Below are 56,063 nucleotides of genomic sequence, written 5' to 3' on the forward strand. Positions count from 1 at the left end.
CGGCCCGGCTGGCGGGGCGGAGCGGCCGGTGAGCACGACGACGGCGGCCGGGCAGGCACGACGGTCGCGCGCCGGGCGTGCCGCGGCGCTGCTGCCCTGGCGGGCGGGGCGGGCGAGGCCGGAGGAGGAGACGGAGGTGCTCATCGACGTGCTGCGCCGCTGGGCCGCCCTCGTCGCGGCCGGTCTGACCGAGGAGCAGGCCTGGCGGGAGACCGCGGGCACCCTGCCCGCCTGCGGGTCGGGCCCGGGCGAGGCGGGTGTCGCATGCTGCGCCCATCACCACGCCCGACGCCGGGCCGAGGCGCTGGCCTGGGATGCGCCGGCGGCGCATGCGCCGACCGGGGAGGCGGCGCGCCGCGGTGGGACCCCGCCCTGGCGGACCCCCGCACAGGACCCGGGCTGGGCGTTGGTCGATGCGGCGCTCGCGGCCGGGGCCCGGGCGGGTGCCGCTCCCGCAGCCGTGGCCCGGCGGCTGGCCCACGGCCTCGAGGCGGACGTGGACGCGGCCCGGGCCCGCCGCTCGGCCGCGGCGGGGCCGGGCGCGACGTCCCGACTGCTGCAGTGGCTGCCCCTGGGCGGCCTCGGCCTCGCGTGGCTGCTCGGCACCTCCCCGTGGGACCTGGTCCGCTCGCCCTTCGGTGCCGTGGTCGCCGCGGTGGGGCTGCTGTTCTGGCTGGCCGGGCGGTCCTGGACGCGCCTGCTGCTGCGTGCGGCCGCGCGCGAGCCGGCGGCGGTGGGCTCCGCCGTCGTGCTGGACGTGCTGGCGGCGCTGCTCAGCGCAGGCCGATCCCTGCCCGCCGCGCTGGACGACCTCGCTCGGACCCTGCCGGGCGCCCGCGGCCTGCGGGCCACGGCGGCGCTGCTGCTCTGGGGCCGGGACTGGGACGAGGCGTGGGTGGGCCTCGACACGGACCCGGTGTGGGCCGAGACCGCCGCCCGACTGCGTCCGCTGCACCAGTCCGGGATGGCCGGCGCCCGCACGCTGGCCGAGACCGCCGCCGCCGTCCGTCAGCAGACCCGGCGGACCGATGAACGGGCGGCCGAGGAGCTCGCCGTGCGCCTGGTGATGCCGCTGGGGCTGTGCCTGCTGCCCGCCTTCGTGTGCTGGGGCGTGGTGCCCGTCGTCATGGCCCTGCTCGGGGCGGGACCGGGCTGAGGCGGCGGCGACACCGGGGCGTCCGGTCCTGCACAGGGCCCCGTTCGCCCCGCCCCATCCCCGGATCCGCACCGCCCCCGGCGCGCGGGGCCTGCACCGGGCCAGCCTGGGACCAGCGGCCCGGCCGGGCCGTCACCACCGCCCCGCACCGCGGGGCCCACTCCAGGAGGACCACCATGACCCACCGCTCCCACACCGCCCAGCCCGCCGCCACCCGCCCGAGCGATCGCGACCGCCTCGCCCGCGTCGTCGAAGCCGCGGGCGAGGAGACCGGCGCGATCACGGCCGAGTACGGCATCCTCACGCTCGCCGCCGTGGGCTTCGCGGGCGTGCTGGCCGTCGTGCTCACCAGCCCGGACGTGCAGTCGCTGCTCGTGGACCTCGTCTCCGGGGCGCTCCAGCGTGACTGAGCACCCGACCTCCGCCCCGCCGTCCGCGCGCCGCACGGGCGCCCGGACGGCGGGGTGGCCCCGGGCGCTCCGGGGCGGCGAGACCGGGGCCGTCACGGCCGAGTACGCGGTGCTGCTTCCCGTGATCGCGTTCGTGCTCGTGTCCGTCCTGCTGGCCGGCGCCGCCGCGGTGCAGCAGGTGCGGGGTCAGGACGCCGCGGCGTCGGCCGCCCGCATCCTCGCCCGGGGCGACGACGAGGCGGCGGCCCGGGACGCGGTGGCGCGCATGGCCGGCGACGACGCCTCGCTCTCGCACACCGTCGAGGGCGGGTGGGTGACCGTCGAGGTCGTCCAGCCCGGCCCCGGGCCGCTCGCCTGGGCCGAGGTGCTCACCCTCACCGCGCACGCCGCCGCCCCCGACCAGCGGCCCGGAACGCCCGCCGCCTCACCGGAGGACCGGTCATGACCCGCGGGAGGGCGCCCGCGCGGGGCGAACGCGGCTCGGGCACCGTGTCCGTCCTGGGCACGGCCGCCCTGGGGGCGGGTCTGCTGCTGGCGGTCGCGGCGCTGGGGCAGGCCTCGGTCACCGGCTCCCGGGCGGCCGGGGCCGCCGACCTGGCGGCGCTCGCCGCCTCCGACGCCCGGCGCGGGCTCTCCGACCACGAGCCGTGCGTGCTTGCCGGGCGGACCGCCGAACGCAACGGGGCCGTCGTCGTGGCGTGCGAGGTGCGCGAGGACGGGACCGTGCGCGTCGCGGTCGAGCTCGCCCGCGCCCCGCTGCCGGCGGCCACGGCCGACGCCGTCGCGGGTCCGCCGCGGTCTCAGGCCCCGGGCGCCGCGTCCGCGGACCCGCCGGAGGCGCCGTCGCCCGAGCCGTCGGCCGAGGCGTCCGCCGGGACGAGGTGATCGGCGTGGTCCATCAGGAACCGCAGGACGGTCAGCGCGCCGGCCTTGTCCAGGGGGCTGTTGCGGTTGCCGCACTTGGGGGACTGCACGCAGGACGGGCAGCCCTCCGCGCACTCGCAGGCCGCGATGGCCCCCGCCGTCGCCTCGACCCAGCGTCGCGCCTGCTCGAAGCCGCGTTCGGCGAAGCCCGCCCCGCCGGGCCGGCCGTCGTAGACGAACACGGCGGGGGAGCCCGTGTCCGGGTGCAGGACCATCGAGACGCCGCCGATGTCCCAGCGGTCGTTCGAGGCGACGAGCGGCATCATGCCGATCATCGCGTGTTCCGCCGCGTGGAGGGCGCCGGGCAGGCGATCCGTGGTCAGACCCGCGGCGATGAGCTCGTCCGAGGCCGCCTGGAACCACACCGCCGAGGTGAACAGGTCCCGCGCCGGCAGGTCGAGGGGCTCCTCGCCGAGCACCTCCCCGGAGGCCAGGGCCTTGCGCTGGAAGGACACCACCTGGGTGCGGACCTGCACCTCCCCGAGGCACCAGCGCAGGGTGCTCTCGCGCGCGTCCAGGCGACGGTGCACCGCGACGATCTCGATCTCCGTGACGTCCCGGGCCTGCGTGGTGAAGTCCGGCCAGGCGCGCGTGACCACCACCGCGTGCGCGTCCTCGTCCAGCTCCGCCACGAGGTACGTGCGGTCCTGGTGCACGTACACCGCGCCGGGATGCGCCTGGTAGTGGGTCTGGGGCGAGTCCATCGTGCCCAGCAGGGCACCGGACTCGGCGTCGATGATGTCCATGGGCCCGCCGCCGTCGTCCCGCAGGGAGACCATGCCGGCGGCGTGCTCGGGGTGCGTCCAGAACCAGCCGGCCGGCCGACGGCGCAGCAGCCCCTGCTCGACCAGCACGTCCAGCAGGGCGCGCACCCGCCCCGGCTCCCCGAACCAGCCGAACGCCTCGGGCGTGATCGGCAGTTCCGCGGCGGCCGCGCACAGCTGCGGGCCGAGCAGGTGCGGGTTCTCCGGGTCCACCACGGTGTCCTCCACGCCCAGGTCGAACACGGCCTCCGGGTGGTCCACCACGAACGTGTCCAGGGGGTCGTCCGAGGCCACGAAGAACGCGAGCGCATCCTGGCCGCCGCGCCCGGCGCGGCCGATCTGCTGGAAGAACGACGCGCGGGTGCCCGGCCAGCCGGCCACCACCACCGCGTCCAGCCCCGCGACGTCGATGCCCATCTCCAGCGCCGGCGTCGAGGCCATGCCCAGCAGCCGACCCGAGCGCAGGTCCGCCTCCAGCTCCCGCCGCTCCTCGGGCAGGTAGCCCGAGCGGTAGGCCGCGATCCGGGTGCCGAGCCCCGGCTCGACCTCCTCGAGCTGCCGCTTGGCCGCGCTGGCGATGGCCTCGGCCCCGCGCCGCGAGCGGATGAACGCCAGCGTGCGCACCTGCTGCAGGGCCAGGTCCGTGACCAGGTCGGCGGCGGCGGCCATCGCCGAGCGGCGGACGGGCGCGCCGTTCTCGCCCCGACGGTCCGTCAGCTCCGGCTCCCAGAACGCCACCGTGACCGCCCCGTGCGGGGACGCGTCCTCGGTGACGGCCGTGGCCGGCGCCCCGATCAGTCGGGCGAAGTGCCCGGCCGGATCCGCCGACGTCGCGGACGCTCCGATGAACACGGTCTCCGGACGGTCCCCGCGGTAGTGGGCGGCGATGCGCCGCAGCCGGCGCAGCAGGATGCCCACCTGCGAGCCGAAGACGCCCCGGTACGTGTGCGACTCGTCCACCACCACGAACGCCAGGTTCCGGAAGAACGCGGCCCACCGCTCGTGGTGCGGCAGGATCCCCACGTGGAGCATGTCCGGGTTGGTCATGAGAACGGTGGCGTGCTCGCGGGCCCAGATCCGGTCCTGCGGTGCGGTGTCGCCGTCGTAGGGGGCCGCGCGCAGCCCCGGGGCGCCGTCCCGCTCGAGGGCGCGCCAAGAGGTCAGCTGGTCCGCCGCGAGGGCCTTGGTGGGGGCGAGGTAGAGCGCGGTAGCCCGGGGGTCGGCGGCCAGCCGGGTGCCGACCGCCAGCTGGTAGCCCAGCGACTTGCCCGACGCCGTGCCCGTGGCGAGCACGGTGTGTGTCCCCGCGCCGGCCAGGGCCGCGGCGCGCACCTGGTGCAGCCACGGCCGCTCGACGCCGCGCGCCGCGAACGCCCTGACCAGGCCTTCCGGCGCGTCCGCGGGCCAGTCCGTGTGCCGGGCCTGCCGGGCGGGCAGCTCGGTGACGTGGCGGATCTGCTCGGGCAGGCCGGTCCGGCCCAGCGCCGCACGGAGTCCGGCCCCCGCCGGCGTGTCCGGGCGCAGGTCGCCGGGTGCCGTGACGGACAGGCCGGCCACGACGTCGGCCACCACCTCACCGACGGGCTGCGGCTCCGGTCCGGAGCAGTCCGGGGCGGCGTCGTCCACGCCCGGCGCGGCGTCCGCCGTGCCGGGCGGCCCCCAGCCGCCCGCGGGATCCGCCCAGGGATCGTGCTCCGGGAGGTGGCCGGTCACGCCCCCATGGTGCCGGTGTGCTCGGCGGTGGGGTTGTCCTCGGCCAGGCCGCGACCCCAGATGGACACGGGGCCGAGGTCGGTCCAGGCCAGGTGGCGGTACAGCTTCTGCCCGTCCGGGGAGGCGACGAGCAGGCCGCGGCTGATCTCACCCTCGCTCATGACCTCGGAGGTCAGGTAGCGCATCACAAGGGAGCCGAGGCCGCGGCGACGGTGGTTCGGGGACGTCCAGATCCGGTCGTAGACGGCGGTGCCGTCCTCCTCGGTGACCCAGCCGAGGGCGGCGAGCTCCTCCTCGCCCTCCGGCGCGGTCGAGGCGCCGACGGCCAGGATGCGCACGCGACGGCTGCCCTCCATCGGCTGGTCCACGCGGGCCTCATAGCCCTCGGGCAGCAGCGGGGGCTCCACGTCCTGCAGCTCGGGGTCCATGTCCATGGTCATGAAGCGCTCCGGCTCGGCCTGGGCCTTCAGACCCATGGCCTTCGGGTCCTCGCCGGCGTCGCCGAACACGGTGAGCAGAATCTGCTCCTGGTCCCGCACCGCCTCGCGCAGGTCCTCGAGCTCCGCGCGGGAGGGGTTCACCACCACGTACTCCCACGTGGCCGGCACGTCCACCGTGGCGCGACCGGAGCCGCCGGGGATCATGCGGGCGGGGCGAGGGGTGCGCAGGGCCGCGCGTCGCCTCGCCTCCTGGCTGATGCGGTAGCCGCGCGATCGCGACCAGGCCGCGAACCAGGTGTCGACCAGTGCCGGATCCAGATGCTCAGTCATGTCTGAAGGGTAAGGCGTGAGGCCGGTGCGGGCCAGGTCCCGCCCGTCCCGCACGGCCGTCACGTCCGGGGTCGCGCACTAGCCTGGACCTCGATGAGCACCGCCCCCCTCTCCCGCATCGCGCTGTACTACCGGTTCACCCCGCTCGCCGACCCCGAGGCGGTGCGGCTGTGGCAGTGCACGCTCGCCGCGTCCCTCGGCCTGACCGGCCGGATCATCGTGTCGCCGCAGGGGATCAACGGGACCGTCGGCGGACCGGTCGACGCGGTCAAGCGCTACGTGCGCGGCACGCGGGAGCATCCGGCGTTCCGGGACCTCGAGGTGAAGTGGTCGGACGGCTCGGCGGCGGACTTCCCCCGCCTCTCCGTCAAGGTCAAGCCCGAGCTCGTCGCGTTCGGGGCCCCCGAGCGCGTCACCGTGGACGCGGACGGCGTCGTCGGCACGGGGGAGCGGCTCACCCCCGCCCAGGTGGACGCGCTCGTCGCCGAGCGCGCCGGCACCGCGAACCCCGTGCGCTTCCTCGACGGCCGCAACACGGTGGAGGCGGCCATCGGCCGCTTCGACGGGGCCGTGGTCCCGGACGCGCACACCACCCGCGACCTGCTCGCCGCCGTCGACTCCGGGGCCCTGGACCACCTCAAGGACGCGCCGCTGATCACCTACTGCACGGGCGGCGTGCGCTGCGAGGTCCTCTCCGCCCTGCTCAAGGACCGCGGCTTCGCCGAGGTCTACCAGCTCGACGGCGGCATCGTCCGCTACGGCGAGGCCCGCGGCGACGCCGGACTGTGGCGGGGCGAGCTGGCCGTGTTCGACCGACGCCTGTCCACCCGCTTCACCGCCGACGCCGAGACCATCGGCCGGTGCGTCACGTGCCAGGCCCCGACCTCGGCGCTGCGCAACTGCGCCGACCCGGCCTGCACCACGCTCGAGGTCCGCTGCGCGGCCTGCGCCGTCGACGACCCCGAGCACCGCTGCCCCGTCTGCGCCCACCGCCCCCACCCCGCTGAGAGGACCGAGGCATGAGTCCCGTCCCGACACCTCCGTCGCCCCCCGCCCCGCGGCTGACCCCGGCCACGGCCGTGGCCCTCGCCGCGGACCTGGCGGCCCTGCCGTTCACCACCGCCGCCGTCGAGGGGCTGCTCGGACCCGTGGCCACGCTCGCCCTGGACCGCGAGCACGCCGAGGCCGCCCGCCGCGTCGTCGCCGGCCACCTGGCGAGCCCCGGCCGGCACGACGACGCAGCCGGCTCCGACGACCGGCACGGCACGCGGGGCCTCGCCGCCGCCGTCGGGGCCTGGCTGCTCGGCGACCCCGTCCCCGCCGTCGACCTCGACGCAGCGCTGCCCAGCCTCGGCCTGGCCGGGGCCGTGGCGGCCGGGCTCGTCGTCGAGGGACCGGACGGGCGCGTGCGCGGCGCGGTGGACCTCTCGCCGTATGAGGCGGACGAGCCGGGCCGGATGTGGATCGCCTCGGACCTGACGGCCCTGCAGCGGCGTGGCCCGCTGCCTCCCGAGCACGTGCTCGGCGTCGGTCGGGCCTCCCTCACGCTCGCCGGCGCCACGCAGCGCCGTCCCGTGGCCCGCGCCCTCGACGTGGGGGTGGGCTGCGGGATCCAGACCCTGCACCTGCTCGCCCACGCCGACCACGTCACCGCCACGGACCTGTCCGAGCGCGCCCTCGCCTTCACCCGGTTCAACCTGCTGCTCAACGCGGACGTGCTCGGCCTCGACCGGGAGCGGCTCGAGGACCGGGTCCGGCTGGCGGCCGGCGATCTGCTGGCGCCGGTGGCGGGGGAGCGGTTCGACCTCGTGGTCTCGAACCCGCCGTTCGTGATCACCCCGCGCACGGATCCGGACGCGCCCGTGCTGACCTACCGCGACGGCGGCCGCGAGGGCGACCGGATCGTCGCGGAGCTGATCGCGGCCCTGCCGGACGTGCTCGCCGAGGGGGGCACCGCGCAGCTGCTCGCCAACTGGGAGATCCCGGCGGGAGACACCGCCGACGCCGACACCGCACCGTGGGACGCGCGCCCGCGCTCGTGGGTGGCGCCGGGGATGCAGGCCTGGTTCATCCAGCGCGACCGGCAGGACCCCGCGGGCTACGCGGAGACGTGGCTGCAGGACTCCTCGCTCGAGCTCGACCCGCCCGCCTACGAGGCCGCCTACCGCGGGTACCTGGACGACTTCGCCGCGCGCGGGGTCGCGGGCGTGGGCTTCGGCCACGTGTGGCTGCGTCGGCCCGCCGCGGACGGCTCCCAGGGCCGGGGGTGGGTGGTCGCCGAGGAGCTGACCCAGCCGGTCGACGAGGCCCTCGGCGGGGCGTGGGCCGCCGCCGTCGCCCGCCGGGACCGGCTCGCGGCGGGCCCCGGGGCGGGGGACGCCGTGGGAGACCCGGCCCTGGCCGCGCTGCGGGGCCTGCACCTGCGCGTGGCCGCGGACGTCACGGAGGAGCGGCACCAGCGCTTCGGGGCGGAGCACCCCGAGGTGATCCTGGCCCGCCAGGGCTCCGGGTTCCGGCGTGTGGCGCGCCTGGACACCGCGACGGCGGGCGTCCTCTCGGCCAGCGACGGCGAGCTGTCCGTGGGGCAGCTGGTGGGCGCGGTCGCCGCGCTGCTGGAGCTGGACGAAGCGGGCCGGGCCGGCCTGCTGGCCGCGCTGCGGGAGCTGCACGAGGACGGGTTCCTCGTGGAGGGCTGAGCGGACGGCCCGGCCCACATCTCAGATCAAGCCGAGCCGCGCAGCGTGGCGCAGATGACGCACGAACATCTCGTCGTCGGGATCCCCGCGGCGCATCACCGGCACGGCCTCGCCGAAGTCCGGGTCCGGCTCGGGGAAGCCCACGAGTCCCTCGAGGTGCTCGTCCACCATCTGCCCGAGCACGCCCTCCACCGTGAAGCCGGTCACCGCCCCGTCCTCGACCTCGAGGATCGCGGTGACGCGCTGACCCAGTGCGTGCTGGGTGAGGACCAGCCCGTAGGGGTGGTCCTCCTGGGGGACCTGACTCTCCAGCCCTGTCCAGTAGGCGACGTCGGCACGCTCGGCGCCCTCGTCCCACTCGGCTGCCGCGTCCGCGTCCTCCCGCTCCGACTCGAGGTGCAGGAGATACGCATCGAGGGAGCCGAAGGCGTGCCGGGCGAAGTGCAGCAGGGTGACGGTGTCCGTGACCGTCCACAGGACCTTCTCCGTGTGGTTGCGCAGCTCCTCGTCGTGCTGCAGATGGCCGCCCGAGAGGATCTCGCGTGCCAGAGGTCTCGCGCGGTAGCACTTCTCCAGCAGGGAGCCCACGTCCGTCGCCGTGGGGTTCGGCCGGGCCGCGGACTCCCAGCGGCGGACGAGGTCCGCCGTCGACCCCGGGGCGGTCAACACGTCCCCTGCCCGGCCACGCCGTCGAACGCGTGGATGCCTTCGGGCTTGCGGTTGTCGCCGTGGTGGTGGCAGTACGTGCCCGAGCCCGACGTGTCCTTCTCCGGACCCACGGGCCTGAGGCCGGAGCCTCCGGGCCGCCACCGCCGGGCAGCAACCCGGGACCGACGGGGATGCATGGCCTGAGCATAGGCTGAGTGTCCGGAGGCGGGCAGGAGGACCCGAGCCCGTGTCCGGCGGACGGGGCCCGCCCAGGGGCCTGTCAGGCTCCGGGCGTTATCGTGGTCAGCGCGCCCTACGATGTGGGGACGTCCGCCCCCGGCGGACACGGGTCGGCTCGCGTCGGCCCCGGACCCGCAGCCATCCCGTCCCAGGAGGACCCGTTGTCCACTACCCCCGCTTCCGTGACCGCTTCCGTGCCCGAGGGCAAGAAGCTGGTCATCGTGGAGTCCCCGGCCAAGAGCAAGTCCATCGCGAAGTACCTCAACGCGGTGGGCTCCGGCTGGGTGGTGGACTCCTCCGTGGGGCACATCCGCGACCTGCCCAAGCCCTCGGACCTGCCGGCGGACATGAAGAAGGGCCCGTTCGGCAAGTTCGCCGTGGACACGGAGCACGGCTTCACCCCGTACTACGTGGTGCACCCGGACAAGAAGAAGAAGGTCACGGAGCTCAAGCGCGAGCTCAAGGACGCCGAGGCCCTCTACCTCGCCACGGATGCGGACCGCGAGGGCGAGGCCATCGCCTGGCACCTGCTGGACACCCTCAAGCCCACGGTGCCGGTGTACCGGATGACCTTCGGCGAGATCACCAAGGAGGGCGTGCGCCGAGGCCTGGAGAACATCCGTGAGCTGGACACGGCCCTCGTGGACGCCCAGGAGACGCGCCGCATCCTCGACCGGCTCTTCGGCTACGAGCTCTCCCCGGTGCTGTGGCGCAAGGTCTCCCGCGGCCTCTCCGCGGGCCGTGTGCAGTCCGTGGCCACCCGCCTCGTCGTCGAGCGCGAGCGCGAGCGCATGGCCTTCGTCTCCGCGCAGTACTGGGGCGTGGAGGGCACGTTCACCGTCGCCGAGGGCGCCCAGGCCGCCGAGGCCGTGGGCAGCTCCTTCACCGCACGTCTGAGCACCGTGGACGGCGAGCGTGTGGCCACGGGCCGCGACTTCGACGACGCCGGGCGGCTCAAGGCCTCCGCCGGCAAGAAGGTGACCCACCTGGACGAGGCCGGCGCCCGCTCGCTGGCCGAGGGTCTGCGCGGGGCGGACTTCACGGTCGACTCGGTGGAGGACAAGCCGTACACCCGCCGCCCGGCCGCCCCCTTCACCACCTCCACGCTGCAGCAGGAGGCCGCCCGCAAGCTCCGCATGAGCTCCCGCGTCTCCATGCAGGTGGCCCAGCGCCTGTACGAGAACGGCTACATCACGTACATGCGCACGGACTCGGTGAACCTCTCGCAGGAGGCCGTGCAGGCCGCCCGGCGCCAGGCCACCGAGCTCTCCGGGGCGGACGCCGTGCCGGCCCAGCCGCGCGTCTACGCCAAGCGCAACGAGACCGCGCAGGAGGCCCACGAGGCCATCCGGCCCGCGGGGGACTCCTTCCGGACCCCGGCCCAGGTCGAGGCCGAGCTGCGCCCGGACGAGTTCCGCCTGTACGAGCTGATCTGGAAGCGCACCGTGGCCTCGCAGATGGCCGACGCCAAGGGCTACACCGCCACGCTGCGGCTCTCGGCCGCCGCGCAGGACGGCCGCCTCGCGCAGTTCAGCGCCTCGGGCACCGTCATCACGTTCAAGGGCTTCCTCGACGCGTACGAGGAGGGTCGGGACGCCGAGGTCGATGGCGAGAACGCGGAGGCCAAGGACCGCCGACTGCCGCAGGTGGCCCAGGGCGAGCGCCTCACCGGTGACCCGATCGAGGCCACCGGGCACGAGACCTCCCCGCCGGCCCGCTACACCGAGGCGTCGATCGTCGCCGAGCTGGAGCGCCGCGAGATCGGGCGTCCCTCCACGTACGCCCCGACGATCTCCACGATCATGGACCGCGGCTACGTGTCCAAGCGCGGCACCGCGCTCGTCCCGTCGTGGACCGCGTTCGCGGTGATCGGCCTGCTCGAGGACTACTTCGCGAAGTACGTGGACTACGACTTCACGGCCCGCATGGAGGACGACCTCGACCGGATCGCCGCGGGCGAACTCGGCCGCGAGGCCTGGCTGCAGACCTTCTACTTCGGGGCCCCCGCCGCGGAGACGGAGAAGGGCGTCGAGGGCCTCAAGCACGTGGTGGACAACCTCGGCGAGATCGACGCGCGGGCCGTGAACTCGCTGCCGATCACCGAGGACATCACCCTGCGGGTGGGCCAGTACGGTCCGTACCTGGAGCGGTCGCTGCCGGCCGACGCGGAGGCGGGCGCCACCCCGCCGCGCGCCAACGTCCCCGAGGACCTGGCCCCGGACGAGCTCACCCCGGCCAAGGCCGAGGAGCTGTTCGCCACCGCCCAGCCCTCCGAGCGCGAGCTCGGCACGGACCCGGAGACGGGCCGGACCATCGTCGCCAAGGACGGGCGCTACGGGCCCTACGTCACCGAGGTCATCCCCGAGATGACCGAGGAGGAGCTGCAGGCCTGGCTCGACGCCCAGCCCACCGAGTACTACAAGAACGGCAAGCCCAAGCCGAAGAAGAAGCCGGCCAAGGAGAAGCCCCGCACCGGCTCCCTCTTCACGAGCATGTCCGTGGACACCGTGACCCTCGAGCAGGCGCTGCAGCTGATGTCCCTGCCGCGCGTCGTGGGCGCGGACGCCGAGGGCGAGGTCATCACCGCCCAGAACGGCCGCTTCGGGCCCTACCTGAAGAAGGGCTCGGACTCGCGCTCGCTCGAGTCCGAGGACCAGATCTTCAGCATCACGCAGGAGCAGGCCCTCGAGATCTACGCCCAGCCGAAGCAGCGTGGCCGCGGGGCCGCCAAGCCGCCGCTGGCCGAGTTCGGCGAGGACCCGGTCTCCGGCAAGAAGGTCACTGTGAAGGAGGGCCGCTTCGGCCCGTACATCACGGACGGCGTCACCAACATCACCGTCCCGCGCGGCCGCCAGCCCGAGGAGCTCACGGCGGAGGAGGCCTACCAGCTGCTCGCGGACAAGCGCGCCAAGGGCCCGGCCACCCGCGGCGGTGCCAAGAAGCCGGCGGCGCGCAAGGCCCCGGCCAAGAAGACCACCGCGCGGAAGAAGGCCTGAGCGCCATGCGCCTCGGCGTCCTGGACATCGGCTCCAACACCGTTCACCTGCTGCTCGTGGACGCCCACCCGGGGGCCCGCCCCGTCGCCTACGCGGAGCACAAGCGCTCCCTCCCGCTGATCCGCTACCAGGACGCCGACGGGGCGATCACGGAGGAGGGTCAGCGGGAGCTCGTGGACTTCGTCCGGGAGGCCGCCGCGTTCGCGGAGGAGCACCGGGCGGAGGACATGATCTCGTTCTGCACCTCGGCGATCCGCGAGTCCGCGAACGGCGCCGCCGTGCTGGCCCGCGTGCAGGCCGAGACCGGTGTGCACCTCTCCGAGCTCACGGGGGACCAGGAGTCGGCCATGACGTACTTCGCCGTGCGCCGCTGGCAGGGCTGGGACGCCGGCTCCATCCTGAACTTCGACATCGGCGGCGGCTCCTTCGAGATCGCCTACGGCCAGGACGAGCTGCCCTCGCACGCCCTGTCCCTGCCGCTGGGCGCCGGCCGCCTCACCCGCGACTGGGTGCCCGAGGACCCGCCCAGCCCCAAGGCGGTGAAGAAGCTCCGCAAGCACGTGGAGAAGCGACTCGAGGAGGCGTACACGGTCTTCCCGCGCATCGAGTCGCCCGTGGTGGTCACCGCCACCTCGAAGACGTTCCGCTCCCTCGCCCGGATCACCGGGGCGGCGCCGTCGGCGGCGGGGCCCTTCGTGAAGCGGCACCTGCGCGCGGACGACCTGCACCTGTGGGTGAACCGCCTCGCGGCGATGACCATCGCGGAGCGGGCGGAGCTGCCCGGCGTCTCGGACGTGCGCGCGCACCAGGTATTCGCGGGGGCGATCGTCGCGCTGACGGCCATGCGCACGTTCGGCATCGCCCAGCTCGAGATCTGCCCGTGGGCGCTGCGCGAGGGCCTGATCCTCAACCGCCTCGACGCGCTCATGCTCGAGGGCCACCTCACCCGGGACGGCCTGCCCGGCGTCGGCCACGTGAACCTCAACCCGGACACCCTCCTGCCGGGACTGAGCCTGGGGGTGCGCTGAGCATGGTGGACGCCACCGCGCACCTGGCCCCCGCGGCGCGCTTCGGCGCGGACATCCCCGTGACCCTGTCCTCCTCGTCCGTGTTCCCCCTGGGCACCCAGGACGTGTTCGCCACCGCCGAGGACCTCGGCTACGACGGCGTGGAGGTCATGGTCACGCACAACGCGTGGAGCCAGGACGCGCGGCGGCTGATGCGGCTGTCCGAGCGGCACGGGATGCCCATCGACTCCATCCACGCCCCCACCCTGCTGTTCACGCAGCAGGTCTGGGGCTCCGCGTGGTCCAAGATCCGCCGCTCCGTGGAGCTGGCGCAGGCCGTGGGTGCGGCCACCGTGGTCGCCCACCCGCCGTTCCGCTGGCAGGGCACGTACGCGGTGCGCTTCGCCGAGGGCATCCACGAGCTCATGGCGGAGACCGGTGTGGTGATCGCGGTGGAGAACATGTACCCGTGGCGGGCCTACGGCCGCGAGGCCAAGATGTACCTGCCGCACTGGAACCCGCTGCCCGAGCCGTACGAGCACATCTGCTGGGACTTCTCCCACGCGGCCATCGCGCGGGCGGACTCTCTGGCGGCCGTCCGCGAGCTCGGCCCGCGGCTGCGGCACGTCCACCTCACCGACGGCAACGACTCCGGCAAGGACGACCACCTGGTCCCCGGCGAGGGCACGCAGCGCGTGGCCGAGACCCTGCGCCACCTGGCGACCGAGGGCCTGGCCGGCGCGGTGTGCGTGGAGGTGGGCACGCGCGGCGTGGAGTACGCGGGCCAGCGCGAGGAGAAGCTGGCCGCCTCGCTCGCGTTCGCGCGCGAGCACCTGGCCGCCGGCGGGACCGACCACCACGACGACGACGGCGTTCCGCGCCCGACCACGAAGGAGACGGACCGACCATGAAGCTGACCATCCTGGGCCTGGGCACCATGACCGGCGCGATCCTCGCCGGGGCCCTCGACGCCGGCGCCGTGCGCGCCGAGGACGTCACCGCCACCACCCGCTCCGCCGCCTCCGCCGAGAAGGCGGCCGCGCAGCACGGCGTCACGGTGACCTCCCAGGAGCGGGACGAACGCACCAACCATGCCGCGGTCGCTGAGGCGGACATAGTCCTGGTGGGCGTGAAGCCGAAGGACATGGTCGCCACCCTCACGGACCTGGCGCCGTCGCTGCGCCCCGAGACCGTGGTGGTGTCCGTGGCAGCCGGCGTCACCGCCGCGACCATGGCCGCCGTGCTGCCGGCGGGGCAGCCGATCGTGCGGACCATGCCGAACACGCCCCTGACGGTGGGCTCCGGCGTCGTGGGCGTGGCCCCCGGGCCGGGCGTCACCGAGGAGCAGACCACCGCCGTGCGCGCTCTCTTCGAGGGCTCCGGCCTGGTGGTGCCGGTGGCCGAGGAGCAGCTCTCCGCCGTGGTGGCCACCGCCGGCTCCGCCCCGGCCTACGTGTTCCTGCTGGCCGAGCTGATCGCCGCCCACGGTGCGGAGATGGGACTGGACGCCGCCTCCGCCGAGGCCATGGCCGCGGCCACCGTCAAGGGCGCCGGCATCATGCTCCAGCAGGAGGGGGCCAGGGCCGAGGCTCTGCGCAAGGCCGTGATGAGCCCGAACGGCACCACCGAGAAGGCCGTGGAGGCGTTCCTGGACGGCGGCATGGGCGACCTCGTGAACCGTGCCATGGACGCGGCCGCGCAGCGCGACAAGGAGATGGCCGAGGAGTTCGGGGCCTGACGGCTCCGGCGTGCCTCAGGGCCGGGCGGCGAACCGGTCGATGAGGTCCGTGTGCCCGGAGACGATGAGGGTGTCGCGCGGGCCCACCCGGGTGTCCGGCTGGGCGTAGGTGAAGTCCTCGCCCGGGGTCTTCACGCCCACCACGGTCACGCCGTACTTGGAGCGCACGTGGGACTCGGCGAGCGTGAAGCCCACGCACTCGGCCGGCGGGTACATCTTCACGATCGCGAAGTCGTCGTCGAACTCGATGAAGTCGAGCATGCGCCCGTTCACGAGGTGGGCGGCGCGCACGCCGGCGTCGTGCTCCGGGAAGATCACATGGTTCGCCCCGATCCGCTTGAGGATCGTGCCGTGCGCCTCGCTGATCGCCTTCACCCAGATGTGCGGGATCTCCAGGTCCACGAGGTTCACGGTGATCAGCACCGATGCCTCGATGGAGGTGCCCACGCCGACCACCGCCGTCGAGAAGTCCTGCGCACCGAGCTGGCGCAGGGCCTCGGAGTCGGTGGCGTCCGCCTCCACCACGTGGGTCAGCGAGGGGGCGTAGCGCTGCACGAGGACGGGGTCCCGCTCGACGGCGAGCACCTCGCGCCCCTGTGCGACGAGCTCCTCGGCCGTGGCGGCGCCGAAGCGGCCCAGACCCACGACGAGCACGGGGGCGTTGGGATCGGTGCGCTGCGGGGTGTCAGCCAATGACCGGCCTCTCGACGGGGTAGCGGTAGAGCACGCGCCGCTGGCGCAGGGCCAGGGCGGCGGCGAACGTGATCGTACCAACGCGGCCCGCGAACATCATGGCCGTCAGGACGTACTTGCCGGCCGGTGGGCTCTCCGCGGAGACGCCCACGGAGAGTCCGCACGTGCCGAACGCGGAGATCACCTCGAACAGGGGCCGCTGGAGGGACTCGTCGGTGATGTGCACCAGCGCCAGAGTGGCCACGAGCACGAGGGTGGCCCCGAGTGCGAGCACCGCGATGGCCACGCGCAGGGACTCGGGGGCGATCGTGCGGCCGTGCGCCGTCACCTCGCGGTCGCCGCGCGCCTCCGCCACGATCGCGAGGAACATGATCGCCAGCGTGGTCACCTTGATGCCGCCCGCGGTGGAGGCGGACCCACCGCCCACGAACATCAGCGCGTCCATGAGCAGCAGGGACTCGGGCTGGTGCGCGTTCGTGTCGTCGATCGCGAAGCCTCCGGAGCGGGTCATCACGGAGCCGAACAGGGAGTGCCCGACCCGCTGCCAGAAGCCCATGCCGGCCTGGGTCGCCGGGTTGCCCGCCTCGAAGAAGAAGAGGGCGACGGCGCCGAGCACCAGCAGGGCCAGCGTCACCTCGACCGTGAGCTTGGTGTGCAGGTTCCACTCCCGGAACCGCCACCCCTTCTCCAGCAGCACCATGACCACGGGGAAGCCGAGCGCGCCGAGGAACACGCCGACGCCGAGCACCGTGATGACCACCGGGTCGTGCATGATCTCCGGCAGGCCGTCCACGTGCAGGGTGAACCCCGCGTTGTTGAAGGCGCTGACCGAGTAGAAGACACCGTGCCACAGGCCGGTGAGCCACGAGCCGGAGATGGCCGCGAACCGCGGCACGAGGACGAGCGCCAGCGCGGCCTCGGCGGTCAGCACCGTCACGACGACGACGCGCAGCAGCTGGCCGACCTCGCCGAGACTGCCGGAGGTCATGCCCGCCTGCTGCGTCGCCAGCTTCGACCTCAGGCCCAGATGCCGGGAGACGGCCAACGTGAGCAGCGAGGCCATCGAGAGGATGCCCAGGCCGCCGATCTGGATGGCCACGAGGATGATCACCTGGCCCGCGGGGGACCAGTGCTCGGCCGTGTTGACGGTGGTCAGACCGGTCACGGAGAAGGCGGAGACCGCGGTGAACATGGCGTCGTGCAGGGGGGTGGCGTGGCCGTCCGCCGCGGCCCACGGCAGGGCGAGGAGCCCGGTGAACACCAGGGCCATGAGGGCGAAGGCGGAGAGGGCGGCGCGGGCCGGGGAGCCGCCCACCACCGAGCTGACGGCACGGCCCGAGCGCCGCAGCGCCGTGCGCAGGTCGGTCGAGGACTCCAGCGTGGAGGCCTGGCCGGGCCGGGGGAGTCCGCCGGGCCGGCGCACCCCGCCGTGGCGGCGGGCGTGCGGGGTCGGACGGGGACCTGCCACGGGGCACCTCCTGCACGGGGACGGGGAACGGACCGGCTCCCAGTATCGCGCGCCCCTGAGGCCCGCGCGTCACGTGGGTGAGACATCCGAGGCGCTCGTCGCCACCGTGCCGCCCGGAGCCCTAGGCTGGACCGTGATGAGCACCACGTCCACCCCTCCCGCTCCCACCCCCGCCGCTGTGGTGTGGGACTCCAGCCTGCTCCGCTACCGGTTCAGCGCGGAGCACCCGATGGCGCCCCTGCGGCTGGACCTCACGCACCGGCTCGTGGAGGCGTTCGGCCTGCTGGACGCGCCCCACGTGCGGATCGTGGAGCCGCCCGTGGCCACGGACGAGCAGCTCGCCCTCGTCCACGATCCCGAGTACGTCGCCGCCGTGCGCCGGGCCGCGGCGACGTCGTCGGACGAGGACGGCTGCTTCGGCCTGGGCACCGAGGACTGTCCCGTGTTCCCGGACCTGCACGAGTCCGCCGCCCGGATCGCGGGCGGCTCCCTCGTCGCCGCGGAGGCGATCTGGTCCGGCGAGGTGGACCGCGCCGTGAACTTCGCCGGCGGCATGCACCACGCCGCCCGGTCCTCGGCGTCCGGGTTCTGCATCTACAACGACTGCGCCGTGGCCATCCAGCGCCTGCTGGACCTCGGCGCGGAGCGCGTCGCCTACGTCGACGTGGACGCGCACCACGGCGACGGCACGCAGTCGATCTTCTACGACGACCCCCGCGTGCTCACCATCTCCCTGCACGAGACGGGCATCAGCCTGTTCCCGGGCACGGGCTTCGCCAACGAGATCGGCGGCTCGGCCGCTCAGGGCACAGCGGTGAACGTCGCGCTGCCCCCGCGCACCGGCGACGCCGGCTTCCTGCGCGCCGCCCACGCCGTGGTCCCCCCGCTGCTGCAGGCGTTCGCCCCGGACGTGCTGGTCAGCCAGCACGGCTGCGACGGTCACCGCACGGACCCGCTCGCCGACCTGCGGCTGAGCGTGGACGGCCAGCGCCAGCTCGCGTTCGACGTCGGCGACTGGGCCGACCGGTTCGCGCACGGCCGGTGGCTGGCCACCGGGGGCGGCGGCTACAACCCGCTGCGGGTGGTGCCGCGCGCGTGGGCCCACCTGACCGCCGCCGTCCTGCAGACCCCGATCCCGGTGAAGAGCGAGATCCCCGCCGCCTGGATCGAGCACGTCCGGACCCTCACCGCGGACGAGCTGACCGGGGACATGTCCGTGCACGAGGGGGACGACGCCGAGCGGATCCCCACCGTGATGGGCGAGGACGCGGATGTGTGGTGGCGCTCGTGGGAGGTGGGCTACGACCCGGCCGACCCGGTGGACCAGTCGATCATGGCCACGCGCCGCGAGGTGTTCCCGCTGCACGGGCTGGACCCCTGGTTCGACTGAGACGGCCCGCGTCCCGGTTCGACCGCGGCCCGTGCGGCCGGTATTGTGGCCGAGAACGTTTCCAGGCGTTCCACATCCGGTGGAATGCGGGTCGGCGTGTCCGGCGCCCCGGATGCCTGCGGTCCCACGACCGCCGACCCTCGCCCCGATTCAAGGAGTCCCCATGGGATCTGTGATCAAGAAGCGCCGCAAGCGCATGTCGAAGAAGAAGCACCGCAAGCTGCTTCGCAAGACCCGTCACCAGCGTCGCAACAAGAAGTGACGCCCGCGCCCTCCGGGCGCTGACGAGACGAAGCCGCCGTCCCCTTCCGGGGGCGGCGGCTTCGTCGTGGACGGCGATCCGTAGAGTGGGGGCCATGACCGCCGACCTGCCCGCCGCCACCGCCCGCGTCCAGCTGCTCGTGAAGCCCGGCTGCCACCTGTGCGCCGACGCCGAGGCCACGGTGGCGCAGGTGTGCGACGCGCGGGGCGAGGCCTGGGAGGCCGTCGACGGCGCCGCGCACCCGGCCCTGCTCGAGCGGTTCGCGGACGAGGTGCCCGTGCTGTTCGTCGACGGCGTCCAGCGCGACTTCTGGCGCGTGGACCCGGCCCGCCTGGGCCGGCTCCTGGACGCCCCGCGGGCCTGAGCGGGCTCAGCGGCGCGCGAAGCGCTGCCAGGCCTTCAGCCGCATGTACTCCGTGGCGTCCGGGCGGTAGGCGAGCACGATGCCGGCGACGCCGAGGCCCACCCACACCAGGTCCAGCGGGCTGAACGCCCCCATCACGGCGTTGGAGACCAGCACCAGCACGGACAGGGCCGCCAGCACCGTTCCGACGATGCGCGCGGCGCGCGAGCCGCCGCGGATCGCGAACGCCACCCACAGGTAGACGAGGAACGCGAGCACGCCGAACACGGCCGCCGTCGTGGCGAGGGCCGGGAGCATCCCGTCCATCATGGCGCGCATCTGCTCCGCCTGGTCGGCGGGCAGATCCATCTGCTCGACGGACCGGTCCAGCTCCTGCTGGATCGCGGCCTGGCCCTCCGGCTGGGTGATGGCGAAGGCCGCCAGCAGGGTCGTCGCCAGCAGCAGGAGGCCGCCCGAGACGATCAGCCAGAACGCGGCCGTCAGGGAGCGCGGCCGCGGGGGCAGCTCGACCGGGCCGGGAGACTGCCAGCCGGCCGGGCCGTGGGGGGAGGGGGCCTGGGGCATCCCCGCCTGGCCCGGGGCGCCGTACGGAGTCGCCGGCGGTGCGCCGTAGGGGTTCTGGCCGTACGGGCTCGCACCCGCCGGGTCGGGGGAGCCCGGGGTCGACCCCTGCGGGACGGCGCCGTACGGGTCGGCGCCGTACGGGTTCTGGCTGCCGTGGGGATCGGTGGGCGAGGTGCCGGACATGGGGCCTCCTAGCGACGCCGACGCTCGCGGCGTCTCGGTGCGGACGGGGGTGGCGGCGCGGTCGCGCCGAGCTGTGCCCCACGCTACCGCCGGGGCCACCGGTCCGCCTCTGCCAGACTGGCCCCATGCAGACGCTCGCCACCGTCCACCTGGTCCGCCACGGAGAAGTCCACAACCCCGATCGTGTCCTCTACGGCCGCCTGCCGGAGTTCGGGCTCTCGGAGCTCGGCCACGAGATGGCCCGGGGCGTGGCCGCGTGGTTCGAGGAGCGTGCCGCGCAGACCGGCCGGGCGCCCGCCGTCGTCGCCGCCTCCCCGCTGACCCGCGCGCAGCAGACCGCCGCGCCCATCGCGGCCGCGTTCGACCTGCCGCTGGTCACCGAGCCGGACCTGATCGAGGCGGAGAACGCCTTCGAGGGCATGTCCCAGGTGGCGGCGTCGCTGAAGCGGAACCCGCGGCTGTGGCCCCGGCTGCGCAATCCCCTGCGCCCGTCCTGGGGCGAGCCGTACCGCGCGCAGGCCGCCCGGATGCTGGCCGTCGTCGACCGGCTCCGCGGCGAGGCCGTGGCCGCCGAGGGGCCCGGCGCCGAGTCCGTGCTCGTCTCGCACCAGCTGCCGATCTGGGTGACGCGCCTGGCCGTCGAGGGCCGTCCGCTGTGGCACGACCCGCGCCGGCGTGAGTGCTCGCTGACCTCCGTGACCTCGCTCGTGTACGAGGAAGGGCGCAGGGTGCCGCGCGTCGAGTACCACGAACCGAACCAGGCCCTGCTCAAGGACGCCTCCTCCCTGCCGGGCGCCTGAGGCCCCGACGGCGGCCGGCGTCGACGACGCCGGCCGCGGCCTCCCACGGGGTGGGGGTGTGACGTCCAGGGTTCAGTCAGAATGCGGGGCGGACAGTAGACTCCCCAGGTCCCCGGAATCCAGCGCCGCGCATCCCCTGGAGGGCAGTCACGCCATGCACACCCCGCCCCGTCCGTCCCGCCGCACCCTGCTGACCGGCCTCGCCCTCGCCAGCCTGGCGCCGGCGCTCGCGGCCTGCTCGGGCGGTGACGACTCGCTCGCGCGGCAGGCGGGCAACGCGGACGGCAAGAACTACATCGCCGGCGACGGCTCCGTCCTGGAGATCGCCCCCGCCGAGCGCGGCGCCCCCGTGGAGTTCGCCGCCGAGCTCTTCGACGGCACCCCCGTGACCGGCGCGAGCCTGCGCGGCACCCCCGCCCTGCTGAACTTCTGGTACGCCGCCTGCGCGCCGTGCCGCGTCGAGGCCCCCCACCTCGTCTCCCTGCACGAGCAGTTCGCCCCGCAGGGGGTGCGGTTCCTCGGCGTGAACGTCCGGGACACCGTCACCACCGCGCAGGCCTTCGAGCGCACCTTCGAGATCCCCTACCCGTCCATCGAGGACGCCCGCGGGGACGTGCTCCTGAACATGACCGACTACGTGCCCCCGCAGGCCGTGCCCTCCACCCTCGTCCTGGACGTCGAGGGCCGCGTGGCCGCGCGGGTGCTCGGCGCCGTGGAGGAGTCCACCCTGCGCGCGCTGCTGACCACCGTGGTGGACGAGGCCGCGGCCTGAGTGGCCGCCGTGTCCATGCAGAACAATCCCTTCGCCGATATCGCGCTGGACGGCTCACTGCTGCTCGCGGCCCCGATCGCCCTGCTCGCCGGGCTCATCTCCTTCCTCTCGCCGTGCGTCCTGCCGCTCGTGCCCGGCTGGCTCGGCTACGTCACCGGCCTGGGCGGTGACGTCCTCACCACCCGGCGCCGCGGCCGCCTCGTGCTCGGCGCCGTGCTGTTCGTGCTCGGCTTCGCCGTGGTGTTCGTGGCGATCAGCGTGGTCTTCACGCAGGCCATGGTGTGGCTGCAGCGCGACGGCCAGTGGGTCACCCGCGTGCTCGGCGTGCTCGTGGCGCTCATGGGTCTGGTGTTCATGGGCGGTGGCGGACGTCTCCAGCAGGAGCGCCGCCTCCACCTCAAGCCCGCCGCCGGCCTGGCCGGGGCGCCGCTGCTCGGCATGACCTTCGGCCTCGGGTGGGCCCCGTGCATCGGCCCGACCATGGCGGCCGTGCTCGCCATGTCCACTGCGGGCTCCGGCTCGCTCGGGCGCGGGGCGCTCCTGGCGTTCCTGTACTGCCTGGGCCTCGGCGTGCCGTTCGTGCTCATCGCCGTCGGCATGGAGCGCGGCATGCGGGCGGTCGGGTTCTTCACGCGGCACCGCGTGCTGATCATGCGGCTCGGCGGCGCCCTGCTGGTGCTGCTCGGCCTGCTCATGGTCACCGGCGTGTGGACGCACTGGACCACGCAGCTGCAGTTCTGGTTCGCCAACGAATGGAGGATGCCCCTGTGAGCTCGAAGGCCGACCGCGCCCGCTCGGAGGACGTCGCCCTCCCTCAGCTGGGCCTCACCGGGACCCTGCGCTGGATCTGGACCCAGCTGACCAGCATGAGCACCGCGCTCATGCTGCTGCTCCTGCTCGCCGTCGCCGCCGTGCCCGGCTCCCTCGTGCCCCAGCGCCGCGCCGGCCCCGAGATCGTGGACCAGTGGATCGCGGACCACCCCTTCTGGGGCCCCGTCCTGGACGCCCTGCAGTTCTTCGACGTCTACAACTCCGTCTGGTTCTCGGCCATCTACCTGCTGCTGTTCGTCTCCCTCGTGGGCTGCGTGTGGCCGCGCGCCATCCAGCACGCCAAGGCCCTGCGCCAGCCCCCGGCCCGCACCCCCCGCAACCTGACGCGCCTGCCGGCCTCCGGCGTCGTCGTCCTCGAGGAGGGCGGCCCGAGCCCCGAGGAGGCCGTGGCCAGAGCCCAGGCGTGGCTGCGCAAGCGCCGCTACCGCGTGGAGCACCGCCCCGAGGCCGGCGGCGCGTCCGTGGGCGCCGAGCGCGGATACCTGCGCGAGATCGGCAACATCCTGTTCCACGTCTCGCTGATCGGCGTGCTCGTGTTCATGGCCTACGGCGGCATGACCAAGTACGGCGGGCAGAAGATCATCGTGGAGGGCGAGGGCTTCGCCAACAACCTCGTGGCCTACGACTCCTTCACCCCCGGCACCTACTTCAGCGCGGACGACCTCCAGCCGTTCTCCCTCACCCTCGACTCCTTCGACGCCGTGTTCGACCGCGAGTCCGAGACCCACTACGGCCAGCCGCTGGACTACACCGCCGTCATGGACGTCCGAGAGGGCTCCGGCGGCGAGCTCCAGCGCCAGATCCTCAAGGTCAACCAGCCGCTGGACATCGACGGCGTGCGCGTCTACCTCGTGGGCAACGGCTACGCGCCCGTGGTGACCATCCGCGACGGCGCCGGGGACGTGGCCTTCCAGGGCCCCGTGGTCACCCGCGTGTTCGACCAGAACTACGGCTCGCAGGCCACCATCAAGGTCCCCGACGCGCGGCCGGACCAGCTGGGCTTCGTCGGCTTCTTCCTGCCCTCGGCGGTGGAGGACGAGGAAGGCGCCGCGTTCTCCGCGGACCCCGAGCTGCTCAACCCGGAGCTGCAGCTGAACTCGTACTACGGGGACCTCGGCCTGGACACCGGCCGCCCGCAGAACGTGTACGTGCTGGACACCGCATCCCTCACCGAGCTCAACAGCCGCACCAACGAGAACGGCGGCATCGTGCTCAGCCCGGGCCAGACGTACGAGCTGCCCGAGGGCAAGGGCTCCATCAGCTTCGACGGCGTCCGCCGCTACGTCGGCCTGGACATCCACTACGACCCGGGCAAGTGGGGCGTCGGCGTGTTCGCCGGCACCGCCCTGCTCGGCCTGGCGATCAGTCTGTTCGTCCGCCGCCGCCGCGTGTGGGTGCGTGCCCGCACCGACGACGACGGCCGCACCCGCGTGGAGTACGCGCTGCTCGCCCGCGGCGAGGAGTTCGGTCTCCACGAGGAGCACGTGGCCCTGCGCGCCGCCATGGAGAAGTGGTGGCCCATCGTCGCCGCCACCGAGACGGCCGACGACGCCGCGGCCGGTGCCGCCCCCCAGTCCACCCCCACCGCCCCCGAGACCCCCGCCGGCCCCGCCGACGCCCGATCAGGAGACTGACAGTGTTCAACCCCACGGCCCCCGTGAACGAGCAGCTGGCGCTGTACAGCGACCTCTTCATGCTCATCGCCGCGCTCGTGTACGCGGCGGCGTTCATCCTGTTCACCATCGACATGGCCACCGCCTCGGCCACCATCCGCCGCCTCGAGGCCGACCTCGCGGCCCAGCGCGGGCAGGTGCGCACCGCTCCGGCCCGCGAGACCGTGGGGGCCGCCGTCGGCGGGTCCACGGCGGTCGGCGCGAGCGACTCCGACACGGCCCGGCCGTCCGCCGCCGAGCCCGGCATCGACGCGGACGCCGACCTCGTGGACGAGGACATGGACTACACGGGCGGCGGCCGCCGCCCGGTCGCCAACGTGGCGGTGGCCGTGCTGGCCGTCGGCTGGGCGCTGCACGCGTTCGCCGTCGTCGCCCGCGGCCTCGCCGCCTCCCGCGTGCCGTGGGGCAACCTGTACGAGTTCATGACCACGGGCGCGCTCGTGATCACGACCGTCTACCTGCTGTTCCTCTTCCGCAAGGACCTGCGCTTCGTGGGCACGTTCGTCACCGGTCTCGTGGTGGCCATGATGTGCGCGGCCACCATGGGCTTCCCGACGCCGGTGGGCCACCTCCAGCCGCCGCTGCAGTCGCCGTGGCTCGTCATCCACGTGTCCATCGCCGTGCTCGCCAGCTCGCTGTTCGCGCTGACCGCGGCGATGTCCGTGCTGCAGCTGCTGCAGGACCGTGCGGAGAAGCGCGCCGCGGCGGGCGAGCGCTCGTGGGCGTTCCTGCGCCTCGTGCCGGCCGCGCAGGGGCTGGAGAACTGGTCCTACCGCCTCAACGCGATCGCCTTCGTGATGTGGACGTTCACCGTGATCGCCGGCGCCATCTGGGCCGAAGCCGCGTGGGGCCGGTACTGGAACTGGGACACCAAGGAGGTCTGGTCCTTCGTCATCTGGGTGGTCTACGCGGCGTACCTGCACGCCCGCGCCACCCGCGGCTGGACCGGCGCCCGCGCGGCCTGGCTGAGCATCGTGGGCTTCCTGTGCATCGTGTTCAACTACACGATCGTGAACACGTACTTCCCGGGCCTGCACTCGTACGCGGGTCTGCCCGGCTGAGTCCGGCGGGGCCCCTCAGGCGCGCGGGCCGTCGCCGTCCGGGTCGGCGTCGTCGTCGCCCTGCTCCCGACGACGGCGCAGCTCCTCCTCGCGGGCGCGCAGCTCGGCCTCGCGGCGGTCCAGGTCCTGCTCGCGGGCGTCCTGGCGGCGCTGCATGCGCAGGCTGCGCAGGAACGCCTCGTCGTCGTCCGGGGCCCCGGTGGGCCGGGGCGCCGGGCGGCCGGCCGCGCCGGCCGGGCGGGCGCGGCCGAGCAGCAGCCACAGCAGCGGCCCCACGAGCGGCACGAGCACGATGACCGCCACCCACGCCGCCTTCGGCAGGCTGCGCACCTCGCGGGCGGGGGTCAGCAGCGCCTCGAACAGCGCGTAGAGGGTCAGGCCCGCGAGGATGATCGCGGCGGGGATGATGAAGCGGCCCATCCTTCCAGTCTAGGCGCGGGCTGGGCGGTCGGCGGGCGGGGCGTCCTTCCTCGTAGGATGGACCGGTGCGCATCTTCTTCTACGGTCTGGTCCGCGTGGTCGTCTTCGTCGCCCTGTGGGCGCTGTTCTACTACGTGATGGACCTCGGGATGATCTTTGGGGTGATCGCGGCCACGATCCTGACGTTCGCGGTCAGCTACCTCTTCCTCGGCCGCCTGCGCACGGGGGCCACCGAGGACCTGTCCGCCGCGTGGGAGGGCCGCCCGGGCCGCCGGGGCCGCACCGAGACCGCCGACGCGGACGCCGAGGACGCCTACACCGAGGGCCGGTTCCGCGAGTGAGCCCCGCGGGGCGACGGGGCGGATGCCGCCGCCGTCGTCATCCCGTGCGGCTCAGAGCAGCGCGCCGAGAGTGAACGTGATCGCGTAGACGATCCCGATCACGCCGGTCGCGCGCAGCACCGGGATCAGCGCCCGGCGGTCGTCGGCGCGCAGCACCGTGCGGATCGGCCGGATCGCGAGCAGGCCGCCGATCGGCACGAGCAGCAGCCCCGGGTGCACCGCCACCCAGAACAGCGGCAGCAGCAGGGCGACGGCCAGCATGACGCCGTAGGACACCCGCGCGGGTCCGTCGCCCAGGCGGGCGGCCAGCGTCATCTTCCCGACCTCGCGGTCCGTGGGGATGTCCCGGATGTTGTTGGCCATGAGCAGGGCCGTGGAGATCAGCCCGCAGCCGATCGCGCCGGCCCAGGCCAGGCCGCTGACGGCGTCGGCCTGGGTGTACGTGGTGCCGAGGACGGCCACCAGCCCGAAGAACACGAACACGAACACCTCACCGAGGCCGAGGTACCCGTACGGCCGCTTCCCGCCGGTGTAGAACCACGCGGCCAGCACGCAGGCGACGCCGACCAGCAGGAACCACCAGTGCCCCGAGAGCAGGATGAGCCCCAGGCCGGCCAGCCCGGCGAGGCCGAAGAACGCGAAGGCCGCCTGCTTCACCTGGGCCGCGGGCACGAGCCCGGAGACGGTGAGCCGGAAGGGGCCGACGCGGTCGTCGTCGGTGCCGCGGATCCCGTCTGAGTAGTCGTTGGCGTAGTTCACGCCGATCTGCAGCGCGAGCGACACCACGAGGGCCAGCAGCGCCGCGCCGAGGTGGAAGGAGCCGAGCTCCGCGGCGGCGGCCGAACCGACGATCACGGGGGCGATCGCCATGGGCAGCGTGCGCAGTCGCGCGGCGGCGACCCACTGGGAGAGCGTGGCGGCCATGGGCGGGGGTTCCTCCTGGGGAGCGGGATGGGGATCGGCGCGCGGCCGGGGTCCGACGTCGGCCGGGCCCGGGTCATTCTCCCACGCGGGCGGGGCGACGCTCAGCCGGCGGTGAACCGGGCGGCCAGGGCCTGCCGGTCGGTCTTGCCGGTGGAGAGCAGGGGCAGGGCGTCGAGGACAAGCCACGTCTTGGGCACCGCGGCCGCACCCAGCGCCTCGCGCACGTGGGCGCGCAGGACGGCCTCGTCGGGGGCCGCGGCCGGGTGGGCGGGCACGACGGCCGCGCACAGCCGCGCGCCCCACTCGGGATCCGGCACGCCGGCCACGTGGGCCGCCGCGACGCCCGGGTGCGCCTCGAGCACCGCGGTCACCGCCGCCGCGGACACCTTCACCCCGCCCGTGATGACGACGTCGTCCAGGCGGCCGGTCACGGCCAGCCGCACGCCGCCGTCGTCGGTGGGGGAGAGCACGCCCGTGTCCTCGGTCAGGAAGGCGCGGGCGCCGTCCGCGGCGGGGACGAAGTGGGCGGCGGTGCGGGCGGGGTCGTCGAGGTAGCCGGCCGCCACCATGGGCCCGACCAGGCGCACGCGCGGCGGGGCGTCGGGGTCCTCCGGGGCCACAGCGACGGCGACGCCGGGCAGCGGCACGCCGTCGTAGACGCAGCCGCCGCACGTCTCGGCCATGCCGTAGGTGGCGGTGAGACGCACCCCCGCCGCCTCGGCCGCGGCCCGCAGCGCGGGATCGAGCCGGGCGCCGCCCACGAGCACGCGGTCGAAGGAGCGCAGGGCCGCCCGCCCGGCCGGGTCGGCGTCGGCCGCGAGGAGGCGGGCGAGCTGGGTGGGGACGAGCGAGACGAGCCGGGGGCCGGCGTCGTCGGGCAGGGCGGCCGCCCCGGTGGCGAACGCCGCGGGCGTGAACGGGCCCGGTGGCAGGGCCACGGGTGCGGTCCCGGCCGCGATCGAGCGGGAGAGCACGGCGAGCCCGGCCACGTAGTGCACGCCGAGGGCCAGCAGCCACGCCCCCTCGCCGCCGAGCCGCCGGGCCGTGGCCGCGGCCGAGGCGCGCAGGGCCGCGCCGGTCAGGACGATCTGCTTCGGCGTGCCCGTGGACCCGGAGGTGCGCACCACGGCGACGGCGTCCGGGTCCCCGCAGCGGCGTGGGTCGCGGGCCTCGGGCCGGGGGAGCGCGGCGCCGTCGGCGGTCAGCTCGACGGGGGCGCCGCCGTCGAAGGCCGCCGCGAGGGCGTCCGTGGCGCGGGCGAGGGCGTCGGCGGTGGCGGGCATGGCCCCGAGTGTAGGAGGCCCGACGGTCGGACGGACCCGCCCGGCGGACCGGATCCGCCCGGCCGGTCAGAGCATGAACGGCACGGTGGCGATCTTGACCACCATGATCAGCGCGAACAGCTGGGCGTACCCCTCGGTCACGCGGGCGTCGGTGGACCGGGAGAGCGCGTAGTCCAGGATCGCCGGCTGGCCCGTGATGCCCGCCAGCGCCCCGAAGGTGCGATCCACGGACTGCCCCAGCAGCCGTGCCGCGGCGATGAGCAGGGCCGCGGTCAGCGCGGTGAGCACGGCGGACATCAGGATGGCCAGCCCGCCGACCCGGGTGAACACCGTCTCGATGAACGCCGGGCCGGCGGCCAGGCCCACCACGCCCAGGAAGAGCATGAGGCCGAACTGCCGCAGCGTCAGCGCGATCTCCGTGGACGGCTCCCACACCGTGGGTCCCGTTCGGCCGATCGCGCCGAGGACGAGGCCGACGAGGATGCACCCGGCCGCCGGGCCGAGGGAGAAGGAGGCCCCGCCCGGAAGCGGGATCGTCACCATGCCCAGCAGGTAGCCCAGCGCCATGCCCGTGCCCAGGGAGATCCAGTCCAGGTTCGAGAGCCCCCGGGTCGAGTTGCCGAAGAAGTCGCGCACCGCCTCCATCCGTGGCGCGGTGGTCACGATGAGCACCCGGTCGCCGACCTTGAGCTCGGTCTGCGGGGTGGCCAGCGACTCGACGTCGTCGCGCCGCAGCCGGGCGACGTCGGTGCCGAAGCGCTCGCGCAGGGACAGCGTGCCCAGGCGGCGATCGGCCAGGGCGCGGGCCGTGACGATGACCATGGAGGTCTGCAGCGGGGTCATCACCTGCGCCGGGTCGGCGTCGGTGCGGCGGCCGAAGGCCTGCACGGCCGCGTCGATGTTCTTCTCCGTGCCGTCCAGGACGACCTCGTCCCCGGGTTCGATCCGGTCGGCGGAGCCGGCGATCCGGGCCACGCCGCCGTGGCGCAGCGCCACCACGCGCACCAGCCCCTCGGAGATCCCCGGGATCTCCCGCACGGCGAGGGCGGAGGTGGCGGCCGCGGCGGTGAAGCGCAGCTTGCCGTCGGTCACCGGCGCCGGATCGCGCGGGGAACTGCTCCACGGGCGGGCGGCGAGCAGGGTGATCGCGATGATGGTGCCGACCACGCCCACCAGGTAGGACAGCCCGTAGCCCACGGCCGGGGCCTGCCCGCCGGTGAGCTGGTTCGCCAGCGCCATCGCCGGCGTCGCGGTGAGCGAACCCGTCCACACGCCGATCGCCGTCGGCAGGTCCAGGTTGAGCAGCGCGGCCAGCGGGTGCACCGTGAAGGCGGTGAGGATCACCACGACGACGGCGGCCAGCATCAGGGGCAGGTTGCGGCGCAGGTCCCGGAAGAACACCTTGCCCGCGCCGAGCCCGATCAGGTAGGCGAACAGGGCCAGGCCGAAGCTCTGGAACAGGGCCAGCCGGTCGCCGACGTCGGGCAGCACCGCCCCGACGAGCAGGCCCACGAACAGGGCTCCGGAGGCGCCGAGGCGGATCTTGCCCAGGGGGATGGTGCCGACGGCGGCGCCCAGGGCGACGGTGGCCATGAGGACGAGGATGGGCTGGTCGTTGAGCAGTGCGAGCATGGGCGGGTCTCCGTCCTGCCGTGGTGGTCGGTCAGAAGTGGTACGGGAAGGCGGACCAGTCCGGGTCGCGCTTCTGCAGGAACGCGTCCCGGCCCTCCACGGCCTCGTCCGTCATGTAGGCCATGCGCGTGGCCTCGCCGGCGAAGACCTGCTGGCCGGCCATGCCGTCGTCGGGAAGGTTGAACGCGAACTTGAGCATGCGCAGGGCCTGCGGGGACTGACGGTTGATGTCCGCGGCGTACTCGAGGGCGACCTCCTCGAGGCGCTCGTGGTCCACGGCCTCGTTCACCGCGCCCATGGCCACCATCTCCTCGGCCGAGTACTCGCGGGCGGTGAAGAAGATCTCGCGGGCGCGCTTCTGGCCCACCTGCCGGGCGAGCAGGGCCGAGCCGTAACCGGCATCGAAGGAGCCCACGGTGGCGTCCGTCTGCTTGAACTTCCCGTGCTCGCGGGAGGCGAGGGTGAGGTCCGCGACCACGTGGAGCGAGTGGCCGCCGCCGGCCGCCCAGCCGTTCACGACGGCGATGATCGCCTTGGGGGAGGTGCGCATCAGGCGCTGGACCTCGAGGATGTGGAGGCGTCCGGCGCGGGCCGGGTCGATGGTCTCGGCCGTCTCCCCCTCGGCGTAGCGGTAGCCGTCGCGGCCGCGGATGCGCTGGTCCCCGCCGGAGCAGAACGCGTGGCCGCCGTCCTTGGGGGAGGGGCCGTTGCCGGTGAGCAGCACCGTGCCCACGTCCGGGGTCATGCGCGCATGGTCGAGGGCGCGGTAGAGCTCGTCCACGGTGCCGGGCCGGAACGCGTTGCGGACCTCGGGGCGGTCGAAGGCGATGCGCACCGTGGGCAGGTCGCGCACCCAGCGGCCGTCGGCGTCGCGCTCCACCTGGCGGTGGTAGGTCAGGTCCTCGAAGTCGAAGCCCTCGACCACGCGCCAGCGCGTGGGGTCGAAGAGGTTGGAGACCTGCTCGGGCAGGCGGTCGTGGTCGGGGCGGGCGGCGTCGGGCTGCGGGGTGCTCATGGGGCCTGAGTCTAGGCGCGCCGGGCGAGGCGGGGGCGGAGGTGTTCTGGGCGAACATCCCGCCCACAGTCGGCGGAGCTGCCGGCACTCACCGTACGACGCCGTCCCCCTCGCCGCCGTGCGACCCACGGCCACTCCCGCGGATCACCTCTCCGGCCAGTCCTCCGGTCCCGGGGACCCGGCGGCGTACTCGTCGAGGGGCACCCGCCCCGCGTTCCACGCCTCGATCACGGGGGCCAGGATGCGCCAGCACTCCTCCGCGGCGTCGCCTCGGACCGAGAGCATCCGATCCCCGGTGAGCACGCCGCGCATCACCTCGCCGTACGCGTCCACGTCCTCCTCGGCCAGGTCCGCCGCGAGCACGCCGCGCTCCGCGACGAACGGGGTGTCCGGCCCGTCCACGGCCAGTTCCACCCGCAGGGCCCGCGGGTCCAGTCCCACCACGATCCGCTCCCGCCCCGCGGCCGCCTCCAGCCCCGCGGGCACCCCCTCGGGCGGCCGCAGCGAGAGCACGACCTCCCAGCGGCGCGGCTCCAGCGCCTTGCCGGACCGCAGCCGGAACGGCACGCCCGCCCACCGGTCGGTCCGGACCTCCAGCTCCACCTCGGCGAGCGTCTCGGTCCCGTTCTCCGGGTCCACGCCCTCCTCGGCGACGTAGTCGGGCACGTCCTGGCCTCCCACCGTCCCCGCGGTGTACCGGGCCCGGCGCGAGGAGGCGACCGCGTCGTCGTCGCGCACGCGCGTGGCCCGCAGCACCTCGACGACGGCGTCCTGCAGCGCGTCCGGGGTGAGACGCCGCGGGGGCTCCAGGGCCACCATGGCCAGCACCTGCAGCAGGTGGGACTGGAGCATGTCCTCGAGAGCCCCGGTGCCGTCGTAGAACCCGGCGCGCCCCTCCAGGGCCAGGGACTCGTCCGCCACGATGTCCACGTGCTCGACGTCGGCCGCGCTCCACACACGCTCCAGCACGCGGTTGGCGGTGCGCAGGGTGAGCAGGCCCGAGACCATCGACTCCCTGAGGAAGTGGTCCACGCGGAACACGTCCTCCTCGCCGGCGATCCGCCCCAGCAGCGCGTTGAGCTCGCGCGCCGACCGCTGGTCCGAGCCGAACGGCTTCTCCAGCACGACGCGCAGCCCCTCCGGGCGGTCCTCCACCTGCTCGAGCGCCGCGCACGCCTCGGCGGCGAGGTCCGGGTCCAGCGCCAGGTACAGCACGACCACGGCCTCCTCCCCGGCGGCCTCGCGGGCGGCGACGAGCAGGGCGCCCAGGTCCTCGGGGTCCGAGGCGTCGGCGGTGCGCCAGGCGGCGCGCTCGACGAGGCCCGCCCGTGCGTCGGCGTCCAGATCCGTCTCGCCCACGGCCTCCTCGATGACGCCGCGCCACTCCTCGAGCGAATGGCCGTCCGAGTGGGCCGAGCCCACCAGGGTCACCTCCGGCAGGTCGTGGACCGTGAGGGCCCGGGCCAGCCCCGGCAGCAGGAGCCGTCGGGTCAGGTCACCGGTCGCGCCCACGATCACGAGCGCCACGGACGCGGCGGCCCGGTCGTCGTCGGGTGCCGGGGATGCTCCGGTGGGGCAGGGGTTCTGGACGTCGGGCATGGGTCCTCCTGGACGGGGCGGGCAGACGGAACGGGGGAGCGGGGCCGGTGCGCGGGCGGCAGCCGGGAGGGACCCGGCTGGCCACGCCATTCTCCCGGTGACGTCGTCGTGGGTCCACGCCGCGCCCCCGACTGGCCCCGCCTCCCCCGGGGTGATGGACTGCCCTGCATGAGCGCCCAGCCCCGCATCGACGACCACGCCTTCCTGTCCCACCAGCTCAGCGGGGCACTGGTGTCCCGGGAGGGGGCGATCACGTGGCTGTGCCTGCCCCGCTTCGACTCGGCCTCGGTGTTCACCTCTCTCCTCGGCACGCGGGAGCACGGCGAGTGGAGCCTGGGGATCGAGGACGGCGAGGTCGCGGAGCGCGCCTACCTGCCGGGCACCCTCGTGCTGCGCACCCTCTGGCGTTCGCCGTCCGGGGAGGCCGAGGTGCTGGACTTCATGCCGCTCATGGACGCGGACGGCGTGGGGGACGCCCTGGGGAACGACGGCGGCCCCGACGGGACCGGGGCGTCCGAGGCGGCGGCGCGGGCCGACGTCATGCGGCTGGTCCGCTGCCTCGCGGGACGCGTGCGCGTGACGCAGTCCGTGTTCGCCCGCCTCGACTACGGCGAGGTCCAGCCGTGGGTCTCGCGTCAGCAGGACGCCGACGGGGAGTCGTTCCTGGCCGTCGTCGCCGGCGGGGACGCGCTCGCGGTGCACGGGCCGGACCTGGAGCCGGTGGACGGGCATCACGAGGGCACGACGGAGCTGGTCGCCGGGGAGTCCGCCCAGTGGTGCCTGACCTGGTACCCGGCGTGGGGCATGGCCCCCTCCGCGCCCCGCGCCGAGGACGTGCTGGAGGCCACCGTGCGCAGGTGGCGCGGCTGGCTGGAGGAGTCGACCCGACAGGCCCCGCGGGCGGACGACCCGCTCGCCGATCGGGTCCAGCGATCCCTCCTCGTGCTCAAGGGGCTCACGCACCGGGCCACGGGCGGCATCGTGGCGGCCCCGACCATGAGCCTGCCGGAGGACATCGGCGGGGTCCGGAACTGGGACTACCGCTACGTGTGGCTGCGGGACACCGCGCTCGCCCTGGAGGCCCTGCTCGCGCACGGGCACGTGGAGGGGGCGACGGCCTGGCGCGACTGGCTGCTGCGCGCCATCGCGGGGGAGCCCCACGAGGTGCAGGTCATGTACACGCTCTCGGGGGAGCGGTACATGCCCGAGCGCGAGCTCGAGCACCTCCCCGGCCACGCGGACTCCCGGCCCGTGGTCGTGGGCAACGGCGCCGCGGACCAGTGGCAGGCGGACGTCATCGGCACCGTGATGATGGCGCTGTGCGCCCTCCGGGACGCCGGCGTCCCGGAGGACGAGTGGTCCTGGCCGCTGCAGAAGCGGCTCGTGGAGCGCGTCGTCGCGCATCGGGAGGACCCGGACCACGGGGTGTGGGAGATGCGCGGGGAGCCTGCCTTCTTCACGCACGGCCGCGTCAAGATGTGGGCCGCACTGGACCGTGCGCTGCACGCCGTGGCCACCCACGGCGTGCCCGCCACGGAGGCGGAGACCGCGGCATGGGAGCGCCACCGGAACGAGCTGCGGGAGGAGATCCTCACCCGCGGCGTGCACGCGGACGGCCACTTCACCCAGACCTACGGCTCGGACGCGGTGGACGCCTCCCTCCTCCAGATCCCCCACACCGGGTTCCTGCCCCCGGACGACCCGCGCATGCTCGCCACCGTACGGCGGATCGAGGAGGAGCTCGTCACGGACACCGGCCTGGTGCTGCGCTACCGCCCGGACGGCTCCGACGGGTTGCCCGGTGAGGAGGCGCCGTTCCTCGCGTGCGCCTTCTGGCTCGTGGAGCAGTACGCGCGCACCGGCCGCCTGGACGACGCCGACGCCCTCATGGAGCGGCTCGACGCGTGCGCGAACGACCTCGACCTCATGGCCGAGGAGTACGACGACGGCCAGGACCGCATGGCGGGCAACTTCCCCCAGGCGTTCAGCCACCTGGCGCTCCTGCGCGCTGCCGACGCGCTGGCCCAGGTCCGCGCGGCCGGCGGGGCCGGGGAGGCCGGAGACTGACCGGTTCTGGACGGACGTCCCACCCCCGTCACACCACGCGGCGGGTCGCCCCCAGCGCCGTCAGCAGGAACGCGTACTCCCACGCGGTGTCCTCCCAGCCCTGGTACCGGCCGGACGCGCCGCCGTGGCCGCCGTCCATCTCGGTGCGCAGCAGGATCGGGGCGCCGCCCTCGGCCAGGGGCGTGGCCTGGTCGCTCGTCACCGTCCGCCGCAGCTGGGCCACCCACTTGGCCGGCTCGACGTAGTGCACGCGGGTGTCGTTCAGGCTCGTCACGGCCGCGATCGCTGGGTAGTCCACCGCCCGCACGTTCTCATACGGGGTGTAGGCGCGCATGGCCTCATACACGGCCGCGTCCTCGATCGGGTTGCCCCACTCCTCCCACTCGAGCGCGGACAGCGGCAGCTCCGGGTCGAGGATGGTGGTGAGCGCGTCCACGAACGGCACCACCGCCAGGCACGCCCGGTACAGCTCCGGCGCGAGGTTCAGCACCGCGCCCATGAGCAGGCCGCCGGCCGAGCCGCCCATGCAGGCCACGCGCGCCGGGTCCGCCCAGCCGAGGTCCACGAGGTGCCGGGTGGCGTCCACGAAGTCCGTGAAGGAGTGCCGCTTGGCCAGCTTCTTGCCGTCCTCGTACCAGCGCCGGCCCAGTTCGCCGCCGCCGCGCACGTGCGCGACCGCGAACACCACGCCCCGGTCCAGCAGGGACAGCCGGGCCACACCGAGCACGGGGTCCATGGACATCTCGTAGGAGCCGTATCCGTACACCACGCACGGGGCCGTCCCGTCCGGCTTCACGTCGCGGCGCCGGATCACGGTGACGGGGATCCGCACGTCCTCCCCGGTCACCGACGACGGCTCGGACGCCGGCGCCCACACGCGCTCGGCCACGTAGTCGTCCGGGTCGTAGCCGGGCACCTCCGTCTCGCGGCGCAGGTGCACCTCGCCGGTCGCCGCCGAGACGTCCAGCACGCGTGCGGGCGTGATCCAGGACGTGTAGGCCAGCCGCAGGAACGGGGACTCGGCCGCCGTCGCGGACAGGTGGCACGCGTAGAGCTCCTCGTCGAACCCGGGCTCGCGCCAGTGCGCGGCCTGCCCGGCCAGCACGGCGTCCAGCTCGGCGACGACGACGCGCGGGGTGGTCTCCCGGCGCACGGCCAGGGCGGCGTGGGTCAGGGTGACCATGACGCCGTCGACCTTCACGTCCTCGCGGTGCGGCACGACGGTGCGCCAGGCGCCGCGGTCGGCGACGTCGGTCTCGGCGACCACCGAGAGCATCCCATTGGGCGCGGAGACGGGGGCGCCGTCGTCGTCCAGGGCGCGGTCGTGGACCACGAGCAGCCGACGGACGCCGTCGGCGTCGGTGATGGGCTCGACGTCCGCGAGCATCCGCCACGCGCGGGGGATCAGCACACGCGGGGCGGGCAGGGGCGCGGCCGGGTCCTCCGGCAGGTCGACCACGAGGGTCTCGGAGACCTCCGAGTTGCCGACGCCGATCAGCAGCTGGGTGCGGTCGGCCACGCCCTCGAAGCCGGTCCACATGCCCGGGTCGGCCTCCTCGTGCAGGAGCACGTCCTCGGCCGGGTCGGTGCCGAGCACGTGGGCCTTGACCTGGTACGGCCGCCACGAGTCGTCCCACACGGTGTAGAACACGCGGGTGCCCGAGCGGTCGAAGCGGACGCCGTGGGCCACGTTCTCGACCGCGTCCGGCAGGTCCTCGCCCGTGGCGATCTCGCGCACGCGCAGGGTGAAGCGCTCGTCGCCGGTGTGGTCCACGGCGTAGGCCACCCGGGTGGCGTCCGGGCTGATGTGCAGGCCGCCGAGCGCGAAGAACGGGTGGCCCTCGGCCTCGGCGTTGCCGTCCAGGATCACCTGCTCGCCCGGCAGGGCGGCGTCCGGGGTGATGACGGGCGGAGTCCAGTCGGCCTCGAGGTCACCGGTGTCGCCTGCGGGCACGCGGCAGTGGATCTGATATTCGGCGCCCTCGCGGGTGCGCACGAAGTACCACCACCCGTCCCGGCGGGCGGGCACGGAGCGGTCCGTCTCCACCGTGCGGGCCTTGATCTCGCCGACGATCGCCTCGCGCAGCGGCGCCTGGTCCGCGGTCACGGCCTCGGTGTACGCGTTCTCGGCGGCCAGGTGCTCGAGCACGCGGGGCTCCGCCTTGCCGCGCAGCCACTCGAAGTCGTCCTGGAAGGTGTGGCCGTGGTGGCGGCGGGTCACGGGCTCGGCGGAGACGGACGGCGGGACGGGGGCGTGCGACGTGGTCTGGGGCATGCGGCCCATCCCATCACGCCGCGCGGGGCGGGGCCGACACCCCGCGCCGCACACGACGACGGCGGCGCACCGGCCCGGTGCGCCGCCGTCGGGGGTGGCGGGTCAGTTCAGGCCGAGCGATGCCCGGACCACGCCGAGCCCGAAGTACGCGACGAACGCGAGCGCCACGAACCACAGCAGCGGGTGCACCTCGCGGCCGCGGCCCTGGCCCGTGCGGATCACCGCGTAGGCCACCACGCCGGCGCCGATGCCGTTGACGATCGAGTAGGTGAACGGCATGAGGATGAACGTGAGGAACGCGGGGAAGGCCGCGCCCGGGTCGGACCAGTCGATCTGCACCACGTGCTGGCACATCATGAACCCGACCACCACGAGCGCGGGGGCCACGGCCTCGAACGGCACGAGGTGGATGAGCGGGGAGAGGAACACGGCCGCGAGGAAGAACAGGCCGGTGAACACGGAGGCCAGGCCGGTCCGGGCGCCCTCGCCGATGCCGGTGCCGGACTCCACGAAGATCTGGTGCGCCGAGCCGGAGGCGCCGCCGCCCACGGCGACCGCGAGCGCGTCCGCGGCGAGCACCCGGTTCAGGTCGGGGATGGAGCCGTCCGGGTTCACGGTGCCGGCCTCGCGGGCCAGGCCCACGGAGACGCCCATCGCGTCGAAGAACACGGAGAGCAGGATCGCGAACACGAGCAGGGAGGCCATCAGCCCGCCCACGGAGGTGAAGGCGCCGAACAGGTCCACGCTGCCGAGCAGGTGCAGGTCCGGGGCGGTCCACTCGGGCAGGGAGGGGGCGATCAGGGACCAGCCGGTGGGCACGGCGTTCCCGTCGGCGTCCACGGAGGGGCCGATGTGGAACACGGCCTCCAGCACGTTGGCGAGGATCGTCGCCACGACGATGCCGATCAGGATGGCGCCGCGCACCTTGCGGATCACGAGGACCGCGGTCAGCAGCAGCCCGACGACGAAGACCAGCACGGGCCAGCCCTCGAGCTCGCCGCCCGTGCCCAGGCCCACCGGGACCGTGGTGTCGGCGGCGTCCGGCAGCCGCCGCACGAACCCGGCGTTGACGAGGCCGATCAGCGCGATGAACAGGCCGATGCCCACCACGATGCCGGACTTCAGCGCCTCCGGGACCGCGTCGAACACGGCACGGCGGAAGCCGGTCACCACCAGCAGCAGCATCACGAGACCGGCGAGGGTGACGAGGCCCATCAGCTGGGGCCAGGTGAGTCCCGGCGTCGTGGCGATGGTGATGGAGACGAACGCGGAGACGCCCAGGCCCGCGGCCACCGCGAACGGGTGCCGCGCCCACACGCCCATGACGATGGTCATGACGCCCGCCACGAGCGCGGTGACGGCGGCCACGGCGGGGATGCCCAGGGTGTTCCCGGCCGAGTCGGGCCCGGACAGGATCAGCGGGTTCAGCACCACGATGTAGCTCATCGCCAGGAACGTGGCGAGGCCGCCGCGGAACTCCTGGCCCACCGACGAGCCGCGCTCGGTGATGCGGAAGTACCGGTCCAGGGCGCCGCGGGGAGCGGCGGGGGACGGGGCGGGCGAGGGCGGTGGAGAGGCGGTGCGGGAGGCCATGGCACCAGCGTAGTGACCCGGTCCCACGACGATCGCGCGCGTGCCGTCCCGCTACGCTCGCGGGCATGCGTCCCCGCTCCGCCTCCGCCGCCCGCACCCGGGAGGCGCTGCGCGACGCCGTGCAGATTTACGCCCCCTCCACCGTCTACGCCGTCGGCCTGGGCGCCATGACGCCCGCGCTCGCGGTGGCGGCGCTGGCCCTCGGCCTGGACGCGGCGCGGGCGGCCGCCGTCGTGCTGCTGGTGGGGCTCGGCTCGCTCGTGGCCAACGGGCCGGCCTCGGCGCTCGCGGCCCGGGCGGGGGAGCGGGTCACCATGGTCGTCTCCGCCGTGCTCGGCACGGCGGGCGCGGGCCTGGCCTGGGCGACGACGGCCGGGGTGTCCTCCGGGCCGTCGGCGGCGGGGGTGGCCGAGCCGGGGCGGCTGGCGCTGTTCCTGGCCGCGGTGCTCGCCGTGGGCATGGCCGGGGCCGGGTTCAACCTGGCCCGGCAGGCGTACCTGGCGGTGGCGGTGCCGGCCACGCACCGGGCCCGCGCGATGTCCACGCTCGGCGGGACCGTGCGGATCGGGACGTTCCTGGGCCCGTTCCTGGGTGCCGCCGCGCAGGCGCCGCTCGGGCTGGACGGCGCGTTCGCCGCGGCCGCCGCGGCCATGGCCGTCGGCGCCCTGCTGTGCCTGCGGATCCGGGATCTGCCGGTGCCGGCGTCCGGTCCGGCGGCGGGGGAGGACTCCGCCCCGGCCGGCCGACCCCGCCTGCTGGACGTGGCGCGCGCCCGGCGCGGGGCGCTGCTCACGGCCGGCTTCGGTGTCGTGGCCGTCTCCGCCGCCCGCGCGGCGCGCAACGCCGTCATCCCGCTGTGGGCCACGCACCTGGGCCTGGACGCGGCGACGGCGTCGCTCGTCTTCGGCCTGGCCGGCGCGGCGGACCTGCTGCTCTTCTACCCCTCGGGCCGGCTCATGGACCGCTTCGGCCGGCGCGCCGTGGCGGTGCCGTGCCTGACCCTGCTGGGGGCGGGGTTCCTGGCGATCAGCCTCACCCGGGAGCCGACGGCGTTCGCGGCGGCGGCGGTGCTGCTGGGCATCGGCAACGGCTTCGGTGCGGGGATCGTGATGACCCTCGGGGCGGACCACTCGCCGCCGAATGCGCGTGCCCAGTTCCTCGGTCTGTGGCGCTCGATGTCCGACGCGGGGATGCTCGCCGGGCCGCTGCTGCTCTCCGGGGCGACCGCCGCGGCCGGGCTGGCCGTCGGCGTCGGCTCCCTCGCGGTCGTCTGCGGGGTCGGAGCGGTCGTGTTCGCCGCGGTGCTGCCGCGCGGGCCGGGGGCCGTGGCGGACCCGCCGCCCGTCGTCGTGCGCCCCCGCTGACCGGGGCACCGGACCGTCGGCTCAGTCGGCGGTCTCGTCCGGGGGGATGGTCTGCCCGGAGGCCTGGTCGTCGAAGACCATGTACGTCTGCGTGTCGACGACGCTCGGCAGGGTCTGCAGTTCGTCGAAGATCACGCGGCGCAGGTCGGCGGTGTCCCGTGCGCGGACCAGCAGGATCACGTCCATGTTCCCGCCCACGAGGGAGACGTGGGAGACCTCGGGGATGGCCAGGAGCGTGGCGCGCAGCTCGCGCCAGTCGTGCTGACGCAGCTTCATGGTCACGTGGGCGGAGGCCCCGAAGCCGACCTTGACGGGGTCGACCCGCACGGTGAAGCCTGTGATCACGCCCGCGTCCTGCAGGCGGTTCAGGCGTGAGTAGCAGTGCGCGCGGGAGATGTGCACGCGCTCGGCCAGGGCCGCGACGGACATCCGCCCGTCCTGCGTCAGTGCGCGGACGATCGCGCGGTCCACGCGGTCCAGCGGCTCGGCGGCCATGGCTCCTCCTGGGGCGGGGCGGACGGGGTCGGCCACGCGGCGGCGGACCGTCTCCGTGGCACGAGTCACAATAGCAGTTCGTCCGATGGAGTGCCTGATTTGCACCGGATCGTCTCGTGATCCCGGGTGGGCGCGCGACACATTGACCCTCTTGGGCACACTGAAGGCCACAGATCGAGAGGACCCGCCATGAGTGACCCCACCCCCGCCGTGCCCGGGGCCGCCCGGACCGACGAGGCCGAGACCCGCCCGAACGCCGGCGCCGCCTTCGGCATCTCCCTCGAGGAGTACCTGCTCCCCGCCGCCCGCCGCATCCAGCTGATCGGCGAGGACGGCACTCTGCTGGCCCCGGAGGAGCAGGGCACCGAGCCCGGCCACGAGTATCCGCTGCCCTCCGACGAGGAGCTGCTGGCCGCCTACCGCCACCTCGTCATCGGCCGCCGCGTCAACGACCAGGCCTACGCCCTGGTGCGCCAGGGCCGCATGGCCGTCTATCCGTCCTCGCACGGCCAGGAGGCCTCCGAGGTCGCCGCCGCCGTCTGCCTGGGCGAGGACGACTGGCTGTTCCCGACCTACCGCGACACCGTGGCCGTGATCGCCCGCGGCGTCCCGCCGCTCGAGGTGATGGTGGCCTACCAGGGCACCTGGCATCAGGGCTACGACCCCCGGAAGCACCACGTCTCCATCCAGTCCACGCCCCTGACCACCCAGATGCTGCACGCCGTCGGGATGGCCAAGGCCGCCCGCCTGCGCGGCGAGGAGGTCGTGTGCCTGGCCATGGTCGGCGACGGCGGCACCTCCGAGGGCGACTTCCACGAGGCGCTGAACTTCGCGGCCGTGTTCAAGCTGCCGGTGATCTTCTTCGTGCAGAACAACAAGTTCGCCATCTCCGTGCCGTTCGCCAAGCAGTCGGCCGCCCCGTCCCTGGCCCACAAGGCCGTGGGCTACGGCCTGGCCGGCGAGCGCGTGGACGGCAACGACCTCGGCGCCCTGCTGGCCGTGCTGGGCCGCGCCGTGGAGCTGTGCCGGCAGGGCCAGGGCCCCTTCCTCGTGGAGGCGGACACCTACCGCATGCAGGCGCACACCAACACGGACGACCCCTCGCGCTACCGCGACGAGGCCGAGGTGAAGGAGTGGGAGGCGCGCGACCCGCTGCGCCGCATGACCGCCTACCTCGAGTCCACCGGTGCCCTCACCGAGGAGGTCTCGGCCCAGATCGCCCGCGACGCCGAGGACGTCGCGCAGCAGCTGCGTGACGCCATGAACGCCGAGACGGAGCTCGATCCGCTCGAGCTGTTCGACCACGTCTACTCCGTGCAGACCCCGCAGCTCGCCGCCCAGCGCGCGCAGCTGGCCGAGGAGCTGTCCCGTTCCGAGAACCAGGAGGCCTGAGCATGGCGACCCTGACCTTCGCCGCCGCGCTCAACGCGGCGCTGGCCGACGAGATGGCCGCCGACGACATGGTGGTGGTGTTCGGCGAGGACGTCGGCACCCTCGGCGGCGTCTTCCGCATCACGGACGGGCTGACCGCGCGCTTCGGCGAGGAGCGCTGCTTCGACACCCCGCTGGCCGAGTCCGGCATCGCGGGCATGGCCGTGGGCATGGCCCTCGGCGGCGCCCGCCCCGTGATCGAGATGCAGTTCGACGCGTTCGCGTACCCGGCCTTCGAGCAGATCGCCTCGCACGTGGCCAAGATGCGCAACCGCACCAAGGGCGCCACGCCCATGCCGATCACCATCCGCATCCCCTACGGCGGCGGCATCGGCGGCGTGGAGCACCACTGCGACTCCTCCGAGTCCTACTACGCGCACACCCCGGGCCTGAAGGTGTACACCCCGGCCTCGGTGAAGGACGCGTACATGATGCTGCGCTCGGCCATCCGCCTGGACGACCCGGTGGTCTTCATGGAGCCCAAGAAGATGTACTGGACCAAGGCCGAGCTCGACCTCGACCAGCTGCGCGCCGAGTTCGAGGAAGGCTGGGCCCGCGTCGAGGACAAGAAGGAGCACGGCGAGGCCTGGGCGCGCGCCGCCGTCGTCCGCGAGGGCACGGACGTCACCCTCGTCTCCTACGGCCCCTCCGTGCCCACCTGCCTCGCTGCCGCCCACGCGGCCGCGGAGGAGGGGCTCTCGGTGGAGGTCGTGGACCTGCGCACCGTGAACCCGCTGGACGAGGACACGATGACCGCCTCGGTCGCCAAGACCGGCCGCGCCGTCGTCGTCGCCGAGCCGCAGGGCTTCGCGTCCGTGGCCTCCGAGCTGGTGGCCCGGATCCAGCAGCGCTGCTTCCACTCGCTGGCGGCGCCCGTGGGCCGCGTGACCGGCTTCGACATCCCGTTCCCCGCGCCGAAGCTCGAGGAGCACCACCTGCCGAACATCGACCGCATCCTGGACGCGATCGACGACCTGAACTGGGACCTGGACGCCGAGGAGGCCCGCGCATGAGCAACACCTTCCTGCTGCCCGACCTGGGCGAAGGCCTGACCGAGGCGGACATCGTCCGCTGGCTCGTCGCCGAGGGCGACACCGTGGCCGTCGATCAGCCCATGGTCGAGGTCGAGACCGCCAAGGCCCTCGTCGAGGTGCCGAGCCCGTACGCCGGCACCGTGCTGACCCTGCACGGCGCCGAGGGCGAGACCATGGACGTCGGCAGCCCGCTGATCACCATCGGCGAGGCCGGCGAGTCCGGTGAGGGCTCCGCGCCCGTCGCCGGCACCGAGACCCTCGCCGTCCCGCCGTCCACCGGTGCGGCCGCGGCCGAGGCCGCCCGCCCCGGCGCGCTGAGCTACCGCGAGGAGGAGATGGCCGGCGTCCAGCCGAAGCCGGACAAGGCCCGCGGCGGCGACGGCGACGTCGCCGGCTCCGACGACGAGGCCTCCGGCGCCGTGCTCATCGGCTACGGCACCTCCGGCCACAAGGCCACCTCCCGCAGCCGTCCGTCCAAGCGCGGCCGCAGCGCCGCCCGCCCGACGCCGGCCCCCACGGCCGGGGCCGGCGCCCCGCGCGTGACCTCCCCGATCGTCCGCAAGCTCGCCCGCGAGAAGGGCGTGGACGTGGCCGCGCTGACCGGCACGGGCCCGGACGGCCTGATCACCCGCGCCGACGTGCTCACCGCGGCCGAGGGCTCCACCCCGCAGGCCGCCCCGACCCCGGCCCCGTCGGCCGCAGCCGCCCCGGCGGCCGAGGCCGCCGCGCAGCCGGGCGTCGTGGACGGGCGGACCGGCCTGGCCGTCGTCGCCCGCACCCCGATCTCGGGGGTGCGCAAGGTGATCGCGGACCAGCTCTCCCGCTCGCGCCGCGAGGTCCCGGAGGTCACGGCGTGGCTGGACGTGGACGTCACCGCCCTGCTCGAGCTGCGGGCCGCGCTCAAGGCGAAGGACCCGGAGAACGCGCCCTCGCTGCTCGGCCTGATCGCCCGCTTCACCCTGGCCGGCCTGCGCCGGTACCCGGTGATGAACGCGCGCATCGAGGCGGGGGCGGACGGCAAGGACGAGATCGTGGAGGTCGACGGCGTCCACCTCGGCCTGGCCGTGCAGACCGACCGCGGCCTCATGGTGCCCTCCGTCGAGCACGCGGAGAAGCTGTCCGCGGACGAGCTCACCGCCGCGATCAACGACACCGTCAGCCGTGCCCGCGCGGGCAGGGCCGCCCCGGCCGAGCTCACCCGCGGCACGTTCACGCTGAACAACTACGGCCCGCTGGGCACGGACGGCGCCACGCCGATCATCAACGTGCCCGAGGTCGGGATGCTCGGCATCGGCCGGATCATCGACCGCCCGTGGGTCGTGGACGGGGAGATCGTGGTCCGCAAGGTCACCGAGATGACCGTGACCTTCGACCACCGCGTCACCGACGGCGCCACCGCGAGCGCGTTCCTCACGTTCGTGGCGGACTGCCTCCACGATCCGACGGCGGCCCTCGCCCGGATCTGATCCGGACGAGCCCGGCCCGCCCCGACCCCTGACGAGCCCTGCGATGTGGCGGCCATTCCTCGCGGATGGCCGCCACATCGCAGGGCTCGTCGTCGGGTGGGGGGCGGTGAGCGTGCGGGGAGGGGGGTCAGTCCGCGCGGCCGCGGCGGAAGGCCGTGCCGAGCGCGCCCCACAGCAGGACCGCGGGGGAGGCGCTGAGCAGGATCCCGGCCGGCTCGGCCGCCGGGTGGGGGCCGGCGCCGCTGGTCGCGGGGGTGTCGAGGGTGAGGGCCAGCAGCACCAGCCCGGCCGCCAGGCCCGCGACGCCCAGGGACCAGAGCGTGGCCTCCACGCCGCGGGCGCCGCGCGGTGCGGGCCGCGGTGCGCCGTCGTACCGGGCGAACGGCACGGCGAGCAGCCCCCAGGCGGCGGACACGAGCGCCGCGGCGGCCATGTCCGACGGCCGGTGCCAGGCCTCCGTGTAGGCGACGGCGCCGGTGCAGGCGCTGACCACGGCGCCGAGGACGGTGGTGAGCGGTCGCCACCGGGCCGGCACGAGCACCAGCGCGGCCACAGCGGCGCCCGTCGCGAGCGTCATGTGGCCCGAGGGCAGTGAGTTGCCGCCGGACCACGGGACCCCGTCGGCGTGTTCGGGCCGTGGAAGCGCCGCCTTGAGCAGCTGCGTGGTGAGGTTGGACCCGGCCAGCACGAGGAGGGCGAGCAGCCCCCGCCGCCGCCACCGGGCCACGGCGAGCGCGCCGAGCGAGGCCAGGGCCATGCCGACCGCCAGCCCGAGCGGCAGGATCCGCACCACCTGGGAGGCCACGTCCGGCACGGTGTCCGCGTAGCGCTCCTCGACCGCGCGGAACACCTGGTACTCCAGCACCTGGCCGGCGGAGGACCACACCAGGGCGGCGTAGACCAGCACGACGCCGGCCACGCACGCGGCCAGCGCCAGCCACCACGTCCACGAGGGGAGGCGGCGCGGGGCGCGGGTGGCGGGGGGCATGGGTTCCATTGTGTCGGACGCGCAGCCGTCATGCAGGCTTCATCGGACGGTCACGCCCCCGTCGCCGTCCCGTCCTCCGCGCCGCTGAGCCGCCTGCCTAGCCTGGGGCCATGACCCGCGTGCCCCCCGCCCACGGACATCGCCCGGCCCTCCGCGACTCCACCGGGACGGTCCCCGGCCCGGGCGTCGAGCCGGGTGCCCGGCCCCGTCTCTCGGCCGAGGACCTGCTGGCCGCCCGGGACGCCCTGGCCCCGTTCGGCCGGCTGAGCCGGCAGGAGCCCATCGAGTGGGCCGCCGAGGAGCCCCTCGCCCCGGACCTGGCCGACTTCTACCGCTACGTGGGGCCGGAGTGGCTGGAGATCGACACCCTCGGCCTGCCCGTGATGTTCTTCCCGCTGGACCGCCTGTGGGACGAGCAGGCCGGCTACCGGTGGAACCACCGCACCGGTGCCCTGCTGGTGGACTGGAACGACGACTGGACGGTGGTGGCCAAGCAGGGCGCCGACCCGTTCATCCACGCGGCCTCCACTGGCCAGGTGCTCATGGCCCCGGGAGACGAGGGGTGGGAGGACCGCCTGGACGAGCCGCGACCGGTCTTCCGGGACCTCACGGAGATGGCCCGCGCGCTCGCGGCCGTGGGCACGGCGTGGGCGCGCTTCGACGACCCGTTCACCGCCGACTGGCATCTCACCGAGGAGGTGACGGCCGCCGTCGTCGCCGGCCTGGAGGAGGTGCTCGGCGCCCACGACCGCGCCGTGGACCTGGCCCGAGCCCTCGGCTACCTCCGCGCCGTCTGAGCGTCGGCGCCGCCCCGGGAGCCCCACCCCGCCGGCGCCCGTCGGAACGGGAGCCGAGCGCTTTCCTACACTGGCCGCATGAGCACCGCCCCCGCCCTGCCTCCGCTGCCCGGCGCGCCGGGCGGTCCCACCCTGCCGAGCGTCGAGGAGCTGCTGGCCGACGCCGTCGCGGTCGCCCTGCCGATGCGCGTGCGGTTCCGCGGCACGGACCTCCGTCACGCCCTGCTGCTGCGCGGCCCGGCGGGCTGGGCCGAGTTCTCCCCGTTTTCGGAGTACGGTCCGCACGAGTGCGCCGCGTGGCTGGCCGCCGCGATCGAGGCCGGCTGGCAGGGCTGGCCCGCCCCGGTCCGCCAGACCGTCCCCGTCAACGCCACCGTGCCCGCAGTGGCGGCGGCCGACGTCGAGGCCGTCCTGGCCCGCTACGGCGACGGCATCACCGCGGTCAAGGTCAAGGTGGCCGAGCACGGCCCCGAGGGCGGGCTCGTCCCCGGCAGCCGCGAGGCCGACCTGGCCCGCGTGCGGCGGGTGCGCGCGCTGCTGCCCCACGCGCAGGTCCGCGTCGACGCCAACGCCGGCTGGACGCCCGCCGAGGCCGTCGACGTGCTCACCGCGCTGGCCGACGTCGGCCTCGAGTACGCCGAGCAGCCCGTGCCCGGCATCACCGACCTCGCGGAGGTCCGCGCGGAGCTGCGCGCCCGGGGTGTCCCCACCCCGATCGCCGCGGACGAGGCGGTCCGCAAGGCCGAGGACCCGCTCGCCGTCGCGGCCGCCGGGGCCGCGGACCTGATCGTGGTGAAGGTCCAGCCGCTCGGGGGCGTGCGCCGCGCCGCGGCGATCGTGGCGGCCGCGGGGCTGCCCGCGGTGGTCTCCTCCGCGCTGGACACCTCCGTGGGCATCGCCGGCGGCGCCGCGCTCGCCGCCTGCCTGCCGTCCCTGCCGCACGCGTGCGGGCTCGGCACCGCGGCGCTCTTCGAGCACGACGTCGTCGCCCCGGCCTGGCGCCCCCGCGCGGGGGCCCTCCCGGCACCGGGGGAGCGGGCACCCGCCCCCGACCCGGACCTGCTCGACCGCGTCCGGGCGGACGGGGCGCGGCAGGCGTGGTGGGCCGACCGCGTGCGCGCGGCCCACGCGGTGCTGGCCGCGCAGGGCTGACGGGCCCGCCCGGTCCCCGTCCGCGCGGGGAATGTGAGCCGGATTACAGCACGTCGACGGGACGAAATCCGGCGGCCGGGAAGAGTTCAACTCGCGGCCACCTGGGCGTGGCTCACCGCTCGTGGCGGGAGGCCAGGGTGATGGCGGCTCCGGCCGGTCTCACCCCCGGGGTCACCTCCGGCCCGGCACCGGACCCCGAACCATCCCCACGACGCGAAGGACCCCGTCATGCTGAAGCGCCTCCTCCCCATGGCCGGCCACACCCGTGGCAACCGCTCCGCCGTCACGTGCGAGCTCAAGTGCGGCAACGCGTGCGCCCACCCGGTGCCCAACACCTCGGCGAACCCGACCTTCCAGCAGATCGCGGAGACCGCCATCTCGCGCCGCTCCGCCCTGGTCGGCGGCACCGGCCTCGCCGCCGCCGTCGTCATCGGCTCCCAGGTGGCCCAGGCCCCCGAGGCGCTCGCGGACAACGGCCGGCGTCCGACCGGCGGCGGCAAGCTCCCCTTCGAGCCCATCGCGCCGGTGAGCCGCACCGTGGACACCATGACCGTGCCGGAGGGCTACGACTGGGGCACCGTGATCCGCTGGGGCGACCCGCTGTTCGCCGACTCCCCGGAGTTCGACATCGAGCACCAGACCGGTGCGTCGCAGGCCGCCCAGTTCGGCTACAACAACGACTACCTGAACATCATCTCCGACGGCGGCAACGACCGCTCCGGCTACCTCGTCTCCAACCACGAGTACACCAACGAGAACATCATGTTCTCCCCGGAGTACATCGCCTCGAACTTCGAGGACGTCGTCAACGTCGGCCTCCAGGCCCACGGCCTGTCGATCGTGGACCTCCAGCGCGCCAAGCGCGGCGCCCAGTGGGAGTACGTCCGCGGCGGCCGCCGCAACCGCCGCATCACCGGCACCACCGAGTTCGAGGTCCGTGGCCCGGCCGCCGGCCACGCGCTGCTCAGGACCGTCGAGGACCCGACCGGCACCCGCGTGCTGGGCACCCTGAACAACTGCGCCGGCGGCACCACCCCGTGGGGCACCGTGCTCTCCGGCGAGGAGAACTTCAACCAGTACTTCAAGGGTCGCGGCACCGCCGAGGAGAAGCGCTACGGCATCTCCGCCTCCGCCACCAGCCGCGGCTGGGAGAAGGTCCACGACCGGTTCGACCTGACCAAGCCCGGCTACGAGAACGAGGCCAACCGCTTCGGCTGGGTCGTCGAGATCGACCCCGAGGACCCGACCTCCACGCCCGTGAAGCACACCCTCCTGGGTCGCTTCAAGCACGAGGCCGGCACCGCCGTGATCTCGCCGTCCGGCCACGCCGTGGTCTACTCCGGCGACGACGAGCGCCACGACTACCTGTACAAGTTCGTCTCCGCCGAGAAGGTCCGGGAGGGCGACAAGAAGCACAACATGCGCCTGATGGACAAGGGCACCCTCTACGTGGCCAGGTTCTCCGGCGACTCCCCGGCCGCCCAGATCGACGGCAGGGGCACCCTGCCCTCGGACGGCGCCTTCGACGGCTCCGGCGAGTGGATCGCCCTGGCCGACGAGAAGACGTCCTTCGTCCCGGGCATGTCCCTGGCCGAGGTCCTCGTCTACACCCGCCTCGCGGCCGACAAGATGGGCGCCACCAAGATGGACCGCCCGGAGGACGTCGAGACCAACCCGGTCACCGGCAAGGTCTACGCGGCCCTGACCAACAACACCAAGCGCACCGCCGTGGACGAGGCCAACCCGGTCATCGGCAACCGCGACGGCCACGTCCTCGAGATCACCGAGCAGGGCGGGGATCACACCTCCACCGCCTTCACCTGGGTCATCCTGCTGCTCGCCGGCGACCCGGCGGTCTCCTCCTCGGCCTACTTCGCCGGCTACCCGAAGGAGAAGGTCTCCCCGATCTCCTGCCCGGACAACCTGGCGTTCGACTCCGAGGGCAACCTCTGGATCTCCACCGACGGCCAGCCCGGCACCATCGGCTACGCCGACGCACTGCACAAGGTCACCCTCGACGGCGCCGAGCGCGGCCGCGTCCAGCAGTTCCTCGCCGTCCCGCGCGACGCCGAGACCTGCGGCCCCGTGATCCACGACCGCGACAACTCCGTGTTCGTCAACGTCCAGCACCCGGGCGAGGACGGCACCTGGGGCGCGCACACCTCCTCCTTCCCGGACTTCCTGAGCCCGACCGGCCCGGTCCAGGTGGGCGACAAGGTCGCGGCCCCGCGTCCGTGCGTCGTCCAGGTGTTCAACGCCACCGGGAACAACGGCATCGGCAAGGGCGCCGGCAAGGAGAAGGGCAACAAGGGCAAGGGCGCCGGCAAGGAGAAGGGCAACAAGGGCAAGGGCAACGGCAAGGGCCCGAAGGGCTGACCCCCACCACCGCGGGGACCCTCGACGAGGCCGTCACGGCCGGCGCCACCGCGTCACCGTGGCGGCCTCGCCGCGTCCGGGGCCCGTCCGCGCCCGGGCCTAGACTGGTGGCCACCATGACCTCCGTCGACTCCCTCTCCGTGGCGCGCGCCGTCGCCACCGCCCTGATCGACGCCGGCATGCGGGACGCGGTGGTCTGCCCCGGCTCCCGCTCCGCCCCGCTGGCCTACGCGCTCGCGGCCCTAGAGCGCGCCGGCGAGGTCCGCCTGCACGTGCGGGTGGACGAGCGCTCGGCCGGCTTCCTCGCTCACGGGCTCTCGCTGGCCTCGGGGCGCCCGGTGGGCGTGCTGACCACCTCGGGCACCGCCGTCGGGAACCTGTTGCCCGCCCTGATGGAGTCCTTCCACGCCGGCACACGCGTGATCGCGCTGACCGCGGATCGTCCGCCCGAGCTGCACGGCACCGGCGCGAACCAGACCACGGACCAGAGGGGCGTGTTCGGCACGCACGTCCGCCATGCCGCCTCCCTCGGCTGCGACGCCGCCGACGACGTGGACGCCGAGCAGCATCTGCGCCACGTGCGGGCCACCGTGCGCCGGGCCCTGCTGGCGGCCGACGGGGTCGTCGCCGAGGCCGGTTCCGACGACGGCGCGCCCGGTCCGGTGACGATGGCAGAGGCCCCGGCCGGACCCGTCCACCTGAACCTGCACTTCCGCGACCCGCTCGTGCCGAGCCCTGAGGAGGCGGCCGCCATGGGCGCCGCCGCCGCGGCGCCGCACGCCCCTGTTCCGGCCGTCGCCCCGACCGGCGCGAGTCCGGCCCCCGCCGCCGCGTCGGCCTACCGGGCACCCGGGGCGGTGCTCTCGGGGCTGCCCGAGCTGGACGTCGCCCGCCTGGACCAGCGGCGCACCGTCGTGCTGGCCTGTCACGGCGCCGGCCCCGCGGCCGCCGCCTTCGCGCTGTCCCTGGGCCTGCCCCTGCTGGCCGAGCCGTCATCGAACGCGCGGTTCTCCGCCAACGCCATCGCCGCGTATCCGCTCCTGCTGGGCGCGGCCGGCGGGCGCGACGCGGACGCGCACCCCCTGGCCGCCCGCATCGAACGGGTCGTGCTGTTCGGCCGGCCCACGCTCACCCGGACGGTCAACGCGCTGCTGGCCCGCCCCGACGTCGCCACGGCTCTGCACGCCCCCGAGCCCGCCCCGTGGTTCGAGCCGGGCCGGCGCCGGGAGACGCCCGTGGAGACCCTCGAGGAGCTCGCCGCCTTCGCCGGGCAGGGCGAGCCCGGCTGGCTCGCCGCATGGCAGGACGCCTCGATGCGCGCCCAGGCCGCCGTGGAGGACGTGCTCGTCACCACCGACGCCGGCGACCGGCTCAGCCCGCAGACGGTGGCGCACGTGAGCGCCGCCATGGTCCGGGGCCCGCTCGTGCTGGGCTCGTCCTCGGTGATCCGGGACGTGGACCTGACCTGGCGGCCCCCCTCGGCGCCGGACGCGGAGGTGTACGCCAACCGCGGGCTCGCCGGGATCGACGGGACCGTCTCCACGGCCGCGGGCGTCGCACTGGCGCGAGGACGGCGGACCGTGGCCCTGCTCGGCGACCTCACCGCCCTGCACGAGGCGGGCGGCCTGCTCGTGGGCCCCACCGAGACCGAGCCGGACCTCGACCTCGTGGTCGTCAACGACGACGGCGGGGCGATCTTCGCGAGCCTCGAACACGGGGCCGTGGCCGAGGCGCCCGGCATGGCGGACCCGGTCGAGCGGCTCTTCGGCACCCCGCACGGCGTGGACCTGGCCGCCCTGGCCGCCGCGTACGGCGTCCCGCACACGCGGGTCACCGACCGCGTCGACCTCGTCCGGGCCCTCGCCGACCCGGTGCGCGGCCGGCGTCTGCTCGAGGTCCGCTGCGACCGCGCCGACCGTCCGCGCGTCGCCGCCGCCCTGGCCGCGGCGGTGCGCGCCACGTTCCCGCCCGCGTGCCCCGTCCCGGACCGTGCGCCGGACGCCGGCCCGGCCCCCGCCCCGCCCACCGCCGAGCTCGCCGCCGAGGAGGCCCCCCAGTGACCGACACGCCGACGTCGCCCGCGCCCGACTCGACCCCCGCCGTCGTGCGCCGCGCCGACGTGCTGATCTCCGGCTGCGGCCCCGCCGGCGCCACCGCCGCCGCCCACCTCGCCGCGGTGGGGCTGGACGTGGTGGTGCTCGAGAAGACCGCGCACCCGCGTGAGAAGGTCTGCGGCGACGGCCTGACCCCGCAGGCGGTCCGGGAGCTGCAGCTGCTCGGCGTGCCCCACCGGGGCGAGCCCGGCGACGACGGCGGCTGGCGCGTCATCCGCGGCCTGCGGCTGCGCGCGGGCGAGCGCAGCGTGGACGTGCCGTGGGCGCCCACCCACACCTGGCCGGACTATGCGCTCACCCGCACCCGCCGGGACTTCGACGCCCTCCTGGCGGACCTGGCGCGCACCCGCGGCGCCGAGGTCCGCGAGCGGCACGCCGTCACCGGCGTCGTGCGGGACGAGGCCGGACGCGTGGTCGGGCTGGACGCGGAGCTGATCGCGCCGAACGGCCGCAAGACCGGCCAGACCGCCCGCTTCACCGCGCCGATCGTGCTCGCGTGCGACGGCGTCTCCGCCCGCGCCGCCGTCTCCGCGGGCCTGCACCGCCGCGAGGACCGGCCCATGGGCGTGGCCGTGCGGGCCTATTACACCGCCGGCGCCGCCGTCGACGGGGCGATCCCCGCCCCGCCCGGCGACCGGGGGGAGTGGATGGAGTCCTGGCTGCGCCTGCCGGACGCCGAGGGCAACCCGCTGCCCGGCTACGGCTGGCTCTTCCCGCTCGCGGACGGCACCGTGAACGTGGGCCTGGGCATCCTGGACACCTCCCCGCAGTTCGGGAAGCTGGACTACCGCGGGCTGCTGAAGTCCTGGACCGGGGCGCTCACCGCGGACTGGGGGATCGCCGAGCAGACGCGCACCTCGCGGATCCTCGGCGCGGCCCTGCCGATGGCGTTCAACCGCACCCCGCAGCACGTGCCGGGCATGCTCCTGGTGGGCGACGCGGCCGGCATGGTGTCCCCGTTCAACGGCGAGGGCATCGGGTTCGCGATGGAGGCGGCCCGCCTCGCCGCGGACCTGGCGGTGCAGGCGCACGGGGCCGGGACCGACGGCGCCGCGGACGCGATCCTGTCCCGTTACCCGGTGATCACCCAGCACCTGTGGGGCCGCCACTTCGCCCTCGGCGCCCGGTTCGCCCGCCTGATCGGCGATCCGCGGGTGATGAAGGCGGCGCTGGGCGCCGGGATGGCCGCGCCCCCGCTGCTGCGGGCCGCGGTGAAGGTCATGGGCAACACGGTGGACGCGCGGGGCGGCGACGCCGTCGACCGGGCCGTCCGCGTGCTCGAGGCGCTCACCCCCGCGCTGACGACCGTGGGCGGCGCGCCGTTGGGTAGGCTTGCCCGGTGACCACCGCAGACCCCGGCTTCGCCCTGCCCTCCGGCTTCGAACCCCTCGCCGAGCACGGCCGTGTCCTGGAGGTCGTGCTGACCGCGCTCGAGCAGGTCGAGGAGCAGCTGGACACCGCCCTCGGCTTCGACGACCTGTTCTCCGACACCGCCGCCCACCACCTGATGGCCGCCGGCGGCAAGCGGGTCCGTCCGGTCCTGACGGTGCTCGCCTCCCTCCTGGGCGACCCCGCCCTGGCCTCCGGCGAGGTCGCCGACGTGGACGCGCCCGCCCGCCAGGCCGCCGTCGTGATGGAGCTGACGCACCTGGCCACGCTGTACCACGACGACGTGATGGACGAGGCCCCCGTGCGCCGCGGCGCCCCCGCCGCCCACCGGCTGTGGGGCAACTCGGCGGCGATCCTGGCCGGCGACCTGATCTTCGCCCGCGCCTCCCAGCTCATGGCCGAGCTCGGCCCGCGGCCCGTGCAGATCCAGGCGGACACCTTCGAACGCCTCGTGCAGGGCCAGCTGTGGGAGACCCGCGGCCCGGCCGAGGGCGCGGACCCGATCGAGCACTACTACGCGGTGCTCTCCGGCAAGACCGGCTCGCTGATCGCCGCGGCCGGCATGCTCGGCGCGCTGCTGGGCGGGGCCGACGAGGCCGCCGTCCAGGTGATGCGCGCGTACGGCGAGAAGGTGGGTTTGGCCTTCCAGCTCGCCGACGACCTGATCGACCTCACCGGCGACGCCGAGCGGATCGGCAAGGTCCCCGGCACGGACCTGCGCGAGCGCGTGCCCACCCTGACCACGCTGCTGCTGGCCCGCGCCGCGCAGGGCGAGGGGCCGGAGGCCGAGGACGCCCGCCGGGTGCGCGCGCTCGTGGACGGGCCGCTCGACACCGACGAGCAGCTGGCCGCCGCCGTCGCCGCGCTCACGGGCCACCCCGCCATCGACGAGGCGTGGGAGATCACCCGCGGCTGGGCGGAACAGGCCAAGCAGGCGCTCGCCCCGCTGCCGGGCTCCGCCGTGAAGGCGGCGCTCGAGGCGTTCGCCGACTACGTGGTCGGGCGCTCGGCCTGACGCCGTGGTCCGCGGCTCCGCGGCGTCGCCGCCTCGATCCGGGGCGGCCGCTCAGTCCAGGTGGGTCGGGACGGGGTCCAGCGCGGCCGCGAGCTCCCGGGCCTTGAGGGCGCGGACCTCCGGGGCCACCGGGTGGCGCAGCTGCCGGTAGAGCATGTCCCCCTCGAAGCGCGGGAACACGTGCAGGTGGTAGTGCCACACGTGCTGGTTGCCGGCGGGCTCGTTGTGCTGGCGCGTGGAGACCCCGTCCGGGGCCCACGCGCGCTTCATGGCCAGCGCCACCTGCTGGGCCATCAGCGCGATGCGCTGCAGCACGCGCGGGGGCAGGTCGTAGAGGTTCTCGTAGTGCTCGGCCGGGCAGACCATGGCGTGGCCCTCGTGGTCGCCGAACCCGTCCACGGCGATCAGCACGAGCAGGTCCTCGTCCTGGTAGACGGTGTCCCCGAGCTCGCAGCGGTTGCCCGGGTCGGAGACGTCGCCGGCCACGAGCCCGCAGAACGGGCAGACGTAGCCGTCCGGGGCGTGGGAGACCGGGGCGGGCGCGGTCACCGGTCCGGCCCCTCGCCGTCGTCCTCGGGGTCCTCGAAGGTCCACGCGAGCAGGTCCGTGAGGAACTCGCTGAAGGTGCCGCCCTCGTCCTGCCAGTCGCCCTCGGGGGCGTCGGCGCCGGCGGAGCGCCGCCACACCAGCGGGTCCGGCAACGCCAGGTTGTCCACCGGCAGGCCCCACACGACCGTCTCGTCCGCGTCCTCCAGGAACATGAGGAAGCCGTCCCGCACCTCGAGGTCCTCGGGGTCCCACACGTAGTGGTCCGTCTCCATGAGGTCGCCGCAGTTGCCCAGGGCGAGGTAGAACTCACGCAGGGCGGCCGGGATCGTGAGTCCGGCGCCGAGCTGCTCCGCCGCGGGGGACTGGGCCAGCCGGGCGTCGACGTCGGCGGGGGCGAGGCCGTCGTCCTCGGCCCAGGCGTCGCCCAACAGGTCCGGGACGAGCCGCTGGAAGGCCGGGAGGTACACGGGGGCGGGGGGCTTGGCGGGCATGTCGTCAGTCTAGGCCCGCGCGCCCCGTCTAACCCGGACCGGACGACGCTGCAGGCGGGAGGCGTGCAGCTGGTCGAGGGTGAACACCGCCAGCGAGAGCCAGATGAGCCCGAAGCCCGCCCAGCGGGCCGCGGGCATCTGCTCGCCGAGCACCGTGACCGCCACGAGGAACTGCAGGATGGGGGCCGTGTACTGCAGCATCCCGAGGGTGGTGAGCGTGAGGGAGCGGGCCGCCGCCGAGAACAGGATGAGTGGAACGGCGGTGGCCACGCCGAGCCCGGCCATGAGCCAGAAGTGGCCGGGCCCCTCGGTGACGGTCGTGAGCATCCCGGCCTGCGCCAACAGCACGCTGCCCACCACGAACACGGGGATCAGCACGACGGTCTCGGCGGTCATCGCGGTCACCGCGTGCACGGGGGAGGGGAAGCGCTTCTTCACGAAGCCGTAGAGCCCGAACGAGGTGGCCAGCCCGAGCGCGATCCACGGCACCTGCCCCATCGCCGCGGACATGACGACGACGGCGGCCACCGCGATCCCGACGGCCACCCACTGGCCCCGCCGCAGCCGCTCCCCGAGGAACAGCACGCCGAGCAGGACGTTCACCAGCGGGTTCATGAAGTAGCCGAGCGAGGCCTGGAGCACGTTGCCCGTGGTGACCGAGACCGCGTACAGCAGCCAGTTCACCGCGATGATCCCGGCGGCCAGCGCGGTGGCCCCCCAGCGGCCGGGTGTGGCCAGCGCCGTCCCCAGCTCGCGCAGCCGGCGCATCACGGTCAGCAGCACGAGGCAGAAGATCAGGGCGAAGCCGATGCGCACCACCACGATCTCCACGGCCCCGGCCGGCGCGAGCATCGCCATGTAGAGCGGCAGCAGGCCCCACACGAAGTAGGCGGTGAAGCCGAGGGCCAGCCCGCGCGGGTCGTCGGCCGGAGCCGGGGAGACGGTGGGCAGGGCACCGGTGTCGGGGGCGGCGCCGTCGGGGGTCGCGCCGGGCCGGGCAGAGGGGGAGGAGGGGCTCACGCGGACCACTGTACGGTCCGGGTGAGCACTCTCACCCAGGTTCCTCCCGGTCACGGAGGTAGACTGGGGGGTCGATCCCGCGCGCCGGTGCCGGGCCTCGCCCCGTGCTC

50 protein-coding genes (1 of these 50 running past the window's edge) are annotated in these 56,063 nt (G+C 74.7%); 31 read left to right on the forward strand and 19 right to left on the reverse strand.

Translation table 11 applies throughout. The annotated features are described in order from the left end of the window. From AC0VX4_RS02105 to AC0VX4_RS02125, 5 genes are all read left to right on the forward strand, one after another. A protein-coding gene (locus AC0VX4_RS02105; RefSeq protein ID WP_475464511.1) for a CpaF family protein crosses the window boundary here: on the forward strand, nt 1-32 show its 3' portion. Its footprint begins 1,294 nt before the window's first position; 32 of the gene's 1,326 nt are visible here — the last part of the coding sequence; the start codon falls outside the window, past its left edge; the stop codon is at nt 30-32. Then, nucleotides 29-1,156, forward strand: coding sequence for a type II secretion system F family protein (locus AC0VX4_RS02110; protein WP_475464512.1), 1,128 nt, complete (start codon nt 29-31; stop codon nt 1,154-1,156). The genes AC0VX4_RS02105 and AC0VX4_RS02110 overlap by 4 nt, the downstream gene beginning before the upstream one ends. A 176-nt stretch (nt 1,157-1,332) precedes the next feature. Then, complete coding sequence (locus AC0VX4_RS02115; protein ID WP_475464513.1) at nt 1,333-1,566, forward strand: DUF4244 domain-containing protein; 234 nt, start codon at nt 1,333-1,335, stop codon at nt 1,564-1,566. Next, complete coding sequence (locus AC0VX4_RS02120) at nt 1,559-2,011, forward strand: TadE family type IV pilus minor pilin (protein ID WP_065572459.1); 453 nt, start codon at nt 1,559-1,561, stop codon at nt 2,009-2,011. The genes AC0VX4_RS02115 and AC0VX4_RS02120 overlap by 8 nt, the downstream gene beginning before the upstream one ends. Further along, nucleotides 2,008-2,451: an Rv3654c family TadE-like protein gene (locus tag AC0VX4_RS02125; RefSeq protein ID WP_336264784.1), complete on the forward strand. Its 444-nt coding sequence runs from the start codon at nt 2,008-2,010 to the stop codon at nt 2,449-2,451. The genes AC0VX4_RS02120 and AC0VX4_RS02125 overlap by 4 nt, the downstream gene beginning before the upstream one ends. Here the strand turns inward: AC0VX4_RS02125 and AC0VX4_RS02130 are convergent. Beyond that, on the reverse strand, nt 2,367-4,967 hold the full coding sequence (locus AC0VX4_RS02130) for a DEAD/DEAH box helicase (protein ID WP_336264783.1): 2,601 nt from the start codon (nt 4,965-4,967) through the stop codon (nt 2,367-2,369). The genes AC0VX4_RS02125 and AC0VX4_RS02130 overlap by 85 nt on opposite strands. Then, entirely contained in the window at nt 4,964-5,737 is a 774-nt protein-coding gene (locus AC0VX4_RS02135; protein WP_475464514.1) for a GNAT family N-acetyltransferase, read from the reverse strand. The genes AC0VX4_RS02130 and AC0VX4_RS02135 overlap by 4 nt, the downstream gene beginning before the upstream one ends. A gap of 93 nt (nt 5,738-5,830) precedes the next feature. On the opposite strand from AC0VX4_RS02135, the gene trhO reads away from it, so the two are divergent. Then, nucleotides 5,831-6,760: an oxygen-dependent tRNA uridine(34) hydroxylase TrhO gene (gene trhO / locus AC0VX4_RS02140; protein WP_475464515.1), complete on the forward strand. Its 930-nt coding sequence runs from the start codon at nt 5,831-5,833 to the stop codon at nt 6,758-6,760. After that, the gene (locus AC0VX4_RS02145) at nt 6,757-8,433 is read left to right on the forward strand and encodes a DUF7059 domain-containing protein (protein ID WP_206480324.1); all 1,677 of its coding nucleotides are present in this window, start codon (nt 6,757-6,759) and stop codon (nt 8,431-8,433) included. Before trhO ends, AC0VX4_RS02145 begins: the two co-directional genes overlap by 4 nt. Before the next feature lie 21 nt (nt 8,434-8,454). On the opposite strand, the gene AC0VX4_RS02150 is transcribed toward AC0VX4_RS02145, so the two are convergent. Then, nucleotides 8,455-9,102: a hypothetical protein gene (locus AC0VX4_RS02150; RefSeq protein WP_002856316.1), complete on the reverse strand. Its 648-nt coding sequence runs from the start codon at nt 9,100-9,102 to the stop codon at nt 8,455-8,457. A gap of 380 nt (nt 9,103-9,482) precedes the next feature. On the opposite strand from AC0VX4_RS02150, the gene topA reads away from it, so the two are divergent. The 4 genes from topA to proC are packed head-to-tail and all read left to right on the forward strand — an operon-like array spanning nt 9,483 to nt 15,062. Beyond that, nucleotides 9,483-12,317: a type I DNA topoisomerase gene (gene topA, locus AC0VX4_RS02155; RefSeq protein ID WP_002856321.1), complete on the forward strand. Its 2,835-nt coding sequence runs from the start codon at nt 9,483-9,485 to the stop codon at nt 12,315-12,317. Between the two features lie 5 nt (nt 12,318-12,322). After that, nucleotides 12,323-13,345 (forward strand): Ppx/GppA family phosphatase, encoded by a 1,023-nt coding sequence (locus tag AC0VX4_RS02160; RefSeq protein ID WP_002856323.1) that lies wholly within the window; start codon nt 12,323-12,325, stop codon nt 13,343-13,345. A gap of 2 nt (nt 13,346-13,347) precedes the next feature. Then, the gene (locus tag AC0VX4_RS02165) at nt 13,348-14,235 is read left to right on the forward strand and encodes a sugar phosphate isomerase/epimerase family protein (RefSeq protein ID WP_002856324.1); all 888 of its coding nucleotides are present in this window, start codon (nt 13,348-13,350) and stop codon (nt 14,233-14,235) included. Further along, nucleotides 14,232-15,062 carry a pyrroline-5-carboxylate reductase gene (gene proC / locus AC0VX4_RS02170; RefSeq protein WP_002856327.1) on the forward strand — a complete coding sequence of 277 codons (831 nt, stop codon included), beginning with the start codon at nt 14,232-14,234 and terminating at the stop codon, nt 15,060-15,062. Before AC0VX4_RS02165 ends, proC begins: the two co-directional genes overlap by 4 nt. Nucleotides 15,063-15,077: 15 nt before the next feature. Here the strand turns inward: proC and AC0VX4_RS02175 are convergent, their stop codons facing one another. Then, nucleotides 15,078-15,755, reverse strand: coding sequence for a potassium channel family protein (locus AC0VX4_RS02175; protein WP_002856329.1), 678 nt, complete (start codon nt 15,753-15,755; stop codon nt 15,078-15,080). Further along, entirely contained in the window at nt 15,748-17,223 is a 1,476-nt protein-coding gene (locus AC0VX4_RS02180) for a TrkH family potassium uptake protein (RefSeq protein ID WP_002856331.1), read from the reverse strand. The genes AC0VX4_RS02175 and AC0VX4_RS02180 overlap by 8 nt, the downstream gene beginning before the upstream one ends. A 136-nt stretch (nt 17,224-17,359) precedes the next feature. Between AC0VX4_RS02180 and AC0VX4_RS02185 the strand changes: the two genes are divergently transcribed. The 3 genes from AC0VX4_RS02185 (at nt 17,360) to AC0VX4_RS02195 (ending at nt 19,239) form a co-directional block, all read left to right on the forward strand. After that, nucleotides 17,360-18,613: an acetoin utilization protein AcuC gene (locus AC0VX4_RS02185; RefSeq protein WP_002856333.1), complete on the forward strand. Its 1,254-nt coding sequence runs from the start codon at nt 17,360-17,362 to the stop codon at nt 18,611-18,613. Between the two features lie 163 nt (nt 18,614-18,776). Further along, the gene (locus AC0VX4_RS02190) at nt 18,777-18,875 is read left to right on the forward strand and encodes a 30S ribosomal protein bS22 (protein WP_005504750.1); all 99 of its coding nucleotides are present in this window, start codon (nt 18,777-18,779) and stop codon (nt 18,873-18,875) included. A gap of 94 nt (nt 18,876-18,969) precedes the next feature. Then, a complete protein-coding gene (locus AC0VX4_RS02195; RefSeq protein WP_002856337.1) occupies nt 18,970-19,239 on the forward strand; it encodes a glutaredoxin family protein in 270 nt (89 codons plus the stop codon). 6 nt (nt 19,240-19,245) lie between these two features. Here the strand turns inward: AC0VX4_RS02195 and AC0VX4_RS02200 are convergent, their stop codons facing one another. Next, nucleotides 19,246-19,986, reverse strand: coding sequence for a Bax inhibitor 1 family protein (locus tag AC0VX4_RS02200; RefSeq protein ID WP_192593604.1), 741 nt, complete (start codon nt 19,984-19,986; stop codon nt 19,246-19,248). Between the two features lie 125 nt (nt 19,987-20,111). Here AC0VX4_RS02200 and AC0VX4_RS02205 point away from each other — a divergent pair, with 125 nt between their 5' ends. The 5 genes from AC0VX4_RS02205 (at nt 20,112) to ccsB (ending at nt 25,123) form a co-directional block, all read left to right on the forward strand. Next, the gene (locus AC0VX4_RS02205) at nt 20,112-20,786 is read left to right on the forward strand and encodes a histidine phosphatase family protein (RefSeq protein ID WP_036317266.1); all 675 of its coding nucleotides are present in this window, start codon (nt 20,112-20,114) and stop codon (nt 20,784-20,786) included. Between the two features lie 154 nt (nt 20,787-20,940). Further along, the gene (locus AC0VX4_RS02210; protein WP_036317264.1) at nt 20,941-21,558 is read left to right on the forward strand and encodes a TlpA family protein disulfide reductase; all 618 of its coding nucleotides are present in this window, start codon (nt 20,941-20,943) and stop codon (nt 21,556-21,558) included. Between the two features lie 15 nt (nt 21,559-21,573). Then, entirely contained in the window at nt 21,574-22,329 is a 756-nt protein-coding gene (locus AC0VX4_RS02215; protein ID WP_041104065.1) for a cytochrome c biogenesis CcdA family protein, read from the forward strand. After that, nucleotides 22,326-24,023, forward strand: a complete 1,698-nt coding sequence (resB, locus tag AC0VX4_RS02220; protein WP_041104033.1) for a cytochrome c biogenesis protein ResB — start codon at nt 22,326-22,328, stop codon at nt 24,021-24,023. Before AC0VX4_RS02215 ends, resB begins: the two co-directional genes overlap by 4 nt. A 2-nt stretch (nt 24,024-24,025) precedes the next feature. Continuing rightward, the gene (ccsB, locus tag AC0VX4_RS02225) at nt 24,026-25,123 is read left to right on the forward strand and encodes a c-type cytochrome biogenesis protein CcsB (protein ID WP_475464516.1); all 1,098 of its coding nucleotides are present in this window, start codon (nt 24,026-24,028) and stop codon (nt 25,121-25,123) included. A 15-nt stretch (nt 25,124-25,138) separates the two neighbouring features. On the opposite strand, the gene AC0VX4_RS02230 is transcribed toward ccsB, so the two are convergent. Next, nucleotides 25,139-25,543, reverse strand: coding sequence for a PLDc N-terminal domain-containing protein (locus AC0VX4_RS02230; protein WP_010080314.1), 405 nt, complete (start codon nt 25,541-25,543; stop codon nt 25,139-25,141). Nucleotides 25,544-25,608: 65 nt separating this feature from the next. On the opposite strand from AC0VX4_RS02230, the gene AC0VX4_RS02235 reads away from it, so the two are divergent. Then, the gene (locus AC0VX4_RS02235; protein ID WP_010080315.1) at nt 25,609-25,884 is read left to right on the forward strand and encodes a DUF4229 domain-containing protein; all 276 of its coding nucleotides are present in this window, start codon (nt 25,609-25,611) and stop codon (nt 25,882-25,884) included. Between the two features lie 51 nt (nt 25,885-25,935). Here the strand turns inward: AC0VX4_RS02235 and AC0VX4_RS02240 are convergent, their stop codons facing one another. The 5 genes from AC0VX4_RS02240 to AC0VX4_RS02260 form a co-directional block, all read right to left on the reverse strand. After that, nucleotides 25,936-26,808, reverse strand: coding sequence for a 1,4-dihydroxy-2-naphthoate polyprenyltransferase (locus tag AC0VX4_RS02240; protein WP_475464517.1), 873 nt, complete (start codon nt 26,806-26,808; stop codon nt 25,936-25,938). A 101-nt stretch (nt 26,809-26,909) separates the two neighbouring features. Further along, the gene (locus AC0VX4_RS02245) at nt 26,910-28,091 is read right to left on the reverse strand and encodes an AMP-binding protein (protein ID WP_475464518.1); all 1,182 of its coding nucleotides are present in this window, start codon (nt 28,089-28,091) and stop codon (nt 26,910-26,912) included. A 66-nt stretch (nt 28,092-28,157) separates the two neighbouring features. Next, nucleotides 28,158-29,723 (reverse strand): aspartate:alanine exchanger family transporter, encoded by a 1,566-nt coding sequence (locus AC0VX4_RS02250; RefSeq protein WP_475464519.1) that lies wholly within the window; start codon nt 29,721-29,723, stop codon nt 28,158-28,160. 31 nt (nt 29,724-29,754) lie between these two features. Next, nucleotides 29,755-30,738, reverse strand: a complete 984-nt coding sequence (locus tag AC0VX4_RS02255; RefSeq protein WP_475464520.1) for a 1,4-dihydroxy-2-naphthoyl-CoA synthase — start codon at nt 30,736-30,738, stop codon at nt 29,755-29,757. Nucleotides 30,739-30,882: 144 nt separating this feature from the next. Beyond that, entirely contained in the window at nt 30,883-32,337 is a 1,455-nt protein-coding gene (locus AC0VX4_RS02260; RefSeq protein ID WP_475464521.1) for a glucose-6-phosphate dehydrogenase, read from the reverse strand. Between the two features lie 168 nt (nt 32,338-32,505). Between AC0VX4_RS02260 and AC0VX4_RS02265 the strand changes: the two genes are divergently transcribed. Further along, entirely contained in the window at nt 32,506-34,404 is a 1,899-nt protein-coding gene (locus AC0VX4_RS02265) for a glycoside hydrolase family 15 protein (RefSeq protein WP_475464522.1), read from the forward strand. A 28-nt stretch (nt 34,405-34,432) separates the two neighbouring features. Here the strand turns inward: AC0VX4_RS02265 and AC0VX4_RS02270 are convergent, their stop codons facing one another. Beyond that, nucleotides 34,433-36,679, reverse strand: a complete 2,247-nt coding sequence (locus AC0VX4_RS02270) for a S9 family peptidase (RefSeq protein WP_475464523.1) — start codon at nt 36,677-36,679, stop codon at nt 34,433-34,435. A 102-nt stretch (nt 36,680-36,781) separates the two neighbouring features. Beyond that, a complete protein-coding gene (locus tag AC0VX4_RS02275; RefSeq protein WP_049159051.1) occupies nt 36,782-38,272 on the reverse strand; it encodes an NCS2 family permease in 1,491 nt (496 codons plus the stop codon). A 65-nt stretch (nt 38,273-38,337) separates the two neighbouring features. Here AC0VX4_RS02275 and AC0VX4_RS02280 point away from each other — a divergent pair, with 65 nt between their 5' ends. Then, nucleotides 38,338-39,636, forward strand: a complete 1,299-nt coding sequence (locus AC0VX4_RS02280; protein ID WP_206482184.1) for an MFS transporter — start codon at nt 38,338-38,340, stop codon at nt 39,634-39,636. Between the two features lie 21 nt (nt 39,637-39,657). Here the strand turns inward: AC0VX4_RS02280 and AC0VX4_RS02285 are convergent, their stop codons facing one another. Further along, the gene (locus tag AC0VX4_RS02285) at nt 39,658-40,131 is read right to left on the reverse strand and encodes an Lrp/AsnC family transcriptional regulator (RefSeq protein ID WP_475464524.1); all 474 of its coding nucleotides are present in this window, start codon (nt 40,129-40,131) and stop codon (nt 39,658-39,660) included. 189 nt (nt 40,132-40,320) lie between these two features. Between AC0VX4_RS02285 and AC0VX4_RS02290 the strand changes: the two genes are divergently transcribed. From AC0VX4_RS02290 to AC0VX4_RS02300, 3 genes are read left to right on the forward strand one after another with little or no spacing between them, the layout of a single operon-like run. Continuing rightward, a complete protein-coding gene (locus AC0VX4_RS02290; protein WP_290152886.1) occupies nt 40,321-41,523 on the forward strand; it encodes a thiamine pyrophosphate-dependent enzyme in 1,203 nt (400 codons plus the stop codon). A 2-nt stretch (nt 41,524-41,525) separates the two neighbouring features. After that, nucleotides 41,526-42,575: an alpha-ketoacid dehydrogenase subunit beta gene (locus tag AC0VX4_RS02295; RefSeq protein ID WP_049159054.1), complete on the forward strand. Its 1,050-nt coding sequence runs from the start codon at nt 41,526-41,528 to the stop codon at nt 42,573-42,575. Beyond that, nucleotides 42,572-44,062 carry a dihydrolipoamide acetyltransferase family protein gene (locus AC0VX4_RS02300; RefSeq protein WP_475464525.1) on the forward strand — a complete coding sequence of 497 codons (1,491 nt, stop codon included), beginning with the start codon at nt 42,572-42,574 and terminating at the stop codon, nt 44,060-44,062. Before AC0VX4_RS02295 ends, AC0VX4_RS02300 begins: the two co-directional genes overlap by 4 nt. Nucleotides 44,063-44,189: 127 nt before the next feature. On the opposite strand, the gene AC0VX4_RS02305 is transcribed toward AC0VX4_RS02300, so the two are convergent. Then, entirely contained in the window at nt 44,190-45,050 is an 861-nt protein-coding gene (locus AC0VX4_RS02305; protein WP_475464526.1) for a phosphatase PAP2 family protein, read from the reverse strand. 110 nt (nt 45,051-45,160) lie between these two features. Between AC0VX4_RS02305 and AC0VX4_RS02310 the strand changes: the two genes are divergently transcribed. From AC0VX4_RS02310 to AC0VX4_RS02335, 6 genes are all read left to right on the forward strand, one after another. Next, entirely contained in the window at nt 45,161-45,847 is a 687-nt protein-coding gene (locus tag AC0VX4_RS02310; RefSeq protein ID WP_216879503.1) for a hypothetical protein, read from the forward strand. Between the two features lie 78 nt (nt 45,848-45,925). Then, complete coding sequence (locus AC0VX4_RS02315; RefSeq protein ID WP_475464527.1) at nt 45,926-46,999, forward strand: o-succinylbenzoate synthase; 1,074 nt, start codon at nt 45,926-45,928, stop codon at nt 46,997-46,999. A gap of 228 nt (nt 47,000-47,227) precedes the next feature. After that, on the forward strand, nt 47,228-49,375 hold the full coding sequence (locus AC0VX4_RS02320; protein ID WP_269601331.1) for a PhoX family protein: 2,148 nt from the start codon (nt 47,228-47,230) through the stop codon (nt 49,373-49,375). 116 nt (nt 49,376-49,491) lie between these two features. Beyond that, on the forward strand, nt 49,492-51,435 hold the full coding sequence (menD, locus tag AC0VX4_RS02325) for a 2-succinyl-5-enolpyruvyl-6-hydroxy-3-cyclohexene-1-carboxylic-acid synthase (RefSeq protein WP_475464528.1): 1,944 nt from the start codon (nt 49,492-49,494) through the stop codon (nt 51,433-51,435). Beyond that, complete coding sequence (locus tag AC0VX4_RS02330) at nt 51,432-52,832, forward strand: geranylgeranyl reductase family protein (RefSeq protein ID WP_475464529.1); 1,401 nt, start codon at nt 51,432-51,434, stop codon at nt 52,830-52,832. Before menD ends, AC0VX4_RS02330 begins: the two co-directional genes overlap by 4 nt. Beyond that, on the forward strand, nt 52,829-53,893 hold the full coding sequence (locus tag AC0VX4_RS02335; protein ID WP_144879414.1) for a polyprenyl synthetase family protein: 1,065 nt from the start codon (nt 52,829-52,831) through the stop codon (nt 53,891-53,893). The genes AC0VX4_RS02330 and AC0VX4_RS02335 overlap by 4 nt, the downstream gene beginning before the upstream one ends. Nucleotides 53,894-53,944: 51 nt before the next feature. Here AC0VX4_RS02335 and AC0VX4_RS02340 read toward each other — a convergent pair whose 3' ends face one another. From AC0VX4_RS02340 to rarD, 3 genes are read right to left on the reverse strand one after another with little or no spacing between them, the layout of a single operon-like run. Continuing rightward, on the reverse strand, nt 53,945-54,442 hold the full coding sequence (locus AC0VX4_RS02340) for an HIT family protein (RefSeq protein WP_230282081.1): 498 nt from the start codon (nt 54,440-54,442) through the stop codon (nt 53,945-53,947). Next, nucleotides 54,439-54,933, reverse strand: a complete 495-nt coding sequence (locus AC0VX4_RS02345; protein WP_475464530.1) for a hypothetical protein — start codon at nt 54,931-54,933, stop codon at nt 54,439-54,441. Before AC0VX4_RS02345 ends, AC0VX4_RS02340 begins: the two co-directional genes overlap by 4 nt. 9 nt (nt 54,934-54,942) lie before the next feature. Next, nucleotides 54,943-55,962: an EamA family transporter RarD gene (gene rarD / locus AC0VX4_RS02350; protein ID WP_145032863.1), complete on the reverse strand. Its 1,020-nt coding sequence runs from the start codon at nt 55,960-55,962 to the stop codon at nt 54,943-54,945. Between the last annotated feature and the right edge of the window lie 101 nt (nt 55,963-56,063).

The organism is Micrococcus sp. 63XJN7_8_ISO-PGPR-S23-253, assembly GCF_056173425.1.

Coding starts and splice junctions, on each gene's coding strand:
- AC0VX4_RS02160 (WP_002856323.1), top strand. CDS start 12,323: ATGCGCCTCGGCGTCCTGGACATCGGCTCCAACACCGTTCACCTGCTG.
- AC0VX4_RS02345 (WP_475464530.1), bottom strand. CDS start 54,933: ATGCCCGCCAAGCCCCCCGCCCCCGTGTACCTCCCGGCCTTCCAGCGG.
- AC0VX4_RS02190 (WP_005504750.1), top strand. CDS start 18,777: ATGGGATCTGTGATCAAGAAGCGCCGCAAGCGCATGTCGAAGAAGAAG.
- AC0VX4_RS02205 (WP_036317266.1), top strand. CDS start 20,112: ATGCAGACGCTCGCCACCGTCCACCTGGTCCGCCACGGAGAAGTCCAC.
- AC0VX4_RS02275 (WP_049159051.1), bottom strand. CDS start 38,272: ATGGCCTCCCGCACCGCCTCTCCACCGCCCTCGCCCGCCCCGTCCCCC.
- AC0VX4_RS02320 (WP_269601331.1), top strand. CDS start 47,228: ATGCTGAAGCGCCTCCTCCCCATGGCCGGCCACACCCGTGGCAACCGC.
- AC0VX4_RS02290 (WP_290152886.1), top strand. CDS start 40,321: ATGAGTGACCCCACCCCCGCCGTGCCCGGGGCCGCCCGGACCGACGAG.
- AC0VX4_RS02260 (WP_475464521.1), bottom strand. CDS start 32,337: ATGCCCGACGTCCAGAACCCCTGCCCCACCGGAGCATCCCCGGCACCC.
- AC0VX4_RS02215 (WP_041104065.1), top strand. CDS start 21,574: ATGCAGAACAATCCCTTCGCCGATATCGCGCTGGACGGCTCACTGCTG.
- AC0VX4_RS02310 (WP_216879503.1), top strand. CDS start 45,161: ATGACCCGCGTGCCCCCCGCCCACGGACATCGCCCGGCCCTCCGCGAC.
- AC0VX4_RS02300 (WP_475464525.1), top strand. CDS start 42,572: ATGAGCAACACCTTCCTGCTGCCCGACCTGGGCGAAGGCCTGACCGAG.
- AC0VX4_RS02240 (WP_475464517.1), bottom strand. CDS start 26,808: ATGGCCGCCACGCTCTCCCAGTGGGTCGCCGCCGCGCGACTGCGCACG.
- AC0VX4_RS02195 (WP_002856337.1), top strand. CDS start 18,970: ATGACCGCCGACCTGCCCGCCGCCACCGCCCGCGTCCAGCTGCTCGTG.
- AC0VX4_RS02305 (WP_475464526.1), bottom strand. CDS start 45,050: ATGCCCCCCGCCACCCGCGCCCCGCGCCGCCTCCCCTCGTGGACGTGG.
- AC0VX4_RS02185 (WP_002856333.1), top strand. CDS start 17,360: ATGAGCACCACGTCCACCCCTCCCGCTCCCACCCCCGCCGCTGTGGTG.
- AC0VX4_RS02145 (WP_206480324.1), top strand. CDS start 6,757: ATGAGTCCCGTCCCGACACCTCCGTCGCCCCCCGCCCCGCGGCTGACC.
- AC0VX4_RS02230 (WP_010080314.1), bottom strand. CDS start 25,543: ATGGGCCGCTTCATCATCCCCGCCGCGATCATCCTCGCGGGCCTGACC.
- AC0VX4_RS02265 (WP_475464522.1), top strand. CDS start 32,506: ATGAGCGCCCAGCCCCGCATCGACGACCACGCCTTCCTGTCCCACCAG.
- AC0VX4_RS02255 (WP_475464520.1), bottom strand. CDS start 30,738: ATGAGCACCCCGCAGCCCGACGCCGCCCGCCCCGACCACGACCGCCTG.
- AC0VX4_RS02270 (WP_475464523.1), bottom strand. CDS start 36,679: ATGCCCCAGACCACGTCGCACGCCCCCGTCCCGCCGTCCGTCTCCGCC.
- AC0VX4_RS02315 (WP_475464527.1), top strand. CDS start 45,926: ATGAGCACCGCCCCCGCCCTGCCTCCGCTGCCCGGCGCGCCGGGCGGT.
- AC0VX4_RS02280 (WP_206482184.1), top strand. CDS start 38,338: ATGCGTCCCCGCTCCGCCTCCGCCGCCCGCACCCGGGAGGCGCTGCGC.
- AC0VX4_RS02285 (WP_475464524.1), bottom strand. CDS start 40,131: ATGGCCGCCGAGCCGCTGGACCGCGTGGACCGCGCGATCGTCCGCGCA.
- AC0VX4_RS02245 (WP_475464518.1), bottom strand. CDS start 28,091: ATGCCCGCCACCGCCGACGCCCTCGCCCGCGCCACGGACGCCCTCGCG.
- AC0VX4_RS02115 (WP_475464513.1), top strand. CDS start 1,333: ATGACCCACCGCTCCCACACCGCCCAGCCCGCCGCCACCCGCCCGAGC.
- AC0VX4_RS02125 (WP_336264784.1), top strand. CDS start 2,008: ATGACCCGCGGGAGGGCGCCCGCGCGGGGCGAACGCGGCTCGGGCACC.
- proC (WP_002856327.1), top strand. CDS start 14,232: ATGAAGCTGACCATCCTGGGCCTGGGCACCATGACCGGCGCGATCCTC.
- AC0VX4_RS02165 (WP_002856324.1), top strand. CDS start 13,348: ATGGTGGACGCCACCGCGCACCTGGCCCCCGCGGCGCGCTTCGGCGCG.
- AC0VX4_RS02135 (WP_475464514.1), bottom strand. CDS start 5,737: ATGACTGAGCATCTGGATCCGGCACTGGTCGACACCTGGTTCGCGGCC.
- trhO (WP_475464515.1), top strand. CDS start 5,831: ATGAGCACCGCCCCCCTCTCCCGCATCGCGCTGTACTACCGGTTCACC.
- AC0VX4_RS02210 (WP_036317264.1), top strand. CDS start 20,941: ATGCACACCCCGCCCCGTCCGTCCCGCCGCACCCTGCTGACCGGCCTC.
- AC0VX4_RS02200 (WP_192593604.1), bottom strand. CDS start 19,986: ATGTCCGGCACCTCGCCCACCGATCCCCACGGCAGCCAGAACCCGTAC.
- AC0VX4_RS02250 (WP_475464519.1), bottom strand. CDS start 29,723: ATGCTCGCACTGCTCAACGACCAGCCCATCCTCGTCCTCATGGCCACC.
- AC0VX4_RS02295 (WP_049159054.1), top strand. CDS start 41,526: ATGGCGACCCTGACCTTCGCCGCCGCGCTCAACGCGGCGCTGGCCGAC.
- menD (WP_475464528.1), top strand. CDS start 49,492: ATGACCTCCGTCGACTCCCTCTCCGTGGCGCGCGCCGTCGCCACCGCC.